The 56279-nt window shown below is 57.7% G+C and carries 56 protein-coding genes and 2 pseudogenes (2 of these 58 cut by a window edge); 17 read left to right on the top strand and 41 right to left on the bottom strand.

The features are described 5' to 3' along the window. The 3 genes from hisG to J3348_RS08680 all read right to left on the bottom strand — a co-directional run. Positions 1–669, bottom strand: the 5' end (the start) of a protein-coding gene (hisG, locus tag J3348_RS08690) for an ATP phosphoribosyltransferase (protein ID WP_207698776.1). It extends 927 nt beyond the left edge of the window; the window shows 669 of its 1596 coding nt (coding positions 1–669); its start codon is at positions 667–669; its stop codon lies off the left edge, out of view. Between the two features lie 174 nt (positions 670–843). Continuing rightward, positions 844–1152: a thioredoxin gene (gene trxA / locus J3348_RS08685; protein WP_207698775.1), complete on the bottom strand. Its 309-nt coding sequence runs from the start codon at positions 1150–1152 to the stop codon at positions 844–846. 172 nt (positions 1153–1324) lie between these two features. Then, positions 1325–3385, bottom strand: a complete 2061-nt coding sequence (locus J3348_RS08680) for an FAD-dependent oxidoreductase (protein WP_097781151.1) — start codon at positions 3383–3385, stop codon at positions 1325–1327. Positions 3386–3589: 204 nt separating this feature from the next. Between J3348_RS08680 and J3348_RS08675 the strand changes: the two genes are divergently transcribed. Further along, entirely contained in the window at positions 3590–4480 is an 891-nt protein-coding gene (locus J3348_RS08675) for a LysR family transcriptional regulator (RefSeq protein ID WP_044953906.1), read from the top strand. A gap of 53 nt (positions 4481–4533) precedes the next feature. Here the strand turns inward: J3348_RS08675 and J3348_RS08670 are convergent, their stop codons facing one another. From J3348_RS08670 to J3348_RS08650, 5 genes are all read right to left on the bottom strand, one after another. Then, positions 4534–5904 (bottom strand): PTS transporter subunit EIIC, encoded by a 1371-nt coding sequence (locus J3348_RS08670; RefSeq protein WP_005943669.1) that lies wholly within the window; start codon positions 5902–5904, stop codon positions 4534–4536. A 38-nt stretch (positions 5905–5942) separates the two neighbouring features. Continuing rightward, complete coding sequence (locus J3348_RS08665) at positions 5943–7349, bottom strand: 6-phospho-beta-glucosidase (protein WP_005943672.1); 1407 nt, start codon at positions 7347–7349, stop codon at positions 5943–5945. Positions 7350–7476: 127 nt separating this feature from the next. After that, positions 7477–8376: a MurR/RpiR family transcriptional regulator gene (locus tag J3348_RS08660; protein WP_044953908.1), complete on the bottom strand. Its 900-nt coding sequence runs from the start codon at positions 8374–8376 to the stop codon at positions 7477–7479. 131 nt (positions 8377–8507) lie between these two features. Continuing rightward, positions 8508–9455, bottom strand: coding sequence for a transketolase family protein (locus J3348_RS08655; RefSeq protein WP_005943680.1), 948 nt, complete (start codon positions 9453–9455; stop codon positions 8508–8510). A 1-nt stretch (position 9456) separates the two neighbouring features. Continuing rightward, a complete protein-coding gene (locus J3348_RS08650) occupies positions 9457–10308 on the bottom strand; it encodes a transketolase (protein WP_207698774.1) in 852 nt (283 codons plus the stop codon). A gap of 327 nt (positions 10309–10635) precedes the next feature. On the opposite strand from J3348_RS08650, the gene J3348_RS08645 reads away from it, so the two are divergent. Together J3348_RS08645 and J3348_RS08640 are read left to right on the top strand one after the other, a co-directional pair. After that, the gene (locus J3348_RS08645) at positions 10636–11652 is read left to right on the top strand and encodes an acyltransferase family protein (protein ID WP_207698773.1); all 1017 of its coding nucleotides are present in this window, start codon (positions 10636–10638) and stop codon (positions 11650–11652) included. A gap of 258 nt (positions 11653–11910) precedes the next feature. Further along, positions 11911–12447: an ECF transporter S component gene (locus J3348_RS08640; RefSeq protein ID WP_154255740.1), complete on the top strand. Its 537-nt coding sequence runs from the start codon at positions 11911–11913 to the stop codon at positions 12445–12447. 429 nt (positions 12448–12876) lie between these two features. Here J3348_RS08640 and sstT read toward each other — a convergent pair whose 3' ends face one another. The 11 genes from sstT to J3348_RS08585 all read right to left on the bottom strand — a co-directional run bounded on the left by sstT (position 12877) and on the right by J3348_RS08585 (position 23454). After that, positions 12877–14124: a serine/threonine transporter SstT gene (gene sstT, locus J3348_RS08635; protein ID WP_347563429.1), complete on the bottom strand. Its 1248-nt coding sequence runs from the start codon at positions 14122–14124 to the stop codon at positions 12877–12879. 346 nt (positions 14125–14470) lie between these two features. Further along, positions 14471–14974: a GNAT family protein gene (locus J3348_RS08630; RefSeq protein ID WP_120080400.1), complete on the bottom strand. Its 504-nt coding sequence runs from the start codon at positions 14972–14974 to the stop codon at positions 14471–14473. 200 nt (positions 14975–15174) lie between these two features. Further along, positions 15175–15564 carry a helix-turn-helix transcriptional regulator gene (locus tag J3348_RS08625; protein ID WP_097774562.1) on the bottom strand — a complete coding sequence of 130 codons (390 nt, stop codon included), beginning with the start codon at positions 15562–15564 and terminating at the stop codon, positions 15175–15177. A 253-nt stretch (positions 15565–15817) separates the two neighbouring features. Next, positions 15818–16486 (bottom strand): phosphate signaling complex protein PhoU, encoded by a 669-nt coding sequence (gene phoU / locus J3348_RS08620; RefSeq protein ID WP_097774561.1) that lies wholly within the window; start codon positions 16484–16486, stop codon positions 15818–15820. Positions 16487–16500: 14 nt separating this feature from the next. After that, positions 16501–17268, bottom strand: coding sequence for a phosphate ABC transporter ATP-binding protein PstB (pstB, locus tag J3348_RS08615; RefSeq protein ID WP_005943706.1), 768 nt, complete (start codon positions 17266–17268; stop codon positions 16501–16503). 171 nt (positions 17269–17439) lie between these two features. Beyond that, positions 17440–18297 (bottom strand): phosphate ABC transporter permease PstA, encoded by an 858-nt coding sequence (gene pstA, locus J3348_RS08610; protein ID WP_097776899.1) that lies wholly within the window; start codon positions 18295–18297, stop codon positions 17440–17442. Continuing rightward, positions 18290–19201, bottom strand: a complete 912-nt coding sequence (pstC, locus tag J3348_RS08605; protein ID WP_097774558.1) for a phosphate ABC transporter permease subunit PstC — start codon at positions 19199–19201, stop codon at positions 18290–18292. Before pstC ends, pstA begins: the two co-directional genes overlap by 8 nt. Positions 19202–19325: 124 nt before the next feature. After that, a complete protein-coding gene (locus J3348_RS08600; protein WP_082210864.1) occupies positions 19326–20219 on the bottom strand; it encodes a phosphate ABC transporter substrate-binding protein in 894 nt (297 codons plus the stop codon). Between the two features lie 333 nt (positions 20220–20552). Beyond that, positions 20553–21101, bottom strand: a complete 549-nt coding sequence (locus J3348_RS08595) for a hypothetical protein (RefSeq protein ID WP_207698772.1) — start codon at positions 21099–21101, stop codon at positions 20553–20555. A gap of 122 nt (positions 21102–21223) precedes the next feature. After that, positions 21224–21823, bottom strand: coding sequence for a GNAT family N-acetyltransferase (locus J3348_RS08590; RefSeq protein ID WP_207698771.1), 600 nt, complete (start codon positions 21821–21823; stop codon positions 21224–21226). Between the two features lie 164 nt (positions 21824–21987). Beyond that, entirely contained in the window at positions 21988–23454 is a 1467-nt protein-coding gene (locus J3348_RS08585; RefSeq protein ID WP_207698770.1) for a PTS transporter subunit EIIC, read from the bottom strand. A gap of 456 nt (positions 23455–23910) precedes the next feature. Here J3348_RS08585 and prmA point away from each other — a divergent pair, with 456 nt between their 5' ends. Further along, complete coding sequence (gene prmA / locus J3348_RS08580) at positions 23911–24825, top strand: 50S ribosomal protein L11 methyltransferase (protein ID WP_207698769.1); 915 nt, start codon at positions 23911–23913, stop codon at positions 24823–24825. Positions 24826–24834: 9 nt separating this feature from the next. After that, positions 24835–25578 carry an RsmE family RNA methyltransferase gene (locus tag J3348_RS08575; protein WP_097774554.1) on the top strand — a complete coding sequence of 248 codons (744 nt, stop codon included), beginning with the start codon at positions 24835–24837 and terminating at the stop codon, positions 25576–25578. A 250-nt stretch (positions 25579–25828) separates the two neighbouring features. On the opposite strand, the gene J3348_RS08570 is transcribed toward J3348_RS08575, so the two are convergent. From J3348_RS08570 to J3348_RS08555, 4 genes are read right to left on the bottom strand one after another with little or no spacing between them, the layout of a single operon-like run. Further along, positions 25829–27082, bottom strand: a complete 1254-nt coding sequence (locus J3348_RS08570; RefSeq protein WP_207698768.1) for a site-specific DNA-methyltransferase — start codon at positions 27080–27082, stop codon at positions 25829–25831. 4 nt (positions 27083–27086) lie between these two features. Then, positions 27087–27959, bottom strand: a complete 873-nt coding sequence (locus tag J3348_RS08565; RefSeq protein WP_207698767.1) for a bstEII — start codon at positions 27957–27959, stop codon at positions 27087–27089. 33 nt (positions 27960–27992) lie between these two features. Beyond that, positions 27993–29600, bottom strand: a complete 1608-nt coding sequence (locus J3348_RS08560) for a putative PEP-binding protein (RefSeq protein WP_207698766.1) — start codon at positions 29598–29600, stop codon at positions 27993–27995. Further along, complete coding sequence (locus J3348_RS08555) at positions 29587–30777, bottom strand: patatin-like phospholipase family protein (protein WP_207698765.1); 1191 nt, start codon at positions 30775–30777, stop codon at positions 29587–29589. Before J3348_RS08555 ends, J3348_RS08560 begins: the two co-directional genes overlap by 14 nt. Positions 30778–30923: 146 nt before the next feature. Here J3348_RS08555 and J3348_RS08550 point away from each other — a divergent pair, with 146 nt between their 5' ends. Together J3348_RS08550 and J3348_RS08545 are read left to right on the top strand one after the other, a co-directional pair. Continuing rightward, positions 30924–31574, top strand: a complete 651-nt coding sequence (locus J3348_RS08550) for an HAD family phosphatase (RefSeq protein ID WP_005943748.1) — start codon at positions 30924–30926, stop codon at positions 31572–31574. 188 nt (positions 31575–31762) lie between these two features. Further along, on the top strand, positions 31763–32749 hold the full coding sequence (locus J3348_RS08545) for a glycosyltransferase (RefSeq protein ID WP_207698764.1): 987 nt from the start codon (positions 31763–31765) through the stop codon (positions 32747–32749). A 52-nt stretch (positions 32750–32801) separates the two neighbouring features. On the opposite strand, the gene J3348_RS08540 is transcribed toward J3348_RS08545, so the two are convergent. After that, positions 32802–33524 carry a LytTR family transcriptional regulator DNA-binding domain-containing protein gene (locus J3348_RS08540; RefSeq protein WP_154255750.1) on the bottom strand — a complete coding sequence of 241 codons (723 nt, stop codon included), beginning with the start codon at positions 33522–33524 and terminating at the stop codon, positions 32802–32804. Between the two features lie 108 nt (positions 33525–33632). On the opposite strand from J3348_RS08540, the gene J3348_RS08535 reads away from it, so the two are divergent. Together J3348_RS08535 and J3348_RS08530 are read left to right on the top strand one after the other, a co-directional pair. After that, positions 33633–34505 (top strand): glycosyltransferase, encoded by an 873-nt coding sequence (locus J3348_RS08535; RefSeq protein WP_097774548.1) that lies wholly within the window; start codon positions 33633–33635, stop codon positions 34503–34505. Positions 34506–34519: 14 nt separating this feature from the next. Continuing rightward, positions 34520–35425, top strand: a complete 906-nt coding sequence (locus J3348_RS08530; protein ID WP_207698763.1) for a glycosyltransferase family 2 protein — start codon at positions 34520–34522, stop codon at positions 35423–35425. A gap of 75 nt (positions 35426–35500) precedes the next feature. Here J3348_RS08530 and J3348_RS08525 read toward each other — a convergent pair whose 3' ends face one another. After that, complete coding sequence (locus J3348_RS08525; protein WP_207698762.1) at positions 35501–37300, bottom strand: aminopeptidase P family protein; 1800 nt, start codon at positions 37298–37300, stop codon at positions 35501–35503. Positions 37301–37771: 471 nt separating this feature from the next. Here J3348_RS08525 and J3348_RS08520 point away from each other — a divergent pair, with 471 nt between their 5' ends. The 3 genes from J3348_RS08520 to J3348_RS08510 are packed head-to-tail and all read left to right on the top strand — an operon-like array spanning position 37772 to position 40504. Further along, positions 37772–39010, top strand: coding sequence for a CobW family GTP-binding protein (locus tag J3348_RS08520; RefSeq protein WP_207698761.1), 1239 nt, complete (start codon positions 37772–37774; stop codon positions 39008–39010). Positions 39011–39039: 29 nt separating this feature from the next. After that, on the top strand, positions 39040–40002 hold the full coding sequence (locus tag J3348_RS08515; RefSeq protein WP_097774543.1) for a GTP-binding protein: 963 nt from the start codon (positions 39040–39042) through the stop codon (positions 40000–40002). Positions 40003–40027: 25 nt separating this feature from the next. Next, the gene (locus tag J3348_RS08510; RefSeq protein ID WP_207698760.1) at positions 40028–40504 is read left to right on the top strand and encodes a hypothetical protein; all 477 of its coding nucleotides are present in this window, start codon (positions 40028–40030) and stop codon (positions 40502–40504) included. 49 nt (positions 40505–40553) lie between these two features. On the opposite strand, the gene J3348_RS08505 is transcribed toward J3348_RS08510, so the two are convergent. From J3348_RS08505 to J3348_RS08490, 4 genes are all read right to left on the bottom strand, one after another. After that, entirely contained in the window at positions 40554–41243 is a 690-nt protein-coding gene (locus tag J3348_RS08505; protein WP_207698759.1) for a Crp/Fnr family transcriptional regulator, read from the bottom strand. 6 nt (positions 41244–41249) lie between these two features. Further along, the gene (locus J3348_RS08500; protein WP_207698758.1) at positions 41250–42107 is read right to left on the bottom strand and encodes an NAD(P)/FAD-dependent oxidoreductase; all 858 of its coding nucleotides are present in this window, start codon (positions 42105–42107) and stop codon (positions 41250–41252) included. Positions 42108–42289: 182 nt separating this feature from the next. Continuing rightward, a complete protein-coding gene (locus tag J3348_RS08495; RefSeq protein ID WP_207698757.1) occupies positions 42290–42619 on the bottom strand; it encodes a branched-chain amino acid transporter permease in 330 nt (109 codons plus the stop codon). Continuing rightward, complete coding sequence (locus J3348_RS08490; RefSeq protein WP_207698756.1) at positions 42616–43383, bottom strand: AzlC family ABC transporter permease; 768 nt, start codon at positions 43381–43383, stop codon at positions 42616–42618. Before J3348_RS08490 ends, J3348_RS08495 begins: the two co-directional genes overlap by 4 nt. A gap of 400 nt (positions 43384–43783) precedes the next feature. Here J3348_RS08490 and J3348_RS08485 point away from each other — a divergent pair, with 400 nt between their 5' ends. Further along, positions 43784–43963: a hypothetical protein gene (locus J3348_RS08485; protein ID WP_207698849.1), complete on the top strand. Its 180-nt coding sequence runs from the start codon at positions 43784–43786 to the stop codon at positions 43961–43963. A gap of 48 nt (positions 43964–44011) precedes the next feature. Here J3348_RS08485 and J3348_RS08480 read toward each other — a convergent pair whose 3' ends face one another. Both J3348_RS08480 and J3348_RS08475 read right to left on the bottom strand, forming a co-directional pair. Then, the gene (locus tag J3348_RS08480; protein ID WP_207698755.1) at positions 44012–44473 is read right to left on the bottom strand and encodes a MarR family transcriptional regulator; all 462 of its coding nucleotides are present in this window, start codon (positions 44471–44473) and stop codon (positions 44012–44014) included. Between the two features lie 90 nt (positions 44474–44563). Next, positions 44564–46228 (bottom strand): Na+/H+ antiporter NhaC family protein, encoded by a 1665-nt coding sequence (locus J3348_RS08475; RefSeq protein WP_154260099.1) that lies wholly within the window; start codon positions 46226–46228, stop codon positions 44564–44566. A gap of 45 nt (positions 46229–46273) precedes the next feature. Between J3348_RS08475 and J3348_RS08470 the strand changes: the two genes are divergently transcribed. Beyond that, positions 46274–46480 (top strand): hypothetical protein, encoded by a 207-nt coding sequence (locus J3348_RS08470; RefSeq protein ID WP_145945759.1) that lies wholly within the window; start codon positions 46274–46276, stop codon positions 46478–46480. Positions 46481–46681: 201 nt separating this feature from the next. Here J3348_RS08470 and J3348_RS08465 read toward each other — a convergent pair whose 3' ends face one another. Further along, positions 46682–47071 carry a hotdog domain-containing protein gene (locus J3348_RS08465; RefSeq protein WP_097781121.1) on the bottom strand — a complete coding sequence of 130 codons (390 nt, stop codon included), beginning with the start codon at positions 47069–47071 and terminating at the stop codon, positions 46682–46684. Positions 47072–47108: 37 nt separating this feature from the next. Next, positions 47109–47276 (bottom strand): hypothetical protein, encoded by a 168-nt coding sequence (locus J3348_RS08460; protein WP_154255759.1) that lies wholly within the window; start codon positions 47274–47276, stop codon positions 47109–47111. 212 nt (positions 47277–47488) lie between these two features. Between J3348_RS08460 and J3348_RS08455 the strand changes: the two genes are divergently transcribed. From J3348_RS08455 to J3348_RS08445, 3 genes are all read left to right on the top strand, one after another. Next, positions 47489–47824 (top strand): metalloregulator ArsR/SmtB family transcription factor, encoded by a 336-nt coding sequence (locus J3348_RS08455; protein WP_207698754.1) that lies wholly within the window; start codon positions 47489–47491, stop codon positions 47822–47824. Between the two features lie 19 nt (positions 47825–47843). Beyond that, positions 47844–48065 carry a cation transporter gene (locus J3348_RS08450; RefSeq protein WP_005940491.1) on the top strand — a complete coding sequence of 74 codons (222 nt, stop codon included), beginning with the start codon at positions 47844–47846 and terminating at the stop codon, positions 48063–48065. A 555-nt stretch (positions 48066–48620) separates the two neighbouring features. Beyond that, positions 48621–50513 carry a heavy metal translocating P-type ATPase gene (locus tag J3348_RS08445; RefSeq protein ID WP_207698753.1) on the top strand — a complete coding sequence of 631 codons (1893 nt, stop codon included), beginning with the start codon at positions 48621–48623 and terminating at the stop codon, positions 50511–50513. A 41-nt stretch (positions 50514–50554) separates the two neighbouring features. Here J3348_RS08445 and J3348_RS08440 read toward each other — a convergent pair whose 3' ends face one another. From J3348_RS08440 to J3348_RS08405, 8 genes and pseudogenes are all read right to left on the bottom strand, one after another. Further along, complete coding sequence (locus J3348_RS08440) at positions 50555–51433, bottom strand: beta-1,6-N-acetylglucosaminyltransferase (RefSeq protein ID WP_207698752.1); 879 nt, start codon at positions 51431–51433, stop codon at positions 50555–50557. A 167-nt stretch (positions 51434–51600) separates the two neighbouring features. Next, entirely contained in the window at positions 51601–52761 is a 1161-nt protein-coding gene (locus J3348_RS08435) for an iron-containing alcohol dehydrogenase (RefSeq protein WP_207698751.1), read from the bottom strand. Between the two features lie 15 nt (positions 52762–52776). Next, the gene (locus tag J3348_RS08430) at positions 52777–54006 is read right to left on the bottom strand and encodes an FAD-dependent oxidoreductase (protein ID WP_005939599.1); all 1230 of its coding nucleotides are present in this window, start codon (positions 54004–54006) and stop codon (positions 52777–52779) included. Between the two features lie 61 nt (positions 54007–54067). Next, positions 54068–54328 carry a EutN/CcmL family microcompartment protein gene (locus J3348_RS08425; RefSeq protein ID WP_005939597.1) on the bottom strand — a complete coding sequence of 87 codons (261 nt, stop codon included), beginning with the start codon at positions 54326–54328 and terminating at the stop codon, positions 54068–54070. 3 nt (positions 54329–54331) lie between these two features. Next, positions 54332–54988, bottom strand: coding sequence for a phosphate propanoyltransferase (locus J3348_RS08420; RefSeq protein WP_207653429.1), 657 nt, complete (start codon positions 54986–54988; stop codon positions 54332–54334). 39 nt (positions 54989–55027) lie between these two features. After that, a pseudogene (locus J3348_RS08415) lies at positions 55028–55282 on the bottom strand (BMC domain-containing protein); the annotation flags it as partial. A 72-nt stretch (positions 55283–55354) separates the two neighbouring features. Beyond that, positions 55355–55618, bottom strand: a pseudogene (locus tag J3348_RS08410) (BMC domain-containing protein); the annotation flags it as partial. Between the two features lie 62 nt (positions 55619–55680). Next, on the bottom strand, positions 55681–56279 hold the 3' portion of the coding sequence (locus J3348_RS08405; RefSeq protein WP_207698750.1) for an aldehyde dehydrogenase family protein. Its footprint extends 847 nt past the window's final position; only the last 599 of its 1446 coding nucleotides appear in the window; its start codon lies off the right edge, out of view; the stop codon is at positions 55681–55683.

The following is a 56279-nucleotide window of genomic DNA, read 5'->3' as shown; positions in this document are numbered from 1 at the left end:
GCGCATGGTGTCATTGCGGCACAGAGCAGCGGCCTTTGCAAGGGTATCGGCATAGCTGTCGCAGAGGCTCAGCACGCTGCACAGGGTATCGGCGGCATCGGCAAGACCGGCGGCTCCGGCTGCAGCCCGCAGCTCGTGGGCGTTTTTCTCCCGCAGCTTTTCCAGCAGCTTTGCGCGGGCGGCATCCGGCACGCCCAGCGCGTCGAACAGGCCGAACAGGTAGCCCATGTGGCTCACTTCCAGCACCCACTCGGCCCCCAGCGCATCCAGCGACCGCGCCGCCAGACACACCGCCTGCTGCACCTGTGCTTCGCCCACCGCGCCCAGCATCTCAAGGCCCATCTGGCTGATCTCTTTAAAGGTGTGGCTCTCGGCGGAAGGGCGGTAGACATTCTCGTGATAGTAGTAGCACAGGGTCTCTCCGGGGGCGGGCTGCGCCGTCTTGGCAATGGAGAGGGTCACGTCCGGCTTGAGGGCCAGCAGACGGCCATCCAGATCGGTAAAGGTGATGACCTGCTCGGACGACAAAAAGCTGCGGTTCTCCTGATACAGGCCGTACTCCTCAAACCGGCCCATATGATACTTGCGGCAGCCCGCCGCTTCGTACAAGGCGCGCAGCGCAAAGGAGGCGCGCTCCTTGGGCTGCAGGTTTGCAATGCTGAATTCCATTGTCGGTTCCCCCATTTCTTACTTGAGTTTATTTTACTTTATCTAGGTAAAGTTGTAAAGTAGGAAAGTGACGGTGTTTTCAACTCAATGATACGATTTTTCTGTGCGTTTGTACAGGGAAAAGAAGAGAAGGAGCCGTTGCATGGCGCAACAGCTCCTTTTCAGCACGCATATTTACCCAAGCAGGTCCAGCACACTGGCCTTCGGGCGGGCACCCACGGCCTGACGCACCAGCTTGCCCTGCTCAAACACCAGCAGGGTGGGGATGCTCATCACGCCGAACTCCCCGGCCAGCTCCGGCTGCTCGTCCACGTTCACCTTGCCCACCTTCACATCGCCGCGCTCCTCGGCCACTTCGTCCACAATGGGGCTGAGCATCCGGCAGGGGCCGCACCAGCTGGCCCAGAAGTCCAGCAGGACGGGCTTTTCGCTCTGCAGCACTTCCTGCGCAAAGTTTTCTTTCGTGATGGTAATGACTGCCATATTTTTACCTCCTGAAGGGTGTTTGTAATTTCACTGACAGCATCAGTATACCCCGTCGGAGTGTGTTTTTCCGTGACCGGGTCACACAGGGGCGCAAAAAAGCCCGAAGCAGGAAGAAAGAATACTGCTCCGGGCAGGGAAACGCTTATTTCAGTGTTCTGTCAGCAGGGTATCAGACACCGGCCACGCAGTTCTTGCCGGCGATGTAGCCGTAGTAGACGCACAGGCTGTGGCTGATGCCGCGCATGCAGATGGGGTATTCCACTGCGTAGCGGCTGCCCTGCACATTGCCGCAGACATACAGGCCCTTGATGATGTCGCGCTTGGGGCTGGCGGGGTCCTCCTCGGTGAAGGTGTGGCAGTTCTCGTCGCTCTCCAGGCCGCCCACGCACACCAGCATGGAAGTGGTGCCCCACTGGCATGCATAGTACGGGGGATTCTCCAGCGCGAACATCCGGCTTGCGGGCTTGCCGAAGTCATCGTCGGAACCGGCCTTGGCCAGCTCGTTGTAGCGCTCGACGGAAGCCAGTGCATTATCCAGTGCATCGCCCTCAAAGCCGCACTGGGTCAGCAGGTCTTCCAGTGTATCGGCCTTGAACTGGTAAGCCTCGGCCTTTGCGCTGATCTTGGTGTACTGACGGTCGGTGTAGTTGGGGTTGGACTCATCCTCATCCTCGGGGATGATGTAGCACAGGCCGCCGTGGTTTGCGGGCATGTAGGGCACCTCTTCGCCCCACTTGGAGTCGTACAGCTGGAAGGAGGTGCACTCGGGCTGCAGCTCGATCTGGTTTTCCAGCTGCTGGCCGGGGATGCACTCGTTCATGAAACGGTCGCCGCGCTTGTTGATCTGCAGGAAGGGGGTCACGCCCATGCCGCTGCCCATGTGGTGGGTCATCGGTGCGTGGAAATCCTGCACCTTTGCGCCGATCCATGCGCCCATGCGCAGGCCGTCGCCGGTCTCCACGGTCTTGCCCTCCACGTCAACGCCCAGCATACCCATGGCACCCATGTTGGCGATCTTCTTCTCCACGATCTCGGGAGCAAAATGCTTCATGATCTTCTCGTCGCCGGAGTTGTCGCCGGTAGCCAGGATCACGCCCTTGGAAGCGTTGAGCTGGATGTACTTGTTGTCATTCTGTGCGTCGCGGATGATCACGCCGGTCACGCGGCCGTCGCTGTCCTTCAGCAGCTTGGTGCCGAAGCAGCCGAAGAAGGTCTGTGCACCGTTCTCAACGGCCTTGTTCAGGTTGGCTTCCACTATAAAGCCCTGCTGATCCTTGCGGGAAGAGCGGAACTCCATGCTGGAAGGGAAGGTGGGGAACTCTTCGTTGCGGTAATCGTAGTGCTCGGGCTGAGGCCATGCCAGCGGCACCAGAATACCCTTGTCGAACTGCTCCTGGGTCACGGCCTCACGGGTGGAGTCGCAGATGGTCAGCTCGGGGTAAGCCTCGATGAACCAGTCCATGACCTCGTGTGCATGGGAAGCCCACTTTTTCAGGATGGAGCGCTTGTTGCGGTAGGTGCACTCGCGCATCAGGCGGTCGACCACAACATCCTCGTCCACGATGTTCTCACGGCCCCAGCGCTTGTTCAGGCTGCCGTTCAGCAGGGCATACTCGCCGCTGCGGCAGTTGAAGGAAGAGCTCTTTTCCACGATGGCAACTTTTGCGCCCTCCTCGGCAGCCGCACGGGCAGCGCAGACGCCGGACAGACCGGCGCCGATGATGACCACATCAAAGTCCTGGGTCTCACTGGCCTGCACGTCCGGCTCTTCGCCCAGCCAGTCATCGCCGGTATCCCCGGCGGTATCTGCAGCAGGCTCTTCGGAAGCAACGCCCATAGCCTGCTCGATGCAGCTGGCGGCAGCCTTCTTGACCGCGTTGGTGGTGACGGTGGCGCCGGAAACATTGTCGATCTCAGCGTTCTGTGCCGCCATGATGGCATCCTGCAGGGTGGGAGCAGCCACGCCGCCGATGCTCTCGGTCTCGTTGGAAGCATCGATGACCACATCGGTGATAGCGGTCTCGCTGAAGGTCATGGTCACCTTCACCTCACCGATGCCGGTAGCCGTGCCGGTGTATGTGCCGGGGGTGTAGACGGCATCGCCGGAAGCGGATGCCGCAGTGCCGGAGGAACTTGCGGAGTTGCAGGCAGCCAGAGCGCCGGCGGTGACACCGCTCATTGCGGCGGCAGCGGCAACTTTCAGAAAGCCTTTGCGGGAGATCTTTTCCATCTTGTTTGCTCCTTTTTCTTTCTTCTCTTCTTCTCGTTTCTGCGGGATTTTTATCCCGCTCCGACACTTAGTATAAAATATAACGAAGTAAAATGGAAACAAAAAATTTTTGCCACAGTGATAAAAGCTCTTTATCAGTCTCCATTGATGTGCTATACTGAAAGCAATCTTATTCTGCCCGCCGGGAAAGGAGAGGTTTCGCCCATGAACGACCGCCAGCTGCTGTGTTTTCTCACCCTGAGCCGGACGCTGAATTTTACCGCCGCCGCCCGGGAGCTGTACTGCACCCAGCCCGCCCTCAGCTACCAGATCCGCAGTCTGGAAAAGGAGCTGGATCTGGCCCTGTTTGAGCGCAGCACCACCCGCGTGGCGCTGACCGAAGCAGGCCGGGCCTTTGTGCCGCAGGCGGAGGGGATCTATCGCAGCATCCTGAACGCCCGCACCGCGCTGAAGGGCTTTGCCCGGCGGCGCACGCTGACCCTGCGCCTGCCGCCGGTGCTGCTGCAGCGTGACCCCATTTATCCCATCCTGATGGCACGGCTGCACGCCGCACTGCCGGGATATGAGTTTGCGGTGGACACTCGGCCCGTGTCACGCAACCCCCACGAAATGCTCTGCAGCGAGGCAGACGCAGCCCTCTATCTGCCCTTTGGGCCGCTGCAGCCGGAGATCGAGCGCACCCCCATCCTGCACAACACCTTTTACCTGATCGTATCGCCGGAGCACCCGCTCACAGGGCGCAGCACTCTGGCGCTGGCCGATCTTGCCGGGCAGCAGCTGTTTTATGAGCCGCTGTATCAGGAAATGGTGGATCTTGCCGTTGTTCAGCCCGGCCTGCCGTTTTCCGCACCAAGCTGGCACATGGTGGAAAACTACGAGTGTGTTTACAACGATCTGCTTGCCGGGCGCGGCATGTTTTTGTGCCCGATGAAATACCCGGCCTTTCCGGCTGCATGGTATCTGCCGCTGCAGCTGCCGTTGCCGGACACCTGTCTGCTGACCCTGCGGGACGACCCGCGTCCCGAGATCCAACGGCTGCGGGAGGTATTCACCGCTGTATACGCCAGCCGCGCAAAGCTGCTGGGAGAGGCGTAAAAAGCAGCGCCGGAACGGCAAAATCGTTCCGGCGCTGCTTGTTTCAGAAGAGATCAGGCTTCTTCCGGCACATCATCAAAACCGATGAACCAGAGGATCGCAAAGGTGGCCACAAAGGCGATCGCGGCAGAGATCAGTGCGTTGATCACGTTCATGGGATTTTCACCGACATACAGGCCGATGGCTGCCAGACCGGCACCACCGCCGCCAAAACGGCGCACACCGGTCAAACCGGCATACAGGCCACCCAGACCACCGCCGATGGTGGTGGCGATGAGAGGCTTACGCAGACGGACGTTGACGCCGAACAGAGCAGGCTCCGTCACGCCCAGCAGAGCGGTCACACCGCCGGAAACGGCCAGCTGACGGAAGTTCTTGTTTTTGGTCTTGATGGCAACGCAGAGGGCTGCGGCACCCTGTGCAATGTTGGAAGGCAGATTACCGGGGCCGATGACCGTCTCATAGCCCAGCATGGACAGAGAGTTGACATAAGCGGGCAGCAGGCTGTAGTGCATACCGGTCATGACCAAGAACGGCATAAAGGCACCGATGACGGTGGGCAGTGCCCAGGGGCAGACCTTTTCAATGGCCAGCAGGACGCTGACCAGACCATCGCCGATGATGCTGCCCAGAGGGCCAAGCACGCACAGGGAGATGGGAGCCATGATGAGGATGGTGAGCACCGGCCGCAGGATGAACTTGACCACAGAGGGCACGACCTTATTGACAAATCGTTCCACGTATGGCAGTACCAGCGTGATAAGGAAGATGGGGATGACTGAGGAAGAATAGGTTACCATCTTCACCGGCAGACCCAGCACATGGACCACATCGGCATCGGCTTTCAGGGCGATGAAGTTCGGGTGCAGCAGGATGGCCCCCAGCAGCATGGCCATCTGCGGGTTGCAGCCGAACTTTTTGGCCGCGGAGTTGGCCAGGAAGATCGGCAGGAAGTAATAGGAAGAGTCTGCGATGAAGTTGAGGAAATAGTACAGATTTCCGCTCTTGTCGATCCAGCCGAAGAGGGTCAGCACAGACAGCAGAGCCTTGATCATACCGGCACCGGCGATCAACGGCATCAGCGGGGTGAACACACCGGCCAGCGTGTCCAGAATGATGCTGACCCTGCTCTTCTTTTCCTCGGCCGGGGCGGCAGGCTGTTTGACTTCCTTACCGCCGAAGTCGCCCAGTTTCATCAGTTCATCGTACACGGCAGCTACTTCGTTGCCGATGATGACCTGATACTGGCCGCCTTTGTTCACGACACCCACCACGCCGGGTACGGCTTTGACCTTGGCCTCGTCCACGCCGTCCATTGACTTGAGGTTGAACCGCAGGCGGGTGACACAGTGGGTCAGAAATGTAACATTTTCTGCGCCGCCGACCTGTTCCAGCACCTGCTGGGCAGTTTTCTTTGCATCCATTTGTTTTGCCTCCTTCAATATCCTAAAAAATGCATTGCTTACAGGGCGGTGTCTGCGCCGTTGCTTGCAATGACTTTTTTGTACCATGCAAACGACTTTTTCTTTTTGCGGGCCAACGTGCCGCTGCCGTCATCCTTCTTGTCTACGTAAATGAAGCCGTACCGTTTGCGCATCTCGCCGGTGCCCACCGAAATAATGTCGATGGGACCCCAGCAGGTGTAGCCGATCACCGGAACGTCATCCAGCTCAATGGCCTGCCGCAGCGCATCAATGTGACTGCCCAGAAAACGGATGCGGTAATCGTCCTGAATGCTGCCATCCGGCTCTACGGTGTCGATGGCACCCAGACCATTTTCCACAACGAACAGCGGCAGTTCATACCGGTCATACAGCTCATTCAGTGCGATGCGCAGGCCGTCCGGATCGATGGGCCAATCCCAGTCGGTACGCTGGAGATACGGATTGCTGCGTTCTACACAGCAATCCGTATCTTCCGTTGCACGGGCAACTGAAGAAAAATAATAGCTGAATGCGATGTAATCCACAGTTCCTGCGGCCAGCAGCTCGGCATCGCCCGGCTGCATCTCTACCGAAGTGCCCATGCGCCGCAGCTGTGCCGTGCACAGGCTGGTGTAGTGTCCGCGGCACATCACATCGGTGTAATAATAGTTCGGCATCATCTGGAATCTCTGTGCCAGCACATCCTTGGGTGCGCAGGTGCGCGGGTAGGTGGTGGGATACTGGATCATGCAGCCGATTTTATTTTCCGGGTCGACCGCATGCCCGATCTGCACGGCCTTTGCACTGGCAAGGAACATGTTGTGGCTGACCAGCGCTTTGACAGCGTTGTGCTCCTCGCCTTCGGCAAAGAGCACGCCTGCCTGATGGTATGGCTCGCTCTGGTTCATGGTCTCGTTGATCTCATTGAAGGTCATCCAGTACCGGACCTTTCCCTTGTAACGCCGGAACACCGTTTCACAGTACCGGGCAAAGAAATCGATCAGGGCTCGGTTACGCCAGGAACCATAGTGCTGCACCAGATACAGCGGCGTTTCGTAATGCGAAAGCGTGACCACCGGTTCGATCCCGTAGCGGTGCAGCTCGTCGAACACACGGTCATAGAAAGCAAGCCCGGCCTCGTTCGGCTGCAATTCATCGCCCTGCGGAAAGATGCGCGGCCAGTTGATGGACATTCGGAAGCACTTGAAGCCCATCTCGGCAAACAACGCGATGTCCTCTTTGTAATGGTGGTAAAAATCCACGGCTTCATGGCTAGGGTAGTAGTTGCCCTCCATGACCTGTGTATGAATCTCGCGCGGGACGCCGTGGCGTGCACCTTTTTCCACGTCGGCAATGCTCAGGCCCTTGCCATCCGTCTGGTAGGCACCTTCGTACTGGTTGGCGGCGGTCGCACCGCCCCACAGGAACTTTTTTGGCATCTCCATAAGCTTGAAAACCTCCTTGCAGGTATAGAATACTTGCAGGGAGGTTTTTGTGCAATATTTTTTAAACTTATTGGTACAGTGTTAATTTTTCTGTTTCTTTTTGCACGATCAAAAACGGAACAGTGTTTCATTCCGCATTTTCTTTGTGCAGATTCAACAAAATAGGATTGGTGGAGGTGCGGTGCTGTTCCAGCTCTCGGGCGCGTTCCAGCTTGTAGGTATAATTCTTCTGGTAGTTCTGCCGGAAGTACTCGGAATACAAGATGTCCAGTAGAAGGGTCATGGACAGATGGGAAGCATAGTCCCCAAGATTCTGATAGATGCTTTCTTTGGTGGAAAGGGTCAGCTTGCAATCCGCATAACAGGTCAGGCTGTTTTCGCCAAAGCTGGTCAGCGCAAGGATGGGTGTTCCGGAGCGTTTGCACTGCCGGGCAATCTCCAGCATCTGCGCCGTTTCGCCGGAATAGGAAATGATCATGGCAAGGTCCCTCTCGGACAGACAGCAGGCCTGATACCGCTGGTAGTTCAGATTGTTGAAAATGACCACCCGCTTGCCGATCTTGAGCATCTTTTCTCGGAAGGATTCGGCCTGATTGATGGCCGTCCCGGCGGAAAAAATGTGGATTTCCTCGTGATATTTGAGCAGGAGCACCGCTTTGTGCAGGTCTTCGTACCGGAGAAGCTGCATAGTGTCCTTGACGGCTTCTTCGTACAGCTCGCCGATGTTCTGCGCCACCCGCATGGGGCTGTCGTTTTCAGCAAAGGGAAAATTGAAATCCACCTTGCCCTGTTGCTGGTCGAGATATTCCAGTTCACGCACAAAATTTTGCTTGAAGTCATCAAAGCCGGTAAAACCCAGCTTTTTGCAAAGGCGCAGGACGGTCGGCGGAGAGGTGTAGGTCACTTCTGCCAGACTGCGGGTGGAATATTTGGCAATTTCCATCCCATGCGCCAAAATATAGGCGGCCAGCGTTTTTTCCCCTTCCGAAAGTTTTTCCTGAAACGCAAGTTTGTCCACGATCAGCATTGCGATTCTCCCTTCCGCTTTTTCTGTAAGCATATCATATCCTGCAGTATTTGGCAAAAAAATTTGCGGCATGCAAAAACGCCGCCGCGTCAGCAAATGACGCGGCGGCGCAGATACAGTGGGAGAAGCGCTTATTTGCCCAGCATTTCGTGGGCAGTCTTGCAGATGGTGGCAGCATCCAGACCGTAGAACTTCAGCAGGTCCCATGCCGGGCCGGAGCAGCCGAACACGTCCTGCACGCCTACGCGGCGCACAGGGGTGGGCAGCTTTTCGCTCAGCACGGCGCAGACGGCCTCGCCCAGACCGCCGATGACATTGTGCTCCTCGGCGGTGATGACCTTGCCGCACTCCTTTGCAGCCTTGAGGACGATCTCCTCGTCCAGAGGCTTGATGGTGTGGATGTTGATGACCCGGGCGTGGATGCCCTCAGCGGCCAGCTGCTCCGCAGCCATACGGGCTTCGTTGACCATCAGGCCGGTGGCGATGATGGCAATGTCGCTGCCCTCAGTGATCTGCTCACCCTTGCCGATCTCAAAGTGATAGTTCTCGGCATCGTGGAACACAGGCACAGCCAAACGGCCAAAGCGCAGATAGACGGGGCCTTCCATTGCGTAGGCAGCACGCACAGCGGCGCGGGCCTCCACATCGTCGGCGGGGCAGATCACGGTCATGCCGGGGATGCTGCGCATGAGGGCAAAGTCCTCGCAGCACTGATGGGAAGCGCCGTCCTCGCCCACCGAGATGCCGCCGTGGGTGGCACCGATCTTCACGTTCAGGTGGGGATAGCCAATGGAGTTGCGCACCTGCTCGAAGGCACGGCCGGCGGCGAACATGGCAAAGCTGGAAACAAAGGGCACGTAGCCCATGGTGGACAGGCCCGCGGCCACGCCCATCATGTTGCCCTCGGCAATGCCGCAGTCAAAGTGACGATCCGGGTAAGCCTTGCGGAACATGCCGGTCTTGGTGGCAGCGGCAAGGTCTGCGTCCAGCACCACCAGATCCTCGTGGCCCTCTGCGGCCAGCTCCTTCAGGGTGTTGCCGTAGCTTTCACGGGTAGCGATCTTCTTCACATCTGCCATCTTAGTTTTCCTCCTGCTCCAGCGCGGCGTATGCGGCGTTCAGTTCCTCAATTGCGATCTTGTACTCGTCATCGTTGGGGCCCTTGCCGTGCCAGTCCACAGAGTTGGTCATATAGGAAACGCCCTTGCCCTTTGTGGTGTCCATGATGATGCAGGTGGGCTTTGCAGTCTCTGCATGGAATGCCTGCATGGCGGCTTCGATCTGGTCGTAGTCGTGGCCGTCGATGGTGACGACATTGAAGTTGAAGGCCTTCATCTTCTCTTCCAGCGGGGCGCTGTTCATCACGGTCTCGGTGGTGCCGTCGATCTGCAGGTGGTTGCGGTCCAGCACAACGCACAGGTTGGAAAGGCCGTAGTGTGCAGCAAACATGAAGGCTTCCCAGCACTCGCCCTCTTCCACCTCGCCGTCGCCCACGATGGTGTAGACATTGATGGGCTTGCCGGCGTGCTTGGCACCCAGTGCCATGCCGCAGGCGGCAGAGATGCCCTGACCCAGACTGCCGGTGGACATATCCACGCCCGGGGTCTCGTTCATGTTGGGGTGGCCCTGCAGATAGCTGCCGATCTTACGCAGGGTCTTAAGGTCTTCCACCGGGAAATAGCCGCGCTCTGCCAGCGCTGCATACAGTGCCGGTGCAGCATGGCCCTTGGACAGCACCAGACGGTCGCGGTCGGCCTTCTTGGGGTCCTTCGGGTCAATGTTCATTTCCACGAAATAGAGGTAGCTCAGCAGCTCGGCGATATCCAGACTGCCGCCCGGATGGCCGCACTTTGCGCTGTGCGTGCCCTCGATCACGCCCATGCGGATGTGGCAGGCGTGCTTGGCCAGAGTAAGTTTTTCTGCATTTGTCATGATGGTCCTCCCGTATGAACCTCAGATTTGCACATGTTCAAAAAAGCCTTTCGTCAGCGCCGGTGCAGTCCTGCTGCCCGCAGCGCGCTCTTTTTCAAGTTTATATTAGCTATTCTATGCAAAAAGGTCAAGCTTCTTCATGCAAAATGTACACACGCGGGGAAATATTCATTGAAATTTGCCGCTTTTTGGTTAAATTGCAGGAACATGCAGCCCCTTGACCGCCCTTTTTTCTTTCCACTGTCTTGATTGACATTAAACGATCAGGTGCTGTACAATATTTTAAAAGCCGTTTTACGCTGCCTTTTATTTTCACTGGAGGATATCATGGAACGAAATTATAGCATCGACTTCCTTAAAATTCTTTTTGCCCTCTCAATTGCGTGCGGACACTTCAAAGGTTCTGTCCTTTCAAGCGACTTGATCGTTGAGCTGTTTTTTATTCTCTCCGGCTTTTTTCTCGTCAATAGTTTTTACAGCGGTAAATATCACGGCGATGCACTTTCTTACACCGCCAGCCGCTTAAAGCGGATCTACCCTTATTATCTGCTGGCCTTTCTCATCCTTTTTATTTCTTTCAAGTCTGCCGATCTGCTTCATCCCATCCGTTTCCTCTCTGATTTTGCTAATGCAGTTCCAGAAGTCCTGCTTGTACAGAGCATCGGCGTGTTTTCTGGCGGCATCAATTATCCGCTTTGGCAGTTGTCCACTCTGATCGTTGCCTCTCACATCCTGTTTGCACTTATAACAAAGGATGATCAAATCACCCTGAATGTGATCTGTCCGCTCACCGCGATTTGCTCTTTCACTTACTTTTCCAATGCATTTGGCACCCACACTGTGGAGTATTGGGGTGGGGTAGGCAACTTCCTTTCCGGCCCTCTTATTCGCGCTTTCGGTGCACTCTGCCTTGGCATGATGGTTCATCGTCCTCTTCTTGCACTTTCTGAATTTATCCGAATAAAGCTTTCTGACTGTGCTGCTTTTCTGCTTTCTGCGCTGCTCATTGTACTGTTCTGGCTTGCCCGCGACAGCTATGCCGCACACCTGCTGTTTATCGTTTTTCTTGCTTTTTGTCTTTCCGGAAAAGGCATCCCTGCTTTGTTCAACCACAAATTTTTCGCCTGCGGCGAAAAACTTTCTCTTGCCATCTATCTGAATCAAGCTGCGGTGATCTTCCCCACCTATCATAACATGCCGTTTCTTGCACGTTTTTCAGACACTGTACAAACGCTGCTCTTTATCCCGGCCATGTTGTTATTTGCTGTCCTGTTCCTTTTTATAGCCAATCACCTTTTCGCATGGATTCGGGCACAGATGGACAAAACCAGCATTGTAGCTTGACGTGCACCAGCCAAGTCTGCTATAATTTTCACAGATTCCGGTACGAAGCCGGGTGTGCGGACAGAAGCCCGTGTTCTCCATCCTGATGGAGCATTTTATCCACCGCTGCGCTTACGCAGCGGTGCAGCGCAAAGCCCACAGGGGGCCTTTGCGTTCTGCCATCTTATTTTTGCTGCTATAGACACCACGAAGGGGTCTGCCGTTGGCTTGTAAGCCGGGCAGACCCCTTTTTTGTCTGGCCAAAGGAGGAAGCTTTTTATGAAAACGAACCCCCATTCCACCACCCGCAGCCTCGTGCTGGCTGCACTGTTCCTTGCACTGGCCTTTGTGCTGCCCATGATCACCGGCCATGTGCCGCAGGTGGGCAACATGCTGTGCCCGATGCACTTTCCCATTCTGCTGTGCGGCTTTGTGCTGGGCGGCCCATGGGGCCTTGCCGTGGGCTTCATTGCTCCGCTGGTGCGGTCGGTGCTGTTCGGCATGCCGCCCATGTTCCCCATCGCCATTGCCATGGCCTTTGAGCTGGCCGCCTACGGCCTTGTGTCCGGCGTGCTCTGGCACAAGGTGAAGCACACCGTTCCCATGATGTACGCTTCTCTTGTCACCGCCATGGTGGCAGGCCGTTTGGTCTGGGGTGCAGTACGCTTTGTGCTGGCCGGCCTGACCGGTTCCAGCTTCCCGTTCAGCGCGTTTTTATCCGGCGCGCTGCTCACCGCCGTGCCGGGCATCGTGGCTCAGCTGGTGCTCATCCCGCTGATTCTGATTGCTCTGCAGAAGGCAAAGTTTATGGATTGACTTACTATTTAGGCTGCCCTCCGCTTTGCTCTGCAACGGCGACGACCGCTGCCTGCGGCAGAAACAAGGAGGAGCCGTTGGGGCTGCGGCCTGCTGGGTGCGAGTGCCGCCTAAGGCACGAAGCAGACACAGGGAGCCGCAACCCGAATATCTTCAGCGGAAATTTTATTTTTATTATTACAGAAGAGCAGCGGCTGCGGCCGCTGCTCTTCTGTTTTTTCACGGGAGGGGCCGTAATGAAAACGCCCTGCTGCCCGTTACATCTTTTCCCGTAAAAAGCGAAGGGGCTGTTGCCAAGAACTCCCTCCGTCACGGAGGGAGCCTGACATGACGGTAAGCTGTGAAGCCTCCCTCATTGAGGGAGGTGGCATCGCGTAAGCGATGTCGGAAGGAGTTTGGCAACAGCCCTTTTCTATATTTTTAAATTTTTCAGTTCTTCTTACCGGTCAGGAACTCCGGCAGGGGCTTGCCCTGCTTGCTCCACTGATGATACTCGGCGGTGGCAGCGAACTCCACGTCACCGGCAGAGTTCAGGGCAGTCTCCACAGAGTCCTGCACCACGCCGATGATGAAGCCGACACCCACCATCTGCATGGCGACATCGTTGGAGATGCCGAACAGGGAGCAGGCCATGGGGATCAGCAGCAGGGAACCGCCGGCCACGCCGGAAGCACCGCAGGCACCCAGAGCGCTCATGGCGCTCAGCACGATGGCTGCAGGCAGAGACACCTGAATGCCCAAGGTGTTAGCAGCGGCCAGCGTCATGATGGTGATGGTGATGGCGGCACCGTCCATGTTGATGGTGGCGCCCAGCGGGATGGAGACGGAGTACATATCCTTGTCCAGACCCAGCTTTTCGCACAGGGCCATGTTCACGGGGATGTTGGCGGCGGAGCTGCGGGTGAAGAAGGCGGTCAGGCCGGACTCACGCAGGCAGCGGAACACCAGCGGATAGGGGTTGCAGCCCAGATAGATAAACATGATGAAGGGGGAGACGATGAGGGCCATGAACAGCATGGTGCCCACCAGCAGGGCCAGCAGCTTGCCGTACTGGGTAAAGATGGCAAGGCCGTTGCCGGAAACATTGGTGTAGACCAGACCCATGATGCCGAAGGGTGCCAGATTGATGATCCAGCGCACGATCTGGGAGACCGCATCGGCGGTGTTTGCCATAAAGGTCTTGGTGGTGTCAGAGCCGATCTTCTTCATGGCCACGCCGAACATGCAGGCCCAGAACAGGATGCCGATGTAGTTGCCGCTCATGATGGCACTGACGGGGTTTGCCACAAAGTTGGTGAGCAGAGTGCCCATCACTTCGCCCAGACCCTGCGGCACCACGTCCGACTGGGCAGCGTCTGCCAGCACGACCGTGACCGGGAACATAAAGCTGGTCGCCACTGCGATGGCCGCAGCCAGAAAGGTGGTGAGCATGTACAGCCAGATGACCGTGCCGAAGCGGCGGTCCAGCTTGGAAGAGCCCTGTGCCAGAGCACTTGCCACGATCACGAACACCAGCACCGGGGCGATGCCCTTCAGTGCGCCAACGAACAGGCTGCCCAGTTCACCCACCCAGCCTGCACCGGGGGCCACCAGAGCCAGCACCGCACCGATGAACAGGCCGATCAGAATGCGAACGATCAGGCTGATGCCGTTGTAGCGGGCAACTGCCTTATTCAACGTTTTCATATAGACACTCCTCTTTCCTATTGTACGCCATTGGCGCACAGCTTCCTGTCTCTTACATGAGGACGGGTGTTATTATAGCACATACGGCAGAGAAATGAAAGCGTTTTCAGACATTTTTCGTTCACAAATTTGCATTCAGGTCGGCGCCCATGGGGGTTTTCCGTTGATCTGTATTTGCAGCAAGGACAGATTTAACCGTTCGCGGCTTCGTTCTCTCCGTCACCGTCGAGCGGCGCAGGGCGGAGCGAGCGGGGGCAAACAAAAAAGCCTGCGTGCGCAGTCCTGCATGGCAGGCTCTGCATCCGCAGACCGGGGCTCTTTGGGGGTGTATTCTGTTTCAACCCAGCGGCTGGGTGGGGGCAAGCTTCTGGTAGGCAAAGCGGGGCGAGCCGTCTGCCACATGGATGACACCGCAGCGGGTAAAGCCGTTCTTTTCCAGCAGATGCTGCATGATCTTGTTGTCGGCGTGGGTATCGGCACGCAGGCTCTGGCAGTGCTCCATGCTCCAGTCCAGCACGGCCTTGCCCACGCCCTTGTGCTTTCCGGCCGATGCCAGACGGTGCACCGTGCCATAGGGCAGGGTATCGTCCAGCCACTGGCCGTCCTCAATGGCGGCGTAGGTAGGGTCTGCCCCCAGAATAAAGGCAAATACGGCCTCGATCTGGCCGTTGACCACATAGAGGAACAACCGGTTCGAGTCGATATCCTCCTCCAGCAGTTCCTGCGGCGGGAAATTATCCCCCCACTGGGTCGGGTTGCCAGATGCCTTCATGACTGCACGTGCATGGGCGTAGATCTTCAGGATCTGGGGCAGATCCCCTCTCACTGCTCCACGAAACATTCATTCCACCTCGTCTTTTCTGCGCTGCGCTCGGTTCGGCACAGCACTTTGAGAATTGTTCTTATTGTACTACAAATTACCATAAAAATCCAGTTCCCGCACCAAAGTACCTTAAAATGCTCCAAAACGGCAAAAAGCAGGGGCTGCTGCACTTTCGGCTAAAACGATGTGCAGCAGTCCCTGCTTTTAGAGCAAGTACCTTATGCGCTGGCGCGGCCATGGCCGGTGCGCACCAGCCGGTATTCCCGCGGGCTGAGACCATACCGCTCGTGGAACAGGCGGTAGAAATAGCTGGTGTTCTCGTAGCCCACCAGAGAAATGATCTGCTGGATGTTCATGTCGCTGCGGCGCAGCAGGCGGGCAGCGGTCTCCATACGGTGCTTTTGCAGCAATTCCTTATAGGTGCGTCCGGTCTGGGCACGCACGCACTCGCTGACATATGCCAGCGAAACGCCGTACTCCCGTGCCACGTTGGAAAGGCTTGCTTCGCGGTAATTCTGGGTGATCTCTTTGAGTGCCGCCTGCACCAGTGCTTCGCGGCTGACCGTTCCGGCCCTGACTTCCGGCAGGATAAGATTCGTCTGTGTCATCTGCGTTTCCTCCGTAAAGGGTGCGGCGGGCGGGGACTGGGGGATGTCGGACGCCCGCCGCACAGGGAATGGCGGCTCCTGCCGCCCTACACCTCAGATACGAACCGACGCACCGGAATATTGCAGAAAGCTAAAAAATTTTTAGTCAATTTTCGTCCTGCAGAAAAAGACCGCTTCCGCACCGGGCAGAAACGGCCTTTTTCAGGAGAAATAAAGAAAACACGAACCCTCAAAAAATGAGGAAGGGAAATGCTCAGAACATGCTCTCGTCCTTATAGCGGCCGGTGCGCACGAACTGCACCCACTCGGCCACATTCACGGCGTGGTCGCCGATGCGCTCCAGATACTTAATGACCATCAGCAGGTCCAGCGCTGCGTCCACCTTGCCGGGGTCTTCGGCGATCTCCTGCGCCAGCTGATGCTTGATGGCATTGAAGTCGTAATCCACCTCGTCGTCTGCGGCGATCACCCTGCGGGCGGCATTTTCGTCCTCTGCCGTCAGGGCGGCAAGGGCATCCAGAATCATCTGGTGGGCCTTTTTGCCCATGGCAATGGCCTGACTTACCGCCGGGTCGCCCTCTTTGCGGACGGTAACAAGGTGAGGGATGATCTCGGCGATGTCGGCGGCATGGTCGCCGATGCGCTCAATATCCGTGACCACCTTCATGGCAGTGGAGATGCGGCGCAGATCGCCTGCCACCGGCTGCTGACGCAGCAGCAACGTCATGCAGCGGTGCTCGATATCCCGCTCCATATTGTTGATGCGGGCATCCTCCTTCACGATGGCCGCAGCCGCATCGGCATCAGCAACGCAGAGCGCTTCCAGAGCGTTCTCCACGGCATCGGCAGAGTTGCGGCCCATTTCGGTCAGCGAATTTTTCAGCGATTCCAGATCGGTGTCGTACTGTTTACGGATACTCATAGCTGTTTCCTCCTTTAACCGAACCGACCGGAAATGTAGTCCTCGGTGCGTTTATCCTGCGGTGCGCTGAAGATCTGGGCCGTGGGGCCCACTTCCACCAGCTCGCCCAGCAGGAAGAAGGCGGTGCGGTCGCTGATACGGGCCGCCTGCTGCATGTTGTGGGTAACGATGACCACCGTGTAGTTTTTCTTCAGCTCACTCATCAGCTCCTCCACCTTCATGGTGGAGCCGGGGTCCAGAGCACTGGTGGGCTCGTCCATCAGCAGCACTTCGGGCTTCACTGCCAGTGCGCGTGCGATGCACAGACGCTGCTGCTGGCCGCCGGAAAGGCCCAGCGCGCTCTTTTTCAGGCGGTCCTTCACCTCGTCCCACAGGGCCGCGCCCCGCAGAGAGCTTTCCACCAGCTCGTCCAGCTCAGCCTTATTGCGCACGCCGTGCAGCTTGGGGCCGTAGGTGATATTGTCGTAAATGCTCATGGGGAAGGGATTGGCCTTCTGGAACACCATGCCCACCCGGCGGCGCAGGTCTGTAAGCTGCATTTCCCGGGCAAAGATGTCCTCGCCCTTCAGCCGCACATCGCCCTCGATGCGCACATTCGGCACAAGGTCGTTCATGCGGTTGAGGGTCTTTAAAAAGGTGGACTTGCCGCAGCCGGAAGGGCCGATGAGAGCGGTGATCTCCCGCTCGCCCACGTCCAGCGAAATGCCTTTCAGCGCCTTGAAGTCGCCGTACCAGAGGTTCAGGTCTTTTGCCGATATCACCGGCACATTCGTGTTTTCCATAGAATACCTCATTGTTGAATTTCAACAGGAAGTTTACCGTTTCGACCCTTCCCGTGAAAAGGTAGATTTGAAAAATCCGCAGATTTTTCAAATCTACGAAATTAAAAATAATTTTCCGCTATTCATGGCCAGAGCGAATGCGGAGGCCATTTTGAACAGTAAAATCAAATTTTACTGTTTCTGTTTCAGCTTAGTCTTTGCCAGCCGCGCCGCAAGGTTGATGGCCAGCACCAGCACCAGCAGCACCGCGCCGATGCCCCATGCGGAATCAAAATCGCCGTCCTCAAAGGCACGCAGGTACAGCAGCACCGACAGGGTGGCACCGTTGGAGGTGTAGGCTTTGGCCACGCTCTTGGCAATGACCTCTGCGGCACCGGCGGTGAAGAGCAGGGCGGCACTTTCGCCCACGATGCGGCCCACAGCCAGAATGCAGCCGGTCACGATGCCGTCGATGCTGCAGGGCAGCACGATGGTGCGGATGATGTGCCACTTGCCTGCACCCAAGCCCATGGCACCCTCACGGTAGCCCTGCGGCACCGTCTTGAGGGATTCCTGCGTGGTTCGGATGATGGTGGGCAGGTTCATGACCACCAGCGTGAGTGAACCGGACAGCAGACAGGTCTGGAAGCCCAGCGCCTGACTGAACACCAGCATGCCCACCAGACCGTAGATGATGCTGGGGATGCCCGCCAGCGTTTCGTTGGTGAACTCAATGACCTCGATGAGCCGCCGGTTGGAGGCGTACTCGGTCAGGTAGACCGCCGCGCCCACGCCCAGAGGCAGTACGATCAGTAATGTCAGCACAATGACATACAGTGTGTTGAGGATGGCAGGCAGGATGCCGTCGGTCTTTTTCAGCACACTGGCAGTGGTAGAAAGGAACTTCCAGCTGATGTGGGGGATGCCCCGCACCAGCACCATGCCGATGATACCGGCCACCAGAACCATCACCAGAACGGCACTGGCCCAGACCAGTGCGGTCATGACCCGGTTCCACATCTGACGGGAAGGCGAAAGGCCCTTATTCATCGCGGCTTCCTCCCTTCAGCACAACGTTCAGCACAACATTGATGATCATGATAAAGACGAACAGCACCAGCGCGATGCTGAACAGCGCCTGCCGCTGCAGACCGCCGGCATAGCTCATCTCCTTGGCGATGGCGGTGGTCAGGAAGGTGACGCTGCGGAAGGGACTGTCCGGCATGTTGGGGCTGTTGCCTGCCACCATCATCACCGCCATGGCCTCGCCGATGGCACGGCCGATGCCCAGCACAATGCCTGCGGCAATGCCGCTTTTGGCTGCCGGAATGCTGATCTTGAACCATGTTTCGGTGTCGGTGGCACCCAGTGCCAGACTGCCCTGCTCATACTCCGGCGGCACGGCGTTCAGTGCCGTGACCGACACGGACACGATGCTGGGCAAAATCATGATGGAAAGCACCACGATAGCGCTCAGCAGGCAGGCACCGGAAGCCTTGCCGAAGGTCTTTGCCACGGCAGGCACCAGCACCTGCATGCCCAGCAGGCCGAACACCACGCTGGGGATGCCGGACAGCAGCTCGATGGCAGTAACCACCACGGTGCGCAGCTTGGGGTCGGCGGCCTTGGAGAGGAACACCGCCGTCAGCAGGCCGATGGGCACACCGATGATGGCAGCGCCCAGCGTGCCGTAGATGCTGGAAAGGATGAACGGCAGGATGCCGAACAGCGGCTGGGCTGCCGTGGAGGCCCACTTTGTGCCGAACAGAAATTGGAACAGACCGATCTTGTGGATGGCCGGCACGCCGGAGATCACCATGTACACCGAGATGAGCACCACGCAGCCCACCGCCAGCATACCGCACAGGAAGAAGATGAAGTTCATCACCGCTTCCAGCCATTCGGCGGGGGTGCGGGGCAGCCGCACCCGGCTCAGATAGGATTTTTTGTTCATAGCTGAAATCCTTTATAAAAGCCGCGTCGGCCCGCAGAAACGACAGCCCGACGCGGCAGTACTCTTGTTCAGATGCGGGGCAGGCGGTTCACCGGGGAGCTTTCCCAGGCAAACCACCCGGTAATTACTCGTTCACCGGCACAGCGCCTGCGGTGCGGATGAGGTCGGCAGCGTCCTTGCTGGTGGCAAAGTCCACAAAGGCCTGTGCCTGCTCAGACAGGGTCACGCTCTTGTTGGTGACGAACACGAAGGGACGCTGGATCTTGTAGCTGCCGTCCTTGACGGTGTCCTCGCTGCACTCCACACCCTCCACAGTGACCATGGCGACGGTGTCGCCCACAGCGGACAGGGAAGCGTAGCCGACAGCCAGAGGGTTGGCCTCCACAGCGCTGATGACAGCGCCGGTAGCGGTCAGCTCCTGTGCGTACTTGCAGCTGTCCTTCACGTCCACGATGCTCTCAAAGCCATCGCGGGTGCCGGAACCGGCCTCGCGGCCCACCAGAACGATCTCGCCGTCGTCGCCGCCCACATCCTTCCAGTTGGTGATCTCGCCGGTGAACATCTGCTTCAGCTGGTCCACGGTCAGGTCTGCCACCTTGCTGGCCTTGTTGACAACAATGGCGATGCCGTCCAGAGCCACGGTGGTGCCGTCCACGTCGTTCTTCTCGTCGTCCTTCAGGGCGCGGGAGGACAGGCCGATGTCCAGCGTCTTATCGGTAGCGCCGGTGATGCCTGCGCCGGAACCGGTGGGGTCGTAGCTGACGGTGACACCCGGCTCCACCTCGGCAAAGCCCTCGGTCAGGGCTGCGATGACGTTCTTCATAGAGGTAGAACCGCCGGTAGCCACATTGCCGGACAGGGTGCCTGCAGCGGTCTCAGCAGCGGCAGAAGAAGAGGTGGACTCCGCAGCAGAGGATGCCACAGTGGAAGAGGCTGCGCCGCCGCAGGCGGTCAGAGCCATAGCCGCAGCAGCAGCGCCGCAGACAGTGATAAACGAACGACGAGTGATCTTTTTCATAACCCTTTTCCTCCAATAAATGCCGAAATGCATTTCCGGCCGATGTTTTCTTGTTTCTATGTGTTTTCCTTGGGAACGGCCTTATTGTACCGCACCGCCGTGTGCGCTGCGACCATGTACGCGCAAAATGGAGGTAAAGCTTTTGCACAGGCTCCGGCGGCTGTGTCAAGCCTGCGTAAAGCCGGCATGAAAAGCCTGCGCTCAAATTTTACAAACAGGATAAATATGCCGAAAATACCATTTTCTGGCTGGGCAAAGTGACAAAAAAAAGAAGGCGCCCTCCATGGAGCGCCTTCTTTTTTGATCGCTGTCTAACGTGATCTGCGTTTAAAATCACCCTGCGGGCGTCGGGTCTGTATTCAGCACAAGGAATGTTTTATCCTTTTGTACGATATACAGCTTTCCCTCTACATTGTTGAGCTTGACCGTTACCTCCACCGGGGTTCCGGCGGCGATCTTCTCATAGGCTTCCTCTGTCGGGATCGTCATTTCGACATCGACGGTCGCCTTGCTCATGAACCAGTTCAGGCCTGCAAAATTCGACATCGCAAGCTTGCCGGTCGGTTTGACCGTACTCAGAGAAGCCGTGCCGATCTTACCCGTAAACATTCCTGCACAGGACAGTTCCTGGAATGTGCCTCCCGCATTCTTATTAAATGTAATATCTGCCTTTGCCGTGATCTTATACGAAGAGCTGCCGGTGCCATATTCTTCTGCACGCGTATTCGCACTGTACAGTTTCACCGTATATGCTCCCAGCTTCACCTCATCGGTCGCAGCACTTCCACCGCCGCAGCCGACCAGCACGCCGGACAAAGAGATTGCTGCAGCCGCAGCTGCTGCGCTCTCCATAAAGGTACGCCGGGTCATTTTTTCTGCCATAACATTGCCCTCCTCTAAAAGCGTTTTGCTGTGCTTTTAGCGTACCACTTTTTGGGAGTCTGTCAACAAAAATATGACAAAAAGGCGCTCTGTACACATAATTTGCACAGAGCGCCTTCTGCTCAGCAGTATTTTGTTCCGTCCGGGCAGTAGAACTGCACGTACTTCTGCCACTCGGTCTCGCTGATGGTGCGGCGGTAGCAGTCCACCAGGGCATCCACGGCCTGCCGGTCCGCAAAGGTACCGGCACCCGGGCAGTCCAGCACCAGAATGCGGAACCATGCATCAAACAGGTGCTCGGTGAAGCCGGTGTCCCGCGCGCCGCACCGGGAGTAAAAGCCCAGCCGCCGCACAGCCATAGCTTCGTCCTCCGCCTTATCCGGGCATTCGGCCTCAATGAGGATGGCCTGCGCACCGCGCTCGTGCTGCGGCAGGTCGGCCAGCAGCTGCGCGCCCAGCCCTGCAGCACGGTATTCCGGCAGCACGGCAAAGTAATCCAGCTGGCTCACCCTGCTGCCTGCCGGGCGCACCATGAGCAGGTACGCCGCCAGTGTTTCGCCGTCGAACACGCCCCATGTGTGGGCTGTGCCGTCCGCTTCGCTGTTCAGGATCATGCTCAGGGGCTTTAGCTCCGTGGGCGGAAAGTCCCGCCGCATTTCGTCCAGATAGACCTGCGTCAGTTCTTTTTCGTTCAGTTTCCGCCAGCTGTACACTTTGCTCATGGTTTTTCCTCCCGTATCTGCCTTTTGAACCAGTATAGCACACTCCGCGCGGGAACGCAAAAAGCCGCCGGGAGCGGCAGGTTCTGCCCTTCTCCCGGCGGCTTTTATGGGAATGCAGGAGCAACCAGTCTCCCGCACAAACTCCGTTCAGAATGCTGTGTGCGTTACAGCATCTTCTTCAGCTCGTCGTACACGAACTGAACCTTGGTGCCGATGATCACCTGGCAAGCGTTCTTGCTGGGGCGGATGACACCGGCAGCACCAGCGGCCTTGACAGCCTTCTCGTCCACCTTGGCGTTATCCTTGACCTCAAAGCGCAGACGGGTTGCGCAGTAACCAACTTCCTTCACGTTCTCCTTGCCGCCGACAGCAGCCAGAACAGCGGAAGCGACTTCGGTATAGTTGTTGTTTGCCAGAACGACCTTCTTCTCGGCCTCTTCGTCCTCGTCCTCACGGCCGGGGGTCTTCAGGTCGAACTTGGTGATAGCAAAGTAGAACACTGCGTAGAACACCACGAAGGCTGCGATGCCCAGAGGAATGATCATCCAGGTCTTGGCAGCTGCGGGCAGGGATGCAGAGAACACCAGGTCGGTAGCGCCTGCAGAGAAGCAGAAGCCAGCACGGAAACCGGAGTAGTAGGTGATGATGGTGAAGATGCCGTACAGGGCTGCGTACACAACGTACAGCGGGAAGCACAGGAACATGAAGCCGAACTCGAAGGGCTCGGTAACGCCGCAGACGAATGCGCAGATGGCAGCGGACAGAACCAGACCGATGGCGGCCTTCTTGTTCTTAGCGGTCTTGACCATAGCCAGAGCAGCGCCCAGGACACCGAACATCATGCAGGGGAAGAAGCCGGACATATACATACCAAGGCTCCAGCCCACATCAGCAGAGGTCTCGCCAGCCCAGAAGTGGCTCAGGTCGCCCAGACCGATGGTGTCGAACCAGAACACGTTGTTCAGAGCGTGGTGCAGGCCGGTGGGGATGAGCAGACGGTTCAGGAAGGCGTAGATGCCAGCGCCGATGCCGCCCATGCCTGCGATGCCGTTGCCGATTGCGACCAGAGCGTCGAAGATGACGGGCCAGACGAACAGCAGAACAACGGACACCAGAATGGAGATCAGACCGGTAGCGATTGCAACGAAGCGCTTGCCGGAGAAGAATGCCAGCCAGTCAGGCAGCTGGATATCCTTGAACTTATTGTAGCAGGCAGCGCCCACAACAGCGGCCAGAATGCCGATGAAGGAGTTGCCGGCGACCTTCTGGAAGGCGATGTAGGTAGCAGTGCCTTCTTCCAGGTGACGGACCATGCCGACCACACCGGGGTTCAGCAGCTGCTGCATCATCAGGAAGCTGACCAGACCGGCCAGACCTGCGGTGCCGTCGTTGTCTGCAAGGCCGACAGCGGCACCAATGGCAAACAGCCATGCCATGTTATCGATCAGAGCGCCGCCTGCCTTGACCAGCAGGAAGCCAACGGTATATGCTGCGCCGGAGGTTGCTGCACCGGGAACGCCCATAACGCCCGGAGCAAGGGCATAACCAAGACCCATCAGGATGCCGCAGATCGGCAGGACCGCGACGGGAAGCATCAAAGCTTTGCCCAGTTTCTGGAGATACTTCATCATAAAGCACATTCCTCCTTAAGAAATGTTTGTGTTTACAGACGCCTCTGGTTGCAGGCCGTCCATAATTCCGTAATAGAATAGTAACATATTTCCGCAAAAAAAGAAAGTCCCTTTCGCCTTTTTTCTATCAAAATGCATCAAAAGTCCTCATTTGGCAGTTTTTCAGTCGATAATTTTTGGGTTTTCCGCACAAGGGTCGTCTTTGTGTTGAAAATTCTTTTCTTTTTACGTACATTTTGCCCAAAGGCTTGCATCCCACAGCCGAATCGGGTACTATACTATTATAAAGAACATGCGCCCTCTCAGGCCGCTTCGCGTCCAGCTCTCCCAAAGGGAGAGCCCTTGGCAAAACCGCAAACTTTGCATGGACTGCCAAAGCCTCCCACTTTGGGGGAGGTGGCATTGCGCAAGCAATGACGGAGAGGGCGAGGATGCAAAATAAAAGGAGACAGCATTATGGAATGGACTGATATCCGCCTGACCGTGGCCAAGGCCGACGCCGACAACGCCGAAGCCGTTGCCACCATGATCGCCGAGGGCGGCATCTATATCGAAGACTACAGCGACATCGAGCAGCAGGTGGCCGAGATCGCCCATGTGGATCTGATCGAGCAGGAGCTGCTGGACAAGCCCCGCGATACCGTTATCATCCATATGTATCTGGAGCCGGGCGCTTCCCCCGTGGAAACGCTGGCCCTCATTGCCGCCCGCATGGAAGCTGCAAACATCGCCTACACCGTGGAGACCGAGGGCGTGGAGCAGGAGGACTGGCAGAACGGCTGGCGCAAGTATTACCACCCCCTGGAGATCGGCAAACGGCTGGCCGTGGTGCCCTCGTGGCAGCAGTACGACACTGACCGGGTGAAGCTGATCCTTGACCCGGGCCTTGCCTTCGGCACCGGCGGCCACGAGACCACCAGCCTGTGCATGGAAGCGCTGGACGAGCGGGTGACCGGCGGCGAGCGGGTGCTGGACATCGGCACCGGCAGCGGCATCCTTGCCATTGCGGCGCTGAAGCTGGGCGCTGCTGTGGCCGAGGGCGTGGACATCGACCCTGTGGCCGTGCGCACCGCAGGCGAGAACGCCGCGTTGAACGGTGTGCAGGACAAGCTGACCGTGCTGGTGGGCGACCTTTCCGATAAGGCCAGCGGCAAATACGACATCATCACCGCCAACATCGTGGCCAATGCCATCCTGTCTCTGGCTCCTGCCGTGCCGGGCCTGATGGCGGAGGGTGCCACCTTTATTGCCAGCGGCATCATCGACAGCCGCAAGGACGAAGTGATCGCCGGGCTGAAAAAAGCCGGCCTTGCCGTTGTGGAAGTGAAGGAGAAGCGCGGCTGGGAGTGCATCGTCTGCAAGAAAGCGTAAGGAGATTTTATGCCGCACCGTTATTTTACCACCGAGATCTCTGACGGCACCGCCACCCTGCGCGGGGCCGATGCCCACCATCTTGCCCGCGTGATGCGCGCAAGGCTGGGCGATACTGTCATTCTATGCGACGGCAATGCCGTGGAATACACCGCCACCATCACCGGCTTTGGCGATGAGTGTGTGGAGTTCCGGGTGGAGCCGGGCTATCCCAGCGCCGCCGAACCCAGCGTGGAGGTCACTCTGCTGGCCGGTTACCCCAAGCAGGACAAGCTGGAGCAGATCATCAAGCACGGCGTGGAGCTGGGCGCAGCCCACATCGTGCCCTTCTTCAGCCGGTATTGCGTGGCGGCGCCCAAAAAAGAGGAGCAGAAGAACGAGCGCTACAACCGCATTGCGGTGGAAGCCGCCAAGCAGTGCGGCCGGGGCATTCTGCCGGATGTGGCCCTGCCGCTGGCAAACTTCGGGGCCGTGTGCCGCACCTTTGCACAGTACGACCTTGTGCTGTTCTGCTACGAGTGCGGCGGCGCGCCCCTGCGCGACCTGCTGGCCGCAGCAAAGCCCGCCGATGGTGAAAAACTGAAAATCGCCATCGTGACTGGTGCCGAGGGCGGCTTTGCCGCCGAGGAAGCCGAGATGGCTGCAAAGGCCGGTGCCAGAACGGTGGGCCTTGGCCCCCGCATCCTGCGGTGCGAGACCGCCCCGCTGGCCGTGCTTGCGTCCGTCATGACCCTGACGGGGAATCTGGAGTAACCCTATCTGCTATTATAAAAGCCAAGGGGCTGTTGCACATACGACAGCCTCTATTTTTGTACGAATAGGCGTAAGAATCAAGCAGCATCAATGCCCAAAACAAAAGCATATGCAATAAATTTTCTCAAAAATCAGGAATTTTCGATGGATTTGTGATGCACATGCTTTTTGAATTTTTCGATTATACGTTTGATTTTAAAAATGGCTGCTGCACTTTCGGCTAAAACGATGTGCAGCAGCCCCTCTCTTTTTAATCTTTTATTTGCAGGATTTTTTGATATATATCTTTTCTTTCAGGAGTTGTCCACAATTCAAATCCACCTTTTTCTATTTTGTCAAAGGATAGTTGAATTGCATTTTTAGGATTAACATAATCCCCATATACTTCCATTTCTCCATTGAATCTTTTAAAAATAGCTTTTATACTTTCTGTGCTGTTATCTACTCCAATCCATCCCCTTTCCATGTCAAAGGCTGCCTCCAATGTCGTTCCACTCCCTGCAAAGCAATCCATCACAAGATCACCTTTATTAGAGGATGCTCCAATTATCATCCTTAACATTTCATAATTTTTTTCTGTCGGATACCCCGTTGTTCTTTGTGACTGATTTATGCTATCTCTATAGTCAAGCCATATGTCTTGAACTGGTATGCCTTTTTGCGGATCACAATACACCATTCTTCTTGGATTTCCTGTTGGACTCCAGTATATTTCTCCGGCTTTATCAAGTTCGTCTAATTTTTCTGGCGTATACTGCCAGTGTTTTCCCTTTGGCGGGAGTTTTCCTCTCCATTCCTTTCCCGTTTCTCCGTTCCTAATGCCCGGTGCATGAATCGGAACCTTTTTATATCGCCGCCCAGTTTTTTCATCAATGCATGGATACTGTTCTATCATTTTTTCATATTGCCATGGTTCATAAGGTCTGTTCCATACATAGTCAGACGTTTTAGAATAGAACAAGATATAATCCGATACATTTCCGTATGTATTTTTCGTGTAATTTTTGGTGCTACATTTTTTTCTGGTTATAAACGCTCTGCAATTTTTCTCACCAAACACTTCATCCATAATCAATTTCATTGTGAACGCCATATTACCATCCAAATGAAGGTAAATACTCCCGTTTGGCTTTAATAATTCTCTCATGACAATCAATCTTTGTCGTAGGAATTCAACATATTCGCCGCCACACAATGAATCACTGTATGCATGTATCTGTTCACGGTTCACAAAATTAAAACTTGTTGCAAAAGGTGGGTCAATATAAATAAGTGCTATCTTACCTTTCAGCCCATTATTCATCATAAATAGCAGCGCATCCATATTGTCCCCAAAAAAGAGTTTATTCTCCCCACTCTCATTTGCTGTTTCTATTTTTTTAAAAGTCTTATAGGATTTGCTTAATATATTTTCTTCCTTTTCCTTTCCATCATACACAATCTGGACTTTAATCGTCTCTTTTTTTCGTCTCGCAGTTTCCTTCGAGGGAACTCCGGTCGCCATTTTATCACTCTCCCTTTATCCACTCTTCCGTCAAACGTTCATCTATCATTCTTAGCGTAACAACTTTAACTTCACCATTGTGACGTTCCTCTATTTTAGAGTAATCCTCCCACATAGAGCCTAAAAGCAAACCCGGCCCGTCATTTAAAAATATCACCTTCGTATGAAGTCCATGCTCATGGACATACTGCAGCACCTCATCTGCACAATTTTTATATCCGCCTGTGCGGTCATCTTCTTGCGCACCTCCTCTATCACCATCGTAGCGTGCAAGGCCCACAGCATAAATTTCCTTTTTATCTTTGGAGGATATCACAAAGTCCAACGGGCGGCTTGTGTTCGGGTAATCTTTCCATATTTTTGATGCTTGCACATCTGCCCCTGCTCCTCGCGGCCCCCAAACACACAAATCCGGAAACTTCAATTGCATCATATCGAAGAATTTATCTGTCAAATCATATCCCTTTCTTCCTCGATCTTTATATTCCCATAACAACGCGCACAGTGCTTCATCCGGCATAGGACGTGCATCGAATTTCGCCTGCACTTCATGAATTGGCCGAAATTCGTCTCCGAACTCTCTGCAAATTTTGCTTGCCTGTGACTTTTTCTTCAACATTTCCACTGGTGTTTCCGGTGAAACGTACTTTCTGAACACTCTGCAAAGCTGTATTCTCATCCATGAACTTGGTGTCTGAGCAACATTTATAAGTAGCGCCTTTGAACTCTCAGACTGTTTTATAAGTCTTGAAAATGTCTCAAGTACCGGCGTGTACAATCGACATGCATCTTCTAGAATATCCGGATAATATTCACCTGTAGAAAGTGTTATATAATTCCGTCGTTCTTCCGGTTTAAAATCTCTGAAACACCGCATTTTACTCTCTCCTAATTTTTATATCCGTTATATTCACGACTCTGCTTCCAGCAGAGCTTTCTTCACATTCAAAAGGTTCTGCGGGCTCACCGAGAAGCTGCGCAGGCCCAGCTGCAAATACTGCACCGTGTTGGCCGGGTTGCCCACCGCAAGGCCGCAGATAGTCACCGGCACATTGCGCACCTTTGCGGCATCCATCACCATAGTGATGAGCTTTTTCATGGCCTTGCTGGCCGGGCGGTAGTAGTGCTCGGCGCTGGCAAGCTCCCGGTCTGCCGCGTGGGTGTACTGGGTCAGGTCGTTGGTGCCGACCACAAGAAAATCGACCCCGTGCTCTACAAATTCCTCAGCGGTCAGGCAGGCAGCGGGTACGCTGAGCATCACGCCGAACTTTGTATCTTCGTTGAACGCCACGCCGCGCTCCCGCAGGTGCTCGCGGCAGCGCTCCACCACACGCATGGCTGCGTCCCAGTCCTCCACATTCGTCACCATGGGGAACATCACCCGCAGCGGGCCGCGGGCGGCGGCGCGCAGCAGTGCACAGAGCTGCGTCTCGAACTGGTGGGGCTGGCGCAGACTGTTGCGGATGCCCCGCAGGCCAAGCTTGGAAGACTGCAGGCCCTGATAGGCGTCGGAAATGGTGCGGTCTGAGCCAAAGTCGAAGGTGCGCACCGTTACCGGGCAGCCCTTGGCGGCAGCAAGACAGGAGCAGTAGAAGAAATACTGTTCCTGCTCATCGAGGATGCGGCCCGGCAGCATCATGTAGCCGGTGCGCAGCAGGCCCACGCCCTGTGCGCCGGACTGCATGGCCGTGTCGATGTCCTCCGGCCCAAAGCAGTTGGCCAGCAGCTCAAAGGGCTGGCCGTCCTTTGTCCTGTTGGGCAGAGCATGCAGCTGCCCCATCTCTTCGTTCTCGCGCTGCAGCTCGCAGATGCGGGTCTCGGCCTGCTGGCGGGCGGCAGCGTCCGGGTCCAGCGTGCACTGGCCCCCGGTGGCATCCAAAATCACGGTGCGGCCGTCGCAGTCGTCCAGAAAATCCCGGCCCACCTGCACGATGCCCGGGATATTCATTGCCCGGGCAATGATGGCCGCGTGGCTCTGGCCGCTGCCCTCTGCCGTGATGATGCCAAGGATCATACCGGAGGGCACGCTGAACAGGTCGGTGGGCATCAGCCGCTCTGCGGCAAGGATCACCGGGTGATCCAGCGCCAGCCACATGCGGGGGCGGTTGGTGATGATGTTGATGACCCGGCGGCTTGCGTCGAGAATATCCACACTGCGCAGCTGCATGTAAGGGTTATCCTTCATGTTGGCCAGCTGGTCGGCGTAGCGCTGGCCCACCTGATTCATGGCCGCTGCCGCGCCAATGCCTGCATTGATGCAGAAGCGCACCTCGTTCATCATGCCCTCGTCGTCCAGCATCATGCTCTGGAACTGGAAGATGGCCTGCTCGCTGGGTGCGGCACGGTCTGCCATGGATTCCAGCTCGTCCTGTGCGGTGCGGATGGCATCGGTGAGCAGCTGCAGCTCCCGGGACGGTTTAAAGGGGCCCACGGTCGTGGTCTCCACATGGTGCTCCAGACGGCTCACCTGCCCCAGCACAAGGCCGGGAGAAGCGCAGGAACCTTTATACACTTTCATGTTCGGTCACCTCCGGCAAAAGCTCGGCTTCCGGCGTGGTCAGGGTGCGCCAGACCAGCGCCTGCAAAAAGGTATTGGGCAGCAGCGCGGCCAGTGCGGCCCGCGCCGCATCGGCACTGCCCTCAAACAGCGGTGCAAAGCTCTGCATCCGTGCCTGATCGCACTTTGCAAGGAATGCATCGCACAACGTATGGGTGGTGTAGTAATGGGCCGGGTCCACACCGGCATCTTCCGCGGCGGCTTCCAGCGGGGCAAGGTCGGCATCCTTCATCTTGGCCAGCAGCAGGGCCGCATCCGCCGTCAGGGTGACCGGGTATTTCTCCCGCACGGCCTTTTGCACCCGCTCAAATTTTGCGTGGAACGCAGCAGCGTCCGTGCAGCTCTGGGCATCACAGGAGACAGCATAGGCACACCCCCGCAGATATCCCATAGCGCGGCGGGTATCATAGTAGCCCAGCTCGATATTGCGGCGGGCGGTGTCGGGGTCAAAGTGCAGGATATCGCCCAGCTCCCAGTAGCTGCGCACCATCACGGTGGGCAGGCCGGTGAGGTTGGGGCGGGTGATGCCCACGCCTTCCAGATCGACGCACACCAGTTCATCCGCGCCCATGCGTTTGGCAAGACCGGTGGGCATGTTGTCGCTGTAGCCGCCATCCAGAAACTTGACCCCGTCGATCTCCCGCGCACGCAGCGCCGGGAAGCAGGCAGCGGAGGCCATCAGGTAGTCCTTGACCTTTCCTGCCGGGATCTCGTCCAGCGTCAGCTCCCGGGGCTTTAAGCCCCGCTGCTCCACCGTGACAAGGCCGAAGCGGATGGGAGCCGCGCGCAGGGCATCCTCGTCCAGAACCCGCTCCACGATCTCTTCCAGCGGGGTCACATCCATGCCGCCGGCTTTCACCACGCTGCGCAGGAACTGGTGCAGGGCCGAAAGGTCGGCATCCTCCTCCGGCAGCTCCATCACATCCTTGCTGCGGATGGCCAGCCACATATCGCGGGCCGTCTCGTACTGGTCCAGCACGAACATGGCACCGTTCAGGCTGCCAACGCTGGTGCCGGTAATGATCTGCGGGTGCCAGTCCAGCTCCATCAGCGCGCGCCACACGCCCACCTGATAGCTGCCCCTGGCTCCGCCGCCCGCCAGCACCAGAGCTTTGCACGGCGCACTGCGTTCATCCATTGCATCCGCCTCCTTTGATCGTTTCCGGTTTTGTTCAGATTATAGCATATTTCCAGAGAAATTTCTTCCGTTTTTTGTAAATTGATGCCTTTCTCCCGGCAAAGAAACATGGTATACTTGTCAGGATTTCAAAAGGAGGCATTCTCATGCACTGCAAGCAATGGATTTTTGATATGGACGGCACCCTGACCGACAGCATGACCGTGGTGTGGGAGGGTGCCCCCGACGCACTGCTGCGCCGCTATGGCCGCACCCCGCGGGGGGATCTGCGCGCCACACTGCTGAACATGGGAATGCAGGAGGGCGCACAGTATCTGATCCGGGAGTACGGTCTGCCGCTGACCGAGGAAAGCTATTTTTCCGTGATGCGCGAGGTGATCGCCGAATTGTACGAGACCGTGGAGCTGAAACCCGGCGTGCGCACGATGCTGGCAAAGCTGCAGGCCGAGGGCGCACGCATGTGCATCTGCTCCAACACCTGGGCCGAACAGTGCCGCACCGTGCTTACCCGGCTTGGCATCGCGCAGTATTTCTCCTTCATCGTGGAAGCGCGGGGCGTGCTGCACAAAAGCCGCCCGGAGGTGTTCTTTGAGTGCATGAGCCGTCTGGGCGGTGCAGACCCCGCCGCCTGCGCCGTGTGCGAGGATGCCGTATACGCCGCCGCCACCGCCCACAAGGCCGGGTATTACGTCATTGGCATTGCAGACCGCACCTCTGCCGCCGACGAGCCGGAGATGCGCCGCATCTGCAGCCAGTTCGTGCCCCGGTGGGATGCGCTGGACTGGACACGTGTGTAAGAAAAAAGGGCCGCAGCGTGCGGTTCTTTTCTTTATCTGATCCTTCTTTGCTCTTGCATTTTGTGCGCAAGAAGAGTATGATATTATAAATAGGACTGCCCCAAGGGGGAAGTGTCCTCATTTGTGAGAATACACTCTGTGATTTTTAATATAAAGGTATAATATCCGTAAAGAGGAGACCTTCCGTCATGAACAACCCACTCGTCAGCATTATCGTGCCTGTGTACAACGTGCAGAATAGTGTTGCCCGCTGTCTGGAGAGCATTTGTGCCCAGACATGGAAGAATATCGAGGTCATTCTGGTCAACGACGGGTCCCGGGACGAAAGCTTTTCCATCTGTGAGCAATTCCGTGAAAAGGACCCCCGCATCGTTCTGGTGGACAAATCCAATTCCGGTGTGTCGGAGACCCGCAACTGCGGCATGTCCCTTGCAAGGGGCAAGTATGTGCAGTTTGTGGACAGCGACGATTATCTCGACCCTGATTTTACCGAGCGGCTGGTGACTGCTGCCGAAGCGAACAACGCCGATCTGGTCATTGCACCTTACTGGATGGTGATTCCCGCCAACTCTTCCAAGGCCACGCAGGCACTGGAAAACCTGCAGGAGAACCTTGGCATCGATGCCGAGAAAAAGCCTGATGATATCCGTGAATACGGCTTCCTGCCCGAGGGCATCTACGACCGCGATACCTTTGCCCTGCGCCTGATGGAGAAGCCCGCATCCTTCTTCTACAGCGTGCTGTGGAACAAGCTCTACCGCCAGGATATTCTGGCAGACCATCATCTTCAGTTCACCAGCGAGGTGCGCTGGGCCGAAGACCTGGTTTTCAATCTGGAATACATTTTGTACGCCAATGTTTTCGTATCCATTTCCAAAGCGGGCTACCACTATGTGCAGAACCCCCAGAGCATCTGCCACACCCAGATCAATCTGGCTTCCATCGTGCAGAACAAACTGCAGGTGTTCCGCTATTACAAGGAGCTGTACACAAAGCTGGGCCTGTACGATCAGGTGCAGCCGCAGCTGTATAAATTCCTGACCGCGTTCTCCGAGAACGCCTATCCCTCCGGTTCTCCCCAGAAGATCATCATGGACATGGCCAACCGCTGGGGCTTTGGTGTTCTGGATGCTTCCGACAAGGAAAAGAAACACAAAACCGAACCCGATGCCTGATCTCCGGGCACGAAAAAAGAGCCGTGAAAGCGGCTCTTTTTTGTTTACCCTTTTACCGGTCGATCCAGCTGCGGAAGGCTTCGCGCACTGCACCCTCCCGTCCGCGCGGGATGGGGATGCGCGCACCGCTGCACATCTGCAGCTCGCCCGCCGTCAGCAGCTGTGCCGCCGCCAGATTGACCACATAGGAGCGGTGCGGCTGCAAAAAACGCCCGTCTTCCAGCAGCGGCTTTGCTACCTCGGCAAAGGACACCCGCAGCGAAAGGGACACCACATCCTCGCCGCTGAGCAGATGGAAGTGCACCACATGGTGGGTGCACTCCAGATATTCGATCTGCGCATAGGCCAGCGCCCGCAGGCCTTCGGCGGTGACAACGGTCATTGCCGGGCCGTACTCCGGCTCGGTGGCGCGGGCAAGCAGGGCCGAAAGCTCCTGCTGGTGCACCGGCAGAAGCAGATACTGCATGGCATCCACCCGGAAAGCGCTGTAGGCGTGGGCCGGTGTGCGGGCCGCAAAGGCCAGCGGAGCCCTGCGGCCCCGGCGGCGCAGCTCCGCAGCCGCCGAAAGCCCTGCCGGGGCCGCTACAGCGCCCAGCTCGATGAGATACAGGTCAAACCGTTCTCCCTCGGTGTCCCGGCGCAGCAGCGCATCTGCATCCGGCAGCTGCTGCACGATGCACGCATCCTGCCGCCGGGCAAAATATTCCATGCACTGGCGTTCCAGCCCGCTGCGCAAGGCCGCGTCCGGGCTGCATACCGCAATGTGAAATACCATCTCACATTCTCCTTTCCGCCAGCCGCCCGCCTTGATTTTTGCGCAGGGCTGGAGTATGATAAATAAAACTTTGCTGCATCGAAAAAAGAAAAAACGGAGGGACCCGCCATGCCGCAGCCGCTTGTCAGCGTTATTGTGCCCGCCTATAACGCGGCGGGCTTCATCTCCCGCTGTGTGGAGAGCATCACATCCCAGAGCTACCCGGAGCTTGAGATCCTTCTGCTGAACGACGGCTCCACCGACGACACCCTTGCTGTCTGCCGGAAGCTTGCTGCCGCCGACAGCCGCATCCGTGTGGTGGACAAGCCCAACACCGGCGCAGCAGACACCCGCAGCTGCGGCCTTGCCCTTGCCCACGGCGAATACATCCAGTTTGCGGACAGCGACGATCACCTGCTGCCGGGCTGCACCGCAAACCTGGTGGCTGCTATGCAGCGCAGCCATGCCGACCTTGTGCTGGCTCCCTACCGGATGATGGTGCCCCGCAAGGATGGCGGCTATGACACCCGGGAGTACAGCCTGCTGCCCGCCGGGGTGTACAACAAGGTGGATTACCTGTGGCAGCTCACCGGCAATGCCGCTGCCTTTTACTACGGTGTGCTCTGGAACAAGCTCTACCGCCGGGATCTCATCCAGATGGCGCACATCCGGTTCGAGCATGTGGTATACGCCGAGGACCAGCTGTTCAACACCCGGTATCTGCAGGTGGCACAGCGGTTTGCCGCCATCGACGAAGCCGCCTACTGCTACATCCAGAACCCGCAGAGCGTATGCCATACGCAGGTGAGCGCGGCGGACATGCTGCGCCACCGCAGCCGGATGTACCACACCTACAAGGAACTGTGCATCCAGCTGGGCGTGTACGATAAATTCCGCCTGCGGCTGCACGGCATCTATCTGAGCCTGTTTGAAAGCCCTCTGCCCAACGGCCCGGTGCAGAAGCTTTCCGACGCATTTGCCCGCACCCACAGCCGCATCTGAGAAAAGGAGAACCTATGGAATTTCCCCTTGTAAGCATCATCGTGCCCATGTACAACACTGCCGGGTGCATTGCCCGCTGTGTCAAAAGCATTTGCGCCCAGACTTATAAAAGCATTGAGATCCTGCTGCTGAACGATGGCTCCACCGACGACACCCTTGCCGTCTGCCGCGCCCTTGCCGCCAGCGACCACCGCATTGCACTGGTGGATAAAACCAACACCGGCGCAGCGGATACCCGCAATCAGGGCATTGCGCTGGCCCACGGCAAATACATCCAGTTTGTGGACAGCGACGACTGGCTGGCCCCCGATTTTACGGAAAAGCTGGTCTCCGCCGCCGAGGCCCACACCGCCGATCTTGTGATCGCGCCCTTCTGGATGGTGTACCCGGAAAACTATGTGGAGCACATCCGCCCATGGGAAAAGGCACTGCAGCATGTGCTCCAGCGCAATCCGCCCCGCACCCGGGCCTATGGCTATCTGCCTGCCGGGGTGTACACCGGACAGGAATACGCAAAGCATCTGATCCAGAAGCCGAACACCTTCTACTATGGCAGTCCCTGCAACAAGCTCTACCGCCGTGACCTCCTGCGGAAGCACAGCCTCCATTTCCGCAAAGAATTGTTTGCGGAGGATCAGCTGTTCAACACCGAATATCTGCGCTATGTGCGCACCGCCGTTTCCATCCCGGACATCGGCTATTACTACCTGCAGAACAGCCAGAGCGTCTCCCACTCCAGAGTGACCACCGCCGACATCCTTTCGCTGCGGCGGCGGGTGATGCTCCTGTACCGGGACATCTATACCGAACTTGGCATCTACCCGGAGACCCGGGCCGCCATTCTGCGCTCCGCTTTTGGCGAAAACGAGTTCACTCTTCCGCCGCTGGACACCCCACAGACGCACTGCTGCAAGCTGTGACCCTATAAAAAGCACCCGGCTGCCGCCGAGAGCCGCTCTGGCTCCTGCACGGCTCCGGGTGTTTTTTGCGCTTTCTCAGCAGCCGATGGCGGCACACTTCTCCGCCAGCCAGCTGCGTTCTTCGTCGTTCAGGTGCGGTGCCAGCTTTGCAAACACCTGACGGTGGTAATCGTTCAGCCATGCGATCTCGTCCTTATCCAGCACACCGGGCAGGATGGGAGAGGTGGCAATGGGCACGAACATCAGCGGTTCAAAGCCAAGGAAGGTACCGTACTGGTTATCGGCCTTGTGCACGCACACCAGCTCGTTCTCGATGCGGATGCCCACGAGGTCAGTCTCGTAAACGCCCGGCTCGTCGGTGACCACCATGCCGGGACGCATCCGGGTGGTGTTGCGGCTGTTCAGGGCATGGGGGCCTTCGTGCACGTTGCCCACAAAGCTGACGCTGTGACCGGTGCCGCAGCGGTAGTTGATGAGGTGCCGCCACAGCGGTTCCCGGGCAATGGTGTCGATCATCTTACACTCGCAGTAATCCAGCCAGACGGCCTTGGCAAGGTCGATGTGGCTCTGCAGAGTCCATGTGTAGAAGCGCTTTTCGTCCTCGGTCAGCGGGCCAAGCGGGTAGGTGCGGGTGATGTCGGTGGTGCCGTCCATGTAGGTGGCACCGCTGTCCACCAGCAGAAAGCCCTTCTTTTCCAGCACAGCGTGATCTTCCGGGGTGGCGTGGTAGTGCATCATGGCTGCGTTGCCGCCGTAGGCCGCAATGGTGCCAAAGCTTTCCACAAGGAATTTATCGTCCGCACTGCGGTACTTGTGCAGAATTTCATCCACCGTCAGCTCGGTCAGGGTCTCACCGGCAGCAAGACGGCTTTCCAGCTCGATCTGGAACCGCACCATGGCCACAGCGTCCCGGATATGGGCCTGCTTTGTGTGGGCAAGCTCCGTTTCGTTCTTCACGCCCTTCATCATCAGCAGCGGGTCGGTGCCGTCCTTCACGGTGAGGGCAGGGTTCTGCTCCAGCACCTGATACACGGCGTAGTTCACCGTAGCGCACTCGGCCAGCACGGTCTGGGGTTCCGTCTCAGCAGCGAGGAACTTCAGCACATCGTCGTACTCCGCCAGCGTGATGCCGTTGGCTTCCAGCTCTGCCTTTGCCTCCGGGGTGACGCGGGCCGTGTTGATGAAGAGTACCGCGCGGCGGGGTGTCACATAGCAGTAGGCCATGGCATAGGGAGTGCACTCAATGTCCATGGCGCGCAGGTTCAAAAGCCATGCCAGATTATCCAGCTTGCCCACAAACTGAGCGGTGCAGCCCAGCTCCTTGAGCTTGCTGCGCAGCTGATCCAGTTTTTCCGCCGGGGAGAAGCCCGCATATTCCTTCGGCAGGATCCACGCTGGGGTATCCGGCAGGGCAGGGCGGCCCTCCGTCCACAGCTCGTCCTCAAGGTTCAGGGTCTTGATGGAAGCGCCCTTCTTTTCCAGTGCCTTTTTCAGGTCGTTCACGAGGGCCGTGCTGGCGGTCAGGCCGCACAGGCCCAGTGCTTCGCCCTCATTCAGGGCATTTGCGCAGTATTCCTCCACGGTGGGCACGCCGGGTTCCCCCATGCGCTGCAGCTTGATCTCGGTACCCGCAATTTCCTTCTCGGCCTGCACAAAATAACGGCCGTCGGCCCACAGGGCGCTCTCGGTGCGGGTGACCACGAAGTTGGAGTTCTCGCCGTGGAACCCGGAGAACCAGGTCAGGCTGGTGTAATGGCAGGGCAGGTATTCGCTGGCGTGGGGATCACCCACAGGGATCAGATAAACGGCCACGCCGTTTGCAGCCATGGCGGCACGCAGCGCGGCAAGGCGCTCGGGTACGGTATTCATGCTCATAATGACAGCTTCCTTTTTTCTATGGCCGGACCGCCGGAAAAGCCCCCGGCGGCAGGGAATTTTTCTGTGTCCTATTGTATCATTCCGGGAAAAAGATTGCAATGCAGGGGCGGGACGGTTTGGAATGACCTCCGCTTGCCGGGGAGCATCCTCGCCCTCTCAGTCTCGCATTCGCTCGACAGCTCCCCCAAAGTGGGAGCCTTTGGCAGTCCATGCAAAGTATATCATTATGCCAAGGCCTCTCCCTTTGGGAGAGGTGTCACCGTAGGTGACGGAGAGGGCGAGCCCGCTGAAGAAGAGAACATTTTTCGCCTTTTCCCCGAAAACGCAACTTTCTTGCAAAAAAAGTTACAATTTTTTCTTGAAAAAGGCGGTTTTCCCATTGACAGCCTTGTTATAATAGGAGTGTAAGTTTTTTGAGCCAGCACTCTGCGGCTCTGTGTGCTATTCGAAGAAAGAGGCAATTGAATCATGACCAAAATCGATATTTTCTCCGGCTTCCTTGGTGCCGGTAAAACTACCCTGATCAAAAAGCTCATCAAAGAGGCCTTTGCCGGCCAGCAGGTGGTGCTGATCGAGAACGAGTTCGGCGAGATCGGCATTGACGGCGGCTTTCTGAAGGAAAGCGGCATCCAGATCAACGAGCTGAACGCCGGCTGCATCTGCTGCTCTCTGGTGGGCGACTTCCGCACCGCCCTGCAGCAGGTGGTGGAGCAGTACCACCCCGACCGCATCGTCATCGAGCCCTCCGGCGTGGGCAAGCTCTCCGATGTGACCCGCGCTGTGGAAGGCGTGGCCGAGCATCTGGATGTGCAGCTGAACAGCTTTGTCACCGTGGCCGACGTGAACAAGGTCAAGATGTATATGAAGAACTTCGGCGAGTTCTACGACGACCAGATCAGCCACGCAAGCTGCATCCTGCTCAGCCGCACCCAGACCGCCAGCGAGGAGAAGATCGCCGCTGCGGTCGCCCTGCTGCGCGAGAAGAACCCCACCGCTACCATCGTGACCACCGCATGGGACGAGCTGACCGGTGAGCAGATCCTGAAGGCCATGTCCACCAAGGACGACTTCAAGGCAGAGCTGATCGCCATGGCTGCAAAGGCCAACGAAGAGCACGCCCACGAGGACGAGGAAGAAGAGCACCACCATCATCACCACGATGACGAGAACGGTGTGTGCAGCTGCGGCCATCATCACGACCACGATGATGATGACGACGAGGATGAGCACGAGCATCATCACGATCACGATGAAGATGATGATCACGATGAGCATGAGCACCATCATCACCACGATCATGACGACCACGACCATTGCTGCTGCGGCCACCATCACGACCACGATGATGACGATGATGACGACGAGCACGAGCATCATCACGACCATGACGGCCACTGCTGCTGCGGCCATCACCATCATCATGACCACGACGCCGACGAGGTGTTCACCAGCTGGGGCGTCGAGACGGCCCGCAAATTCACCAAGGCAGAAGTGGAGCACGCCCTCACCGAGCTGGATACCGGCAATTACGGCATGATCCTGCGCAGCAAGGGCATCGTGAACGGCGGCGCAGACGGCTGGCTGGAGTTCGACTATGTGCCCGGCGAATGGGAAGTGCGTGCCCGCGGTGCAGATGTGGGCGGCAAGCTGGTCGTGATCGGCTCCAAGCTGAACGAAAAGGCCATTGCAGAGCTGTTCGGCTGCTGAGCTTAAAGTAAAAAGGAGAAACCATTCCTATGGCAAAAGAAATTCCGGTCTACCTGTTTGTGGGCTTTCTGGAAAGCGGCAAGACCAAATTCATTCAGGAGACCTTTGAAGACCCCAACTTCGACTCCGGCGACAAGACCCTGCTGCTGATTTGCGAGGAGGGCGAAGAGGAGTACAACGAGAAGAAGTTCGCCTTTCCCGGTGTGACCGTCAAGGTGCTGGAGGACAAGGCCGAGCTGAACCCGCAGAATCTGCTCAAGCTGGAAAAGGAATCCGGTGCAGGCCGTGTGGTCATTGAGTACAACGGCATGTGGCTGCTGCAGGATCTGGCCGAGGCTCTGCCCGAGAGCTGGATCGTGTACCAGTGCATCGCCACCGCCGACGGCACCACCGCCCTAACCTACGCCCGCGACAACTCCATGCGCAGCCTGCTGCTGGACAAGATCGCCCGCAGTGAGCTGATCGTGTTCAACCGCGCTGAGGCCGTGAACAACGATGCCGCCCGTCAGGAGCTGCACAAGCTGGTGCGTCAGGCTTCCCGCAAGTGCGATATCGCCTACGAGTTTGCCGACGGCAGCGTGGCCTACGACGATATCCCTGATCCGCTGCCCTTTGACATCAACGCGGACATCATCGACATTCCGGATGACGATTTCGGCATCTGGTACATGGACTGTCAGGACGAGCCCCAGAAGTATACCGGCAAAACGGTCAAATTCCTTGCACAGGTGTGTCAGACCAACCGTGCCGGCAAGAACAGCTTCGTGCCGGGCCGTTTCGCCATGACCTGCTGCGTGCAGGACATCCAGTTCGTGGGCTTCCCCTGCAGCTACGATGGCTACAAGGCGCTGGAGCAGCGCGCATGGGTGCGGGTGACCGCAAAGGTAGGCTACAAGTTCCATAACATCTACCGCGGCAAAGGCCCGGTGCTCACCGCCATTTCGGTGGAGCCTGCCGAAAAGCCGCTGAACGATGTGGTAACATTCTCTTGATCTGATCTTTCAAGGAGGTCCCGGCATGAAAACACTGTTTCGTATCCTTGGCACGGCCGCTGCTGTGGCCGTTACCGGTGCTGCCATTGTGGCACTGGACAAGATCCTGAACCAGAAAGACCCGCTCCATGTGGAGGAAGTAGAGTTCCCGGAGGACGCCGAGCAGAACGCTGAGGAAGCCGCCAAGACTGCCGAAGCCTACGCCGAAGCGGAAACCAAAGCCTCCGATGCTGCCAACGAAAAGGCTGCAGAAGAAGCTGCGCCGGAAGCTCCTGTCGAAGAAGCGGCAGCTGCTGCCCAGCCCGCCGAAGAAGCCTCTGCCCCGGCGGCACCCGCAGAGGGCGGTGAGAAGCCGGTGTTCGACCCGGAAGCTCCCAACCAGAACCCTGTGGAAGCAGGCCCCGCCGTTGCTCCCAAAGACGAGAGCGGAAAATTCGACCCCACCAAGATCGCCGAAGCCAGCGACTTCGGCGACTGGGAAGAACAGGGCTGCAAAGGATAACCTATGACACAAAAAGGGACGATGTGATGTTCACATCGCCCCTTTTTTGTTATTGTCCTCTTGCCAGCTGCTGCAGCTTTTTCCTGTCCAGCACCTGCACGCCGCCCCGGAACAGCCGCACCCAGCCCTCCTGCGCAAAGTATTTCAGCATCCGGCTCACCACCTCGCGGGCAGACCCCATGTATTTTGCCATCTGGTCGTGGGTCATGCGCACCTCATCACCGCCGGTCTTGGCCAGCTCATCGGTAAGAAAAATGGCAAGCCTGCGGTCTGCGCTCATGAACAGCACCTGCTGCATGGTCCACATGCTGTCGGAAAAGCGCTCCGCCGTCATCTGATAGGCGTAGCAGCGCACATGCACGTTCTGCTGCATCAGCCTGCGGAAAACGCCCGCGCTGATGCAGTAGGCCTCGGTGTCCTCTTCGGCATCAATATACAGGTCGATGTTCACCGAGTCCATCACGCAGGATGCCGACAGGATGCACACCTCCCCGCCGAACAGGCGGTAGAGCGTCACGTCCCGCCCGTCCTCCGAGAGCAGGTAGGCCCGCAGCTGGCCCGAGCGCAGCAGAAGGATGCCCACACAGCTTTCCAGCGGGCTGTGCACCCGGGCACCCTTTGCGTAGTGCACCGGGCGGGTATAGCGGCAGAGCATGTCCTGTTCGTCGGGTGTCAGGTCGATCCAGAAGGGAAAACCTTTGGCCAGACAATCGCGGTGTTCCTTTGTTGTTTCCGACATTGCTTTTCATCCTTTCCGCAGGGCCTTGGCGGCTTCAGTGCCCGCCTGCGCGCCCTCATACACGGCCTTTGCCACCTGCAGAAGGCCCCCGGTGCAGTCGCCCGCCGCATACAGGCCGGGCACGGTGGTCTGCATTTTTTCGTCCACCACGATGCGGTTCCCGTCCACCTCTGCGCCGATCTTCCTAGCCAGTGCGGTGCTGCCCGCCACGCCCAGTGCCACAAATACACCGCTGACAGGCAGCTGCACACCGCCGGACAGCTGCACGCCGGTGACAACGGTTTCGCCCAGAACAGCCTCCACGGTCTGCGGATAGACTGTGACCTCCGGCGGGAAGTCCGCCGTCAGCGGTGCGCCGTTGGTCAGCAGGGCAACGCTTTTTGCCACCGGCAGCAAAGCCTGCACCTCGTGCAGGGCATACTCGCCGCTGCCCAGCACCGCCACGTCCTTTCCACGGTAGAAAAAGGCGTCGCAGGCGGCACAATAGCTCACGCCGTGCCCCTCCAGCCCGGCAAGGCCCGGAATGCGCGGCACCGCCCGGGATGCACCCGTGGCAAGGATCACAGCGTCCGCCGGGTAATTTTTATCCACTGTTTCTACGGTGAGTTTATCCGTATAGGTCAGGCCCACGGCTTCGGCTGTGACGAATCTCACACCAAGGCGCTTTGCATTCTCGATGCTGCGGCGTTCCAGTTCCGCACCGGAGACCGGCTCGGCAAAGCCATAATAGTTTTCAATTTTTTCGGCGCGGTCCAGCGCACCGGGGCCTTTGGTGAGCACCGTGGTATCCACCCCGGCGCGGACAGCGTACAGAGCAGCGGAAATGCCTGCCGGGCCGGAACCGATAATCACAATCTTGGGCATAACATTCTCCTTTTATCATTTTCTTTAGTATACACCAAATTCCCCCAAACTTCTGTGACCGGGTCGCAAAGCATCGGTTTTTCGGACGGTCCTGCTCCGGTTCGCTGTCAGCGGATCGTCCCATGCACAAACGCGCTGTCGTACAGGAATCTTCCTGCTCGGCAGCGCGCTTTTTTCTTTCTTCAGAACACCAGCTGCACCAGCAGCACATAGCACAGCGTACCGCCTGCGACACTGAGCAGGGTCTCATACTTCCACTTATGCAGGCCCACCGTCACCAGCAGGGCGATGGCCTCCGGAATGCCGCGGCTGCCCGCAAAGGGGGTGACGCTTTTCAGGCAGTAGACGATCAGCATACCAAAAATGGCGGCGGGCAGCACCCGGCCCAGATACCGCACCATCTCCGGCGGCTGCTGATCCTTGGAAGAGAACACCACAAAGGGCAGAAAGCGGGTGATCATGGTGGCGGCGGTGCACACTGCAATGGTCAGGCCCATCTGGACTGCGGTCATGCGCCCACCTCCTCGCCGCTTTTTTCTGCTTCGGTGCCTTCGGCCTTTTCGATCGGTTTACGCAGAGCCAGCAGCAGGATCAGAATGCATCCCATGGAGGGCAGCAGAAAGCTGCCGGAGCCAAAAACCACCAGACACGCCAATGGGGCGGCAAGGCCGATCAGGGCGCTGTAGTGCTGCTCGTCCTTTTCCCACTGGTTGAGAAAGATCACCGTGAACATGGCGGTCATCACAAAGTCCACACCCTCGGTGCTGAAGGGCAGCACCGAGCCCACCACCGCGCCAAGACCGGCACTGGCCACCCAGTAGAACTGATCCAGCAGGGTGATGAAGAACATGAACCAGCCCCTGTCCACCCCTTCCGGCGGCTCGGCCGAACAGGTGATGGAAAAGGTCTCATCGCTCATGGCAAAAATCATATAAAAGCTGCGCAGGCCATAGCCCTTGTAGCGCTCCAGCATGGCAAGGCCGTAGAACAAATGCCGCGCCTGGATCATCAGCGCCATCAGAAACGCCGAAAGGGGTGAGAACGCGCTCAGCAGCAGGCTTGCCAGCACAAACTCCAGCGAACCGCCGTACACCACGGTGCCCATGAGCATGGGCATCCACACCGGCAGGCCCAGCGACTGCACATAAATGCCATAGCCCATCCCCAGCACAAAATAGCCCGCCAGCACCGGGATGGTCTGCGGTGCGGCGGCGCGCAGTGCCCGCCATACGGTGCTCTGCCGCCTTGTCAATTGTTGTTCGGTTACGTGTTCCATTGGCCTTTCCCTCAAAATACGATGCCGGTTTCCTCTTTGGCCTCATTGCCGCCGATAAACCCATTCTCTCGATATGAATATGTCTGTATTATAACAGGTCTCACGGCTTTTGCAAAGGTGTATCCCCACTGCTTCTGGCAGAACGACAGATTTTTTCTTTAAATTTTATGCAATTTTTAACGGACACAAAGTGACTCGCGGTCAGTGCTTTATTATTTTAATGCAGTAAAGGTTCTTTGCAGGATCCTGTTCCTGAAATATCCCTAAAATGCCGTTTGTGCTTTAATCATACTCATTTGACAGATGCCGTCTTTTCCGGTGTCCTGTCCGTATCGCAAGGACGGCGGGCCGAAAACACCCGCCTTTTTCGTTCATTCTGTATTTAGTAGGAGGACATTTTATGGCAACCATGAAGGACATCATCCAGAGCCCGCTGCTGCCGGCCCTGTTCGGCTCCATGGCTCTGGGTCTGTTCGCCAGCTCTGCCAGCGGCAGCAAGGTGGTCAAGGGCGGCATCCTTACCTCCTATGTGCTGTGGAAGAAGGGCAAGATCCAGGTAGTAGATAAAGAGCAGAAGTAAGGGGAAACAAAAGAACTCCCGGACGGATGTCCGGGAGTTCTTTGTTGCCTATTCTGCCTTTTCGTCCTTCTTGAGCATATCCAACTCGGGCATCAGCTCGGTGCTCACAATGGTGAGCATCTCCTCCAGCTTTGCACAGTCCTCGGGGGAGAAGCGCTCTCTTGTGCGCTCCACCACAGTGTGCAGATAGGAATAGCTGATGTTGTAGTAATCGATATACTTCTGGGTGGGGCGCAGGTGATACTCGCGCCGGTCGGTGGTGGACTGGATCTTTTCCACATAGCCCTTCTTCACCAGACTGCCGATCTTATACGCCGCGTTGGGGGTGGAGATCTGCATCATGCGGGAAAACTCCGCAATGGTGGGTTCGCCCATAGCCATGATGCCCTCCATGCAGAAGGACTCCACCGTGGTCAGCGTGGCTTCCCGGGTGGCAAAACGCTGAAAAATGTTCTGGTAGAAATGCAGCTTGAATTTGGTGTATACGTCCTGAAATGCCTGTTCCAGCATAGGTCGTGTGCCTCCGATAGTTCATTTTATTTAAAAATACCACGTTTTGGCCGCGGCGCAAAGCGAAACAGCTGAATTTTGGGCAGGAATTTATTCTGCCGCCTTTTTGTTCGTGCGCACACGGATCACGCTGAGCACCACCAGCTCTACGGCAATGGCAACAGCCAGCAGGATCAGCGAGGTGAACAGGCTGCCGTTTGCGCCAAGGAAAGCCTGTGCAATGCCCGTGATCACATAGCACACTGCCGCGCAGGAAGCCGCCGTAATGGCGTAGGGCAGCTGGGTGGACACATGGTTCACATGGCTGCAGTGGGCACCGGCGGATGCCATAATGGTGGTGTCCGAGATGGGGGAGCAGTGGTCGCCGCAGACGGCACCGGACAGGCATGCCGCAATGGAGATGACCAGCATCTCGCCCTCCGGGAAGGCATGGCACACGATGGGGATGAGGATGGAGAAGGTGCCCCAGCTCGTGCCGGTGGCAAAGGCAAGGAACACTGCCACAAGGAAGATGATGACCGGCAGCATGTACTGCAGCGCTGCAGCAGAGCCACTCAGCAGGTTGGCAACGTAATATTTTGCGCCCAGCAGGCCGGTCATGCCGGACAGGGTCCATGCGAGGGAGAGGATCAGCATGGGGCTGACCATGGCCTTGAAGCCCTCGGGAATGCAGGCGGCAAAGTCCTGAAAGGTCATCACATTGCGCACGCGGTAGAACACAAAGGTGAACAGCAGGGCAATGCTGCTGCCCAGCACCAGACCTGCAGAAGCGTTGCAGTCCGCAAAGGCGGTAACGAAGTCCACGCCCTCAAAGAAGCCGCCGGTGTAGATCATGCCGAAGATGCAGGCCACGATCAGCACCAGCACCGGGGCGAGCAGATCTGCAACATGGCCGCAGGTATCAGTGCCATCGTCCACATCGTTGCCGTAGGGACGGTCGGCGGTGGTAAACAGGTCGCCGTTTTTGGCGTTGTCCTCGTTGAGCTTCATGGAGCCAAAGTCCGTGCCGGTGAAGATGAGGAACAGGCTCATCACGATGGTGAGCAGGGCATAGTAGTTATAAGGAATGGTGCGCAGGAACATGGTAAAGCCGTTGATGCCGGAGCCTTCCGGCACGCTGGAAGTGACCGCAGCTGCCCAGCTGGACACCGGCGCAATGATGCACACGGGTGCTGCGGTGGCATCGATCAGGTAGGCCAGCTTTGCGCGGGACACCTTCTGCCGGTCGGTGACCGGGCGCATGACGGAGCCCACGGTCAGGCAGTTGAAGTAGTCGTCCACAAAGATCATCACGCCCAGCAGCAGGGTGGCAAACTGCGCACCGGCCCGGGAGTGGATGTGGGTGGAGGCCCAGCGGCCAAAGGCGGCAGAGCCGCCGGCCTTATTCATCAGGGCCACAAGGATGCCCAGCATGACAAGGAACACCAAAATGCCCACGTTGCTGCTGTCCGAAAGCTTGGCCACCATGCCGCCGTCCTCATTGAAGAACAGGGTGTTGATGGCCAGCTCCAGATTGCCGTTGGCATATAGCAGTGCACCGGATGCGATGCCCACCAGCAGGGAGGTGTACACCTCCTTGGTGTTCAGCGCCAGCACAATGGCGATCACCGGCGGCAGCAGCGAAAAGATGGTGCTGTACACCGCACAGGTATAGGTGGACGGGTCCGCGATCTTGCCGGGCGTTGCCGCTGTGCACCACAGCAGCAGGGCAAACACCAGCAGAGCTGCGAACCATGAAAGGTTCTTGTTTTTCATAACGGATTCCTCTTTTTTCAAATTTCCGGGGATGCATACCCCTCTTTGCGCAGGAAAAACTATCCCCATCGAATGCAAAGGGAGGTGTGCGCCGCGCCGGACTATAAAGCGATGTATTTTGAGCTGTTCCGGGCCAGCGTGCAGGCCGCACAGCTTTTGCAGGACGCGCAGAAGCGTGCTGAGCAGCACTTGCTGGAAGCTGACCCGCCGCCGATCCGATTGGAGCAAACAGAGCAGACGGATGAAGAATAGTTTTCTTCGGTCAGCGTCCTCGCCCTCTCAGTCACCTTCGGTGCCAGCTCTCCCAAAGGGAGAGCCTTTGGCCAAACCGGGAACTTTACCGTACTGCCAAAGCCTCCCTCATTGAGAAAGACTTCCCCCGGCTGGGGGAAGATGTCGTGTAAGCGACAAAAAGGGGAACGGTGGCATCGCGCAGCGATGACGGAAGGAGTTTTACCCCTTCTTTGCCTCCGCCTTGGCTGCGAACTTGGCGTTGTTGATGACAAAACGTTCGTGGGTGCCGCCGCCTACAGGGCCTTTTTCGTCGTGCAGGGCCACCTTGAAGGTGAGCTTGCGGCCTTCCACCGCCACCAGCTCGCTCTCGCAGGTCACGGTCATGCCCACGGGGGTGGGGGCGGTGTGCTCCAGCTCGAGCTTGGTGCCCACCGAGCCATTGCCCTCACCCAGCGCGTCGGCCACGCTCATCCAGCAGGTTTTTTCCGCCAGAGCCACAAGGGCCGGGGTGGCAAACACATCCAGCGTGCCGCTGCCCATGGTCTTTGCGGTGTTGGCTGCGGTGACGAGCACGCTCTGTTCCCCGCGGATACCGGTTTCCAATGTCATATACTTTCCTCTCCTTTTGCGCGCCGTATGGCGCATTTTATTTTTGAACACCTTTATAAGATACCACATTTTGCACCAGAACGCACCCTATTTTGCACTTTTTTGTGAATTTCTCTTTTTCTTTTTGCGCAAACGGGCTGCCAAGTCCTCTCTCTTTGGGAGAGGTGGCACCGAAGGTGACGGAAAGGGCGAGGACACTGACCATGCGGCAACCTCTTTTTTGTTTTCGCCTTCCCTCCAATCCGCATCCTTATTGCGATTCAAAAACGCAAATTTTCTGCGTTTTAAGGCAAATTTCATCAATTTAGAGCAGACGCCAAAAATCTTTAAAAAAGCCTTGACAAGGAGCATTCCGCGTGCTACTATGAACACATGAACAAGCGTTCATGTGAATCCACAGCGAAGGGAGATGTCAACATGGCGGAAATAAAGGAAGCAATGCCCGCGCCGCCGCCGGAAGCCTTGGATATGCCGGACGACGAGGTGCTGTACGAGCTGGCCGACCTGTTCCGGGTGTTCGGCGACTCCACCCGCATCAAGATCCTGTATGCACTGCACGACAACGAGCTGTGCGTGCAGGACATTGCAAACGCCGTGCAGCTGAGCCAGTCGGCGGTGAGCCATCAGCTGCGGGTGCTCAAGGATTCCAAGCTCGTGCGGTTCCGGCGCGATGGCAAAACCGTTTACTACGCACTGGACGATGACCATGTGCGCAGCATCCTCTCCATGGGGATGGATCATATCGAAGAATAACGAAAGGCTGGTATTACTTATGAAGAAGAGCTACAAGATCGAAGTGGACTGCGCAAACTGCGCTCAGAAGATGGAAGACGCTGCCAACACCGTTGCAGGCGTGGCAAATGCTACCGTCAGCTTTATGACCCAGAAGATGAAGGTGGAGTTCTCTGAAGGTGCAGACCCCCACGACACCATGGTGAACGTTCTGGCCGCCTGCAAGAAGGTGGAGGACGACTGCGAGATCTTTGACATCTGATGCGCGGCAGGTTGCTGCACACGATCAACAGCCTCGCCCTCTCCGTCACCTGCGGTGACACACTCCCCCTTTTGTCGCTACGCGACATCTTCCCCCGGCCTGGGGAAGTCTTTCCTCAAAGGGAGAGGCCTTGGCAAAGAGATGAAGTTTGCGTGGACTGCCAAGGGCTCTCCCTTTGGGAGAGCTGGCAAATCCAAAGGATTTGACTGAGAGGGCGAGCCCGCTAAAGAAAAAAGCATCTGCAGCAAGAATTCGTAGATTTTCTGAGAGCTCAAACGAATGTGCAGATGCTTTTTACTTTGTGTGCGATTGTGTTGTGCAATAACTTTTTCTGTTGAAAAATCAGACAGTTTTCAACAGTTTCCACTCAGTTTTCAACACCGTTTGCGGAAAAAACGTAAAATAAACGTGGAAAAGCGCTTTTGCGCCTGAAAAACTGTGTGGAAAACACGGGTAAAACCGTGGAATATCCATTTTTATGGGGAAAAGTTGTTGAAATCCCCGCCCGCCGCAGCGTGATGCGGCCCATGGATCCCGCAAAAAGGAGCGTTTTGTATGAACAAAAAGCAGAAAAAGAACCTGCAGCGCATCATCATTGCGCTGATTTTGGTGCTCATCCTCAAGCTTTTGCCCCAGTTCCCCACGCCGGTGGAGCTGGTACTGTACTGCATCCCGTATCTGGTGGTCGGCTGGAACGTGCTGCGCAAGGCACTGCTTGGCATCAAGAACCGTCAGCCCTTTGACGAGTGCTTCCTGATGGCCGTTGCCACTGTGGGTGCATTTGCACTGGGCGACTACGTGGAGGGCTGTGCCGTTATCATCTTCTACCAGATCGGCGAGCTGTTCCAGAGCGTGGCCGTGGGCAAGAGCCGGCAGAGCATTTCCAGCCTGATGGACATCCGCCCGGACTACGCCAACATTGAGGGCGAGGACGGCAGGCTGGAGCAGGTGGACCCGGACGATGTGGAGATCGGCACCGTGATCGTGGTCCAGCCCGGTGAGCGCGTGCCCATCGACGGCGTGATCGTGGAGGGCGCTTCTGCCCTGAACACCGCCGCCCTGACCGGCGAGAGCCTGCCCCGCGATGTGCAGACCGGCGATGAGGTCATCAGCGGCTGCGTGAACATGACCGGCCTGCTGAAGGTAAAGACCACCAAGGAATTCGGCGAATCCACCGTTTCCAAAATTCTCGATCTGGTGGAAAATTCCAGCATGAAGAAGGCCCGCGCCGAGAACTTCATCACCCGTTTTGCCCGCGTGTACACCCCCGCCGTGTGCTATGGCGCATTGGCTCTGGCCTTTATCCCGCCCATCGTGCTGCTGCTCATGGGCCAGCCCGCCCGCTTTGGCGACTGGGTCTACCGTGCCCTGACCTTCCTTGTTATCAGCTGCCCCTGCGCACTGGTCATCAGCATTCCCCTGAGCTTCTTCGGCGGCATCGGCGGTGCATCTGCCTGCGGCATTCTGGTCAAGGGTTCCACCTATCTGGAAGAGCTGGCCCGCACCGGCATCGTTGTGTTCGACAAGACCGGCACCCTGACCCAGGGCACCTTTAAAGTGACCGGCATCCACCCCGCAGAGGGCACCAGCGAGGAGCAGCTGGTGGAAGCTGCCGCGCTGGCCGAGAGCTGGTCCAAGCACCCCATCTCCCTCAGCATCAAGGCCGCTTACGGCAGGGAGATCGATCCGAACCGTGTCACCGATGTGCAGGAGCTTGGCGGCCACGGCGTGACCGCCAAGGTGGACGGCAGGACCGTTGCTGCCGGCAACGCCCGCCTGATGGAAAAGCTGGGCCTGAAGGCTCCCGCCGTCAGCGAGACCGGCACCATCGTGCATGTGGCCATCGAGGGCATGTACGCCGGTTATCTGCTGATCGCCGATGTGGTGAAGCCCCACAGCGCACAGGCCATCCGGGGCCTGAAGGATGCCGGTGTGCGCAAGACCGTGATGCTGACCGGCGATGCCGAGCCGGTTGCAAAGGCCGTTTCCGCAGAGCTTGGGCTGGATGAATACCATGCGGGCCTGCTGCCGGGCGACAAGGTAGACCAGATCGAAACGCTGCTCGCCGCAAAGCGGCCCAAAGAGAACCTTGCCTTTGTGGGCGACGGCATCAACGATGCCCCGGTGCTGTCCCGTGCCGATGTGGGCATTGCAATGGGCGCTCTTGGCTCTGACGCTGCCATTGAGGCCGCTGACGTGGTGCTGATGGACGACGACCCCGCCAAGATCGCACTGGCCATGCGCATTGCCCGCCGCACGTTACGCATCGTGTACCAGAACATCGTGTTTGCACTGGCCATCAAGTTTGCCTGCCTTGTGCTGGGCGCGATCGGCATGGCCAGCATGTGGACCGCCATCTTTGCCGATGTGGGCGTGATGGTGCTGGCTGTGCTCAACGCCACCCGTGCCCTGTACACCAAGGATCTGGCGAAAAAGAATGAACAGTAAAAAACAGTGCCGGACAGCCTGAAAACTGTCCGGCACTGTTTTTATATATGAGGTGCATACAGGCGTTCTATTTCATGCACAAGCTCCGGTTCTTTTTCGATATCAAATTTTCTGGCAAACATGCAGGGCGATGCTTTCAGCTGTTCCAGATCAGCGTATTTCCAGACCCACGGATTGCCTCTGTCCCAATCGATGGCACGGGCACTGGTATCACCCGGCCCCTGATAGATCTTATCCTGATACGGCGACTGCGCGATCAGTGTCTGCACAAAGAACTCGTCCGAGCAAAAGGTCTTGTCCAGCACCTGCAGGATCCACTCTTCTTTTGTCAGCAGATACCGTGCAAAGCCGTCAGTGCAGCTGAACCAGTTGCTGCCCTTTGTGAAGTGAACGTCCTGATTGCGCTTTATTTTCAGCAGCTTCTGGCCCGACAGCAGGATTCCATTGATCACGCCGAGCACCGGATGGCGGCGCAGATCGATATTCTGGAAAAAGTGCCGGTAATAAACGCGCTCATCGTTGAATGGGCTGAACGGGTGCGGGTCGAAATGGACAAATTCCACGTCCGGGTTTGCCTCAAAAAATGCACGGATATCTTCTTGTGTTTGAATGGGCAGATCCACACCGGAGATCAGGTGGTAATGCTGATACGGGCCATGGGCCACTGCTGTTTTCAATAGCACAAGCTCCGCTTTTACCTGACTGACACCACCCCACACAACACTGTGCCGTTTTGCGTGAAACACTTTCGCATATTTCATGCGGCACTCCACCGTTTCCGGCTGGTAGTCCGTATTTTTGCTGTCCATGTGGATGAATATATCATTCCACGGTACATCCAGCATCCGCAACAGGGTCAGAAGCATCTCATCACATTTATGTGCTTCTATCAGGTACGCCTGTTTTTCTCTTGTTTCCATCGCTTTCTCCTCTTAATTCTGCGCCGCATTTTTATTTTATTATAACAGAACCCTCTTTAAAAACAATCCCATCACCCCTTTTTACAGCACAAAGCCGCCGCATTCCCTTGCAGAGGGAGAGCGGCGGCTTTGTTTGGGTATGGAGAAAATGGAGGAGGTCTCAAAGTTTATCCGCGGAAAGCAGCGGTATATACCGCCACCACCTCGCCGCGGGTGGGGGTGATCTGGTTGGTGGACATGCAGGTGTCGTGCAGGGCAAGCTCTGCCAGCGCGGCAAAATCTGCAGGGTCCACCTTGTTCAGCTGCGCAAGGTTTGCGGGGATGCCCACCCCTGCACTGAGCTGACGGACAAACTGGATCACTGCCGGTGCGGCAGTGTCCGGGGTAAAAGTGTCCTGCAGGCCCATGGCAGCGGCAATGGTCATGAACCGCTCCCGGCACACCGGGCTGCGGCTGTTGAAGGCCAGCACGTAGGGCAGCAGCACCGCATTGCACACACCGTGGGGCAGGTTGTAGTGTCCGCCCAGCGCGTGTGCCATCGCATGCACCATGCCAAGGCCCGCGTTGGAGAAAGCCATGCCTGCCACATTTTCGGCGTAGGCCATCATGGTGCGGGCGGCTTCATCCTGACCGTTGGCAACGGCCCGGGGCAGGTTCTGCACGATCGCCTGCATGGCCCAGTAGGCATCCTTGTCCGTGAGCGGGTTGGCGTTTTTGGAAAGCGCCGCCTCGATGGCGTGGGTCAGCGCGTCCATACCGGTGGCTGCGGTGAGCTTGGGCGGCATGGAGGACATGAAGTCGGTGTCGTTCACCGCAATGCTGACCATGCAGTTGGGGTCCACCATGGCCATTTTGCTGTGGCGGACAGGGTCGGTGACGATGTAGAAGGAGGTGCACTCGCTGCCGGTACCGGCGGTGGTGTTCACCGCCACGATGGGCAGGCCGGGCTTGGAGGACTTGTTCTCGCCCTCGTACTGCTCCACGGTACCGCCGCAGGCCACCACGATGCTGGCTGCCTTAGCGGTATCAATGGCGCTGCCGCCGCCCAGAGCCACCAGCAGCTGCACCTGCAGGGTACGGGCTGCGGCAATGCAGTCGTTCACCACCTGTACGGTGGGGTTGGGCTGCACATTGTAGTACACGGCGTACTCCACACCGGCATCGGACAGTACCTGACCGACCCGGGCAGCGGCACCGGAATCATAGAGAAAGCGGTCTGTCACCAGCAAAGCACGGCGGATGCCCATCTTCTGAAGCTCCGGTCCCAGAAGACGGATGGCACCCTTGCCAAAAAAGCTGGTCTTGACGGCGTTGATGCGTTCTGCCATGTGTTCACCCTCCGCTTACTGTGCCTGACCGCAGACGATCTGCACCGGGTCCCAAATGGAACAGGACGAGGAGGAATAGACGAAATCCACCTGACCCAGTGCTTCCACGGTCATGCCAGCGCGGATGGCAACGGCAATGGCGTTGATGCGGGCCGAAACATTCTTTTCTCCCCATGCCTGCGCACCCAGCACCTGACGGGTATTGGCCTCATACACCAGCTTGATGGTGATGCGGTGGGGGTTCGGGCAGATGCCCGGACGGTCGGTGCCGGTGGCCATTGCACTCTTCACCCGCAGACCGGCCTTGCGGGCCTCGGTCTCGGTCAGGCCGGTGCGGGCGATCTCCAGATCCGCCACCTTCAGGCTGCTGGTGCGCAGAGAGCCGTCGCGGCAGGCTGCGCAGTCGCCCACGGCATAGATATTGGGCACACTGGTGGCAAGGTCGGCACCAATGAGCACAGCGCCATTGGGTGCCAGCTGCGCCCCGGTACCGGCCAGCAGGCCGGTGTTGGGGGTAACGCCGATGGCTACCACGCAAAGGTCACAGGGGTAGGTGCCGCGGTTGGTCTGCACCTGCTCCACGAAGGTACGGCCTGGGAAGGAGCGCACCTGCTCACCCAGATTGAACTGCACGCCCTGCGCTTCCAGCTCCTTCTGGATCAGCTTGCTCACCTCAGGGTCAAACTGGGGCAAAAGCTGCTGCTCTTTTTCAATGATACGCACATTGCGGCCCAGCTTGAGGAAGGACTTTGCGATCTCCAAACCGGCCCAGCTGCCGCCCAGGATCACGATGTCCCGCACATAGGGGGTGCGGACGAACTCCTTGAGGAAGATCAGATCTTCCACGGTCTTGAGGGTCTGCACGCCCACGCGGTCACTGCCGGGCACCTGCGGCACACGGTTGGAAGAACCGGTGGCCAGCACCAGCTTGTCGTAGTGGTCTTCAAACACGCGTCCGGTGGCAAGATCACATACCGTCACCTTGCGGGCGGCTGCGTCGATGCCGCGCACCTCATGGCGCAGATGTGCGGTGATGCCCTGCGCGTTCAGCTCAGTCTCCTTGGCCTGAATGGCCTTGTTCAGGCTGTCCAGATCCTCGCACAGGTAATGGGGCAGGCCGCCGGTGCCGCAGGAGTAGAAGCCGCCTTTTTCGTAGACGGTGATCTGCGCTCCGCGCTGGGCGGCGGCAAGTCTGGCGGCGGCCGAAACCCCGGCGGCAATGCTGCCGATGATAATAATTTTCATTGTTTAAGCCTCACGATCCCGCCGGGAGGAAGCCCCTCTCTGCGGCAAAACTTGCAGGGTGTTACTTACTCAGGGTGGGAGGATTGTCCACGATGCCCACGATGAAAGCATCAATGGGCGACGGATGGTCCAGACCATGCTGGGTGGTCTCGTCGGTGGTGACCAGAACCATCTCGCCTACACCCGCGCCGATGTTGTCGCCCGCCACGATGGTATCCTTTTTGGAGCCGAACACCGGCTCCACCAGCAGGAACTTATAGCCTACAAGCTCCGGCATTTTGCGGGTGGCGACAACGGTCCCCTTGACGATCCCTAAAATCATAGCTTACTCCTCTTTGCCCAGCACGGTGACCAGCTGCCCCTGCTTGAGCAGGAAGGCATTGCCATCGTCCGTGTCGATGTGAAAATCCAGTGCACATTTGTCGTTTGCGCGGATCAGCACCCCGCCCATCACGCCCGGCTTGGGGCCGTCGATTTTTACCTTCACGCGGTCGCCGTCGGCAAGGCCGAAGGCCGCTGCCTGTGCGGGAGTCATGTGGATGTGGCGGTCGGCGATCATCACGCCCTCCGGCACGGTCAGGGTGCCATTGGGGCCGCGCAGGGTCACGCCCGGCGTGCCCTTTGTATCCCCGCTGGAACGCACCGGCGCTTTGATGCCGATGTTGCGGCAGTCGGTCTGCGCCAGCTCGATCTGAGTGGCACTGCGCTCCGGGCCAAGGATGCGGACATGCTTCAGTTCGCCCTTGGGGCCGATGATGTCCAGACATTCCTCGCAGGCAAACTGGCCGGGCTGGCTCAGCGCCTTTTTGGGGGTGAGCTGGTAACCATAGCCGAACAGCTTGTCCACATCATCGCGGGTAAGGTGGATGTGCCGCACCGAGATGCCTACCGGCACCTGACGGCTGCGCTTTTGCAGCTCTGCCTGCACGGCCTGCGTGATCAGGAGCAGCAGCTGTTCCTGACTGATGTCATGGTAAACCAAGGCACAGCGCTCCTTTCTTATGCAGCGTCAGCGCAGGGCTCAGCGCAGCTCAGGCATGCACTCGGACACGCTTGCGTGCGGGCGGGGAATGACCAGTGCGCTGACCACTTCGCCAATGCGGGAAGCAGCGGTCTGGCCTGCCTCAACAGCAGCCTTCACAGCGCCAACGTCGCCCTGCACGAACACGGTAACAAGGCCTGCGCCGATCTTCTCCTGACCCACCAGAGAGACATCTGCGCTCTTCAGCATGGCATCGGCTGCCTCGATGGAAGCGGTCAGGCCGTTGGTCTCGATCATGCCCAGAGCGGCATCCAGCGGCACCTGCTCGCCTGCGGGCAGGCCGGACTTGCCGGTCGCGGGGCCCTTGGCGGGCATGATGCGGGCCAGATCTGCGTGGGGGCGTGCAATGACGTTGACGCAGAACAGCTCACCCACGCGGGAAGCAGCCTCTTCGCCAGCCTCGGTAGCAGCCTTGACAGCGCCCACCTCGCCGGTAACGATCACGGTGGTCAGACCGGCACCGATGGTGTCGGAACCAATGAACTCAACGTCAGCAGCCTTCAGCATTGCATCGGTAGCGTCGATGTTGCCAACCAGACCCTTCGTCTCGATAAAACCCAGAGCTTTCATAAGTTGTTCCTCCTGTCAGAACACTGAAAAAATTGTATGTGATGGTTTCGTCCTTCAAAAACTCAGATGATGCGCAGCCCGCCCTCGGCCAGCATGCAGCGGCGGCGGCGGCAGAAACTCTTTGCGCAGGTGATGCCCTCGCCGGTGGGGCCGGCAATGGTCATGGTGCAGTGACCCTCGCCGCCAATGCCAACACCGGCCTTGGTGGCGCTGTTCTTTACGTAGATGGTGGTCTCAATGACCCGGGCAAAGCGGGTCATGTGGTCCACATCCTTGGAGAAGATGGAAGCGGTGTGGCGGTTGCCGTGCTCAGCGACCACGGCATCTTCCACCGCCTGCTCAAAGCTCTGGCAGCGCACGATGGGCAGCACCGGCATCATCTGCTCCACCAGAACGAACGGATGGTCGGCAGGCACCTCGCAGATGGCAAGGCGGCAAGTATCCGGCACATGCACGCCGATGGTCTCCAGAATGCGGGCGGCATCCTTGCCCACCCACTTTTTGTTCACCTCGTGGCCGCCGCCCTTCTTGGGCTGCAGCACGATGTTCACCAGCTGTTCGGTCTGGGCCTTGTTCAGCAGGTAGGCACCCTGCTTCTGCAGCTCGTGCAGCAGGCCGTCGTAGGCGGTGTTCACGGCGAACACTTCCTTCTCTGCAAAGC

The sequence above is a fragment of the Faecalibacterium sp. Marseille-Q4896 genome, assembly GCF_017377615.1.
GTDB lineage: Bacteria > Bacillota > Clostridia > Oscillospirales > Ruminococcaceae > Faecalibacterium > Faecalibacterium taiwanense.
This window is presented reverse-complemented; position numbering and strand designations above follow the sequence as displayed.

Bases quoted from the DNA above. Each gene is read 5' to 3' on its own strand.
- trxA (WP_207698775.1), bottom strand. From the start codon at position 1,152: ATGGCAGTCATTACCATCACGAAAGAAAACTTTGCGCAGGAAGTGCTG.
- J3348_RS08680 (WP_097781151.1), bottom strand. From the start codon at position 3,385: ATGGAAAAGATCTCCCGCAAAGGCTTTCTGAAAGTTGCCGCTGCCGCC.
- J3348_RS08675 (WP_044953906.1), top strand. From the start codon at position 3,590: ATGAACGACCGCCAGCTGCTGTGTTTTCTCACCCTGAGCCGGACGCTG.
- J3348_RS08670 (WP_005943669.1), bottom strand. From the start codon at position 5,904: ATGGATGCAAAGAAAACTGCCCAGCAGGTGCTGGAACAGGTCGGCGGC.
- J3348_RS08665 (WP_005943672.1), bottom strand. From the start codon at position 7,349: ATGGAGATGCCAAAAAAGTTCCTGTGGGGCGGTGCGACCGCCGCCAAC.
- J3348_RS08660 (WP_044953908.1), bottom strand. From the start codon at position 8,376: ATGCTGATCGTGGACAAACTTGCGTTTCAGGAAAAACTTTCGGAAGGG.
- J3348_RS08655 (WP_005943680.1), bottom strand. From the start codon at position 9,455: ATGGCAGATGTGAAGAAGATCGCTACCCGTGAAAGCTACGGCAACACC.
- J3348_RS08650 (WP_207698774.1), bottom strand. From the start codon at position 10,308: ATGACAAATGCAGAAAAACTTACTCTGGCCAAGCACGCCTGCCACATC.
- J3348_RS08645 (WP_207698773.1), top strand. From the start codon at position 10,636: ATGGAACGAAATTATAGCATCGACTTCCTTAAAATTCTTTTTGCCCTC.
- J3348_RS08640 (WP_154255740.1), top strand. From the start codon at position 11,911: ATGAAAACGAACCCCCATTCCACCACCCGCAGCCTCGTGCTGGCTGCA.
- J3348_RS08630 (WP_120080400.1), bottom strand. From the start codon at position 14,974: ATGTTTCGTGGAGCAGTGAGAGGGGATCTGCCCCAGATCCTGAAGATC.
- J3348_RS08625 (WP_097774562.1), bottom strand. From the start codon at position 15,564: ATGACACAGACGAATCTTATCCTGCCGGAAGTCAGGGCCGGAACGGTC.
- phoU (WP_097774561.1), bottom strand. From the start codon at position 16,486: ATGAGTATCCGTAAACAGTACGACACCGATCTGGAATCGCTGAAAAAT.
- pstB (WP_005943706.1), bottom strand. From the start codon at position 17,268: ATGGAAAACACGAATGTGCCGGTGATATCGGCAAAAGACCTGAACCTC.
- pstA (WP_097776899.1), bottom strand. From the start codon at position 18,297: ATGAATAAGGGCCTTTCGCCTTCCCGTCAGATGTGGAACCGGGTCATG.
- pstC (WP_097774558.1), bottom strand. From the start codon at position 19,201: ATGAACAAAAAATCCTATCTGAGCCGGGTGCGGCTGCCCCGCACCCCC.
- J3348_RS08600 (WP_082210864.1), bottom strand. From the start codon at position 20,219: ATGAAAAAGATCACTCGTCGTTCGTTTATCACTGTCTGCGGCGCTGCT.
- J3348_RS08595 (WP_207698772.1), bottom strand. From the start codon at position 21,101: ATGGCAGAAAAAATGACCCGGCGTACCTTTATGGAGAGCGCAGCAGCT.
- J3348_RS08590 (WP_207698771.1), bottom strand. From the start codon at position 21,823: ATGAGCAAAGTGTACAGCTGGCGGAAACTGAACGAAAAAGAACTGACG.
- J3348_RS08585 (WP_207698770.1), bottom strand. From the start codon at position 23,454: ATGATGAAGTATCTCCAGAAACTGGGCAAAGCTTTGATGCTTCCCGTC.
- prmA (WP_207698769.1), top strand. From the start codon at position 23,911: ATGGAATGGACTGATATCCGCCTGACCGTGGCCAAGGCCGACGCCGAC.
- J3348_RS08575 (WP_097774554.1), top strand. From the start codon at position 24,835: ATGCCGCACCGTTATTTTACCACCGAGATCTCTGACGGCACCGCCACC.
- J3348_RS08570 (WP_207698768.1), bottom strand. From the start codon at position 27,082: ATGGCGACCGGAGTTCCCTCGAAGGAAACTGCGAGACGAAAAAAAGAG.
- J3348_RS08565 (WP_207698767.1), bottom strand. From the start codon at position 27,959: ATGCGGTGTTTCAGAGATTTTAAACCGGAAGAACGACGGAATTATATA.
- J3348_RS08560 (WP_207698766.1), bottom strand. From the start codon at position 29,600: ATGAAAGTGTATAAAGGTTCCTGCGCTTCTCCCGGCCTTGTGCTGGGG.
- J3348_RS08555 (WP_207698765.1), bottom strand. From the start codon at position 30,777: ATGGATGAACGCAGTGCGCCGTGCAAAGCTCTGGTGCTGGCGGGCGGC.
- J3348_RS08550 (WP_005943748.1), top strand. From the start codon at position 30,924: ATGCACTGCAAGCAATGGATTTTTGATATGGACGGCACCCTGACCGAC.
- J3348_RS08545 (WP_207698764.1), top strand. From the start codon at position 31,763: ATGAACAACCCACTCGTCAGCATTATCGTGCCTGTGTACAACGTGCAG.
- J3348_RS08540 (WP_154255750.1), bottom strand. From the start codon at position 33,524: ATGGTATTTCACATTGCGGTATGCAGCCCGGACGCGGCCTTGCGCAGC.
- J3348_RS08535 (WP_097774548.1), top strand. From the start codon at position 33,633: ATGCCGCAGCCGCTTGTCAGCGTTATTGTGCCCGCCTATAACGCGGCG.
- J3348_RS08530 (WP_207698763.1), top strand. From the start codon at position 34,520: ATGGAATTTCCCCTTGTAAGCATCATCGTGCCCATGTACAACACTGCC.
- J3348_RS08525 (WP_207698762.1), bottom strand. From the start codon at position 37,300: ATGAGCATGAATACCGTACCCGAGCGCCTTGCCGCGCTGCGTGCCGCC.
- J3348_RS08520 (WP_207698761.1), top strand. From the start codon at position 37,772: ATGACCAAAATCGATATTTTCTCCGGCTTCCTTGGTGCCGGTAAAACT.
- J3348_RS08515 (WP_097774543.1), top strand. From the start codon at position 39,040: ATGGCAAAAGAAATTCCGGTCTACCTGTTTGTGGGCTTTCTGGAAAGC.
- J3348_RS08510 (WP_207698760.1), top strand. From the start codon at position 40,028: ATGAAAACACTGTTTCGTATCCTTGGCACGGCCGCTGCTGTGGCCGTT.
- J3348_RS08505 (WP_207698759.1), bottom strand. From the start codon at position 41,243: ATGTCGGAAACAACAAAGGAACACCGCGATTGTCTGGCCAAAGGTTTT.
- J3348_RS08500 (WP_207698758.1), bottom strand. From the start codon at position 42,107: ATGCCCAAGATTGTGATTATCGGTTCCGGCCCGGCAGGCATTTCCGCT.
- J3348_RS08495 (WP_207698757.1), bottom strand. From the start codon at position 42,619: ATGACCGCAGTCCAGATGGGCCTGACCATTGCAGTGTGCACCGCCGCC.
- J3348_RS08490 (WP_207698756.1), bottom strand. From the start codon at position 43,383: ATGGAACACGTAACCGAACAACAATTGACAAGGCGGCAGAGCACCGTA.
- J3348_RS08485 (WP_207698849.1), top strand. From the start codon at position 43,784: ATGGCAACCATGAAGGACATCATCCAGAGCCCGCTGCTGCCGGCCCTG.
- J3348_RS08480 (WP_207698755.1), bottom strand. From the start codon at position 44,473: ATGCTGGAACAGGCATTTCAGGACGTATACACCAAATTCAAGCTGCAT.
- J3348_RS08475 (WP_154260099.1), bottom strand. From the start codon at position 46,228: ATGAAAAACAAGAACCTTTCATGGTTCGCAGCTCTGCTGGTGTTTGCC.
- J3348_RS08465 (WP_097781121.1), bottom strand. From the start codon at position 47,071: ATGACATTGGAAACCGGTATCCGCGGGGAACAGAGCGTGCTCGTCACC.
- J3348_RS08460 (WP_154255759.1), bottom strand. From the start codon at position 47,276: ATGGTCAGTGTCCTCGCCCTTTCCGTCACCTTCGGTGCCACCTCTCCC.
- J3348_RS08455 (WP_207698754.1), top strand. From the start codon at position 47,489: ATGGCGGAAATAAAGGAAGCAATGCCCGCGCCGCCGCCGGAAGCCTTG.
- J3348_RS08450 (WP_005940491.1), top strand. From the start codon at position 47,844: ATGAAGAAGAGCTACAAGATCGAAGTGGACTGCGCAAACTGCGCTCAG.
- J3348_RS08445 (WP_207698753.1), top strand. From the start codon at position 48,621: ATGAACAAAAAGCAGAAAAAGAACCTGCAGCGCATCATCATTGCGCTG.
- J3348_RS08440 (WP_207698752.1), bottom strand. From the start codon at position 51,433: ATGGAAACAAGAGAAAAACAGGCGTACCTGATAGAAGCACATAAATGT.
- J3348_RS08435 (WP_207698751.1), bottom strand. From the start codon at position 52,761: ATGGCAGAACGCATCAACGCCGTCAAGACCAGCTTTTTTGGCAAGGGT.
- J3348_RS08430 (WP_005939599.1), bottom strand. From the start codon at position 54,006: ATGAAAATTATTATCATCGGCAGCATTGCCGCCGGGGTTTCGGCCGCC.
- J3348_RS08425 (WP_005939597.1), bottom strand. From the start codon at position 54,328: ATGATTTTAGGGATCGTCAAGGGGACCGTTGTCGCCACCCGCAAAATG.